The organism is Vibrio sp. YQ_11, assembly GCF_043103065.1.
In the GTDB taxonomy this organism is placed as follows: domain Bacteria; phylum Pseudomonadota; class Gammaproteobacteria; order Enterobacterales; family Vibrionaceae; genus Vibrio; species Vibrio parahaemolyticus.
Window position 1 is genome coordinate 1 of record NZ_JBICJM010000045.1, and the last position, 45,509, is coordinate 45,509.

Annotated in this window: 46 protein-coding genes and 1 pseudogene; all 47 read left to right on the plus strand. The window is 47.2% G+C overall.

The genetic code is table 11. The annotated features are described in order from the left end of the window. Positions 1-854, plus strand: an 854-nt coding sequence (locus ACF8EG_RS17770) for a flagellin (protein ID WP_392419669.1), incomplete at its 5' end; no start/stop codon positions are given. Between the two features lie 287 nt (positions 855-1,141). Then, a complete protein-coding gene (locus ACF8EG_RS17775; protein WP_025630373.1) occupies positions 1,142-2,272 on the plus strand; it encodes a flagellin in 1,131 nt (376 codons plus the stop codon). Positions 2,273-2,352: 80 nt separating this feature from the next. Continuing rightward, the gene (gene flaG, locus ACF8EG_RS17780) at positions 2,353-2,787 is read left to right on the plus strand and encodes a flagellar protein FlaG (RefSeq protein WP_005457768.1); all 435 of its coding nucleotides are present in this window, start codon (positions 2,353-2,355) and stop codon (positions 2,785-2,787) included. 20 nt (positions 2,788-2,807) lie between these two features. Beyond that, positions 2,808-4,808 (plus strand): flagellar filament capping protein FliD, encoded by a 2,001-nt coding sequence (gene fliD, locus ACF8EG_RS17785; RefSeq protein WP_069507031.1) that lies wholly within the window; start codon positions 2,808-2,810, stop codon positions 4,806-4,808. Between the two features lie 3 nt (positions 4,809-4,811). Beyond that, the gene (locus tag ACF8EG_RS17790; RefSeq protein WP_005457717.1) at positions 4,812-5,117 is read left to right on the plus strand and encodes a flagellar protein FliT; all 306 of its coding nucleotides are present in this window, start codon (positions 4,812-4,814) and stop codon (positions 5,115-5,117) included. Positions 5,118-5,129: 12 nt separating this feature from the next. Beyond that, the gene (gene fliS / locus ACF8EG_RS17795) at positions 5,130-5,540 is read left to right on the plus strand and encodes a flagellar export chaperone FliS (protein ID WP_005433081.1); all 411 of its coding nucleotides are present in this window, start codon (positions 5,130-5,132) and stop codon (positions 5,538-5,540) included. 288 nt (positions 5,541-5,828) lie between these two features. Then, the gene (locus ACF8EG_RS17800; RefSeq protein ID WP_005481102.1) at positions 5,829-7,295 is read left to right on the plus strand and encodes a sigma-54 dependent transcriptional regulator; all 1,467 of its coding nucleotides are present in this window, start codon (positions 5,829-5,831) and stop codon (positions 7,293-7,295) included. Positions 7,296-7,471: 176 nt separating this feature from the next. Further along, complete coding sequence (locus ACF8EG_RS17805) at positions 7,472-8,503, plus strand: PAS domain-containing sensor histidine kinase (RefSeq protein ID WP_005457625.1); 1,032 nt, start codon at positions 7,472-7,474, stop codon at positions 8,501-8,503. 36 nt (positions 8,504-8,539) lie between these two features. Continuing rightward, complete coding sequence (locus tag ACF8EG_RS17810) at positions 8,540-9,949, plus strand: sigma-54 dependent transcriptional regulator (protein ID WP_020841153.1); 1,410 nt, start codon at positions 8,540-8,542, stop codon at positions 9,947-9,949. Positions 9,950-10,075: 126 nt separating this feature from the next. Further along, positions 10,076-10,387: a flagellar hook-basal body complex protein FliE gene (gene fliE, locus ACF8EG_RS17815; RefSeq protein ID WP_005457685.1), complete on the plus strand. Its 312-nt coding sequence runs from the start codon at positions 10,076-10,078 to the stop codon at positions 10,385-10,387. A gap of 14 nt (positions 10,388-10,401) precedes the next feature. Next, positions 10,402-12,144 (plus strand): flagellar basal-body MS-ring/collar protein FliF, encoded by a 1,743-nt coding sequence (gene fliF / locus ACF8EG_RS17820; protein ID WP_005457713.1) that lies wholly within the window; start codon positions 10,402-10,404, stop codon positions 12,142-12,144. Then, positions 12,137-13,192, plus strand: coding sequence for a flagellar motor switch protein FliG (fliG, locus tag ACF8EG_RS17825; RefSeq protein ID WP_005457745.1), 1,056 nt, complete (start codon positions 12,137-12,139; stop codon positions 13,190-13,192). The genes fliF and fliG overlap by 8 nt, the downstream gene beginning before the upstream one ends. Before the next feature lie 70 nt (positions 13,193-13,262). Further along, positions 13,263-14,063 (plus strand): flagellar assembly protein FliH, encoded by an 801-nt coding sequence (gene fliH / locus ACF8EG_RS17830; RefSeq protein WP_031854432.1) that lies wholly within the window; start codon positions 13,263-13,265, stop codon positions 14,061-14,063. A 3-nt stretch (positions 14,064-14,066) separates the two neighbouring features. Continuing rightward, positions 14,067-15,386: a flagellar protein export ATPase FliI gene (gene fliI, locus ACF8EG_RS17835; protein ID WP_206926147.1), complete on the plus strand. Its 1,320-nt coding sequence runs from the start codon at positions 14,067-14,069 to the stop codon at positions 15,384-15,386. Between the two features lie 6 nt (positions 15,387-15,392). Then, positions 15,393-15,836, plus strand: a complete 444-nt coding sequence (gene fliJ / locus ACF8EG_RS17840; protein ID WP_005457733.1) for a flagellar export protein FliJ — start codon at positions 15,393-15,395, stop codon at positions 15,834-15,836. Between the two features lie 174 nt (positions 15,837-16,010). Continuing rightward, positions 16,011-17,942, plus strand: coding sequence for a flagellar hook-length control protein FliK (locus ACF8EG_RS17845; protein WP_069507029.1), 1,932 nt, complete (start codon positions 16,011-16,013; stop codon positions 17,940-17,942). Between the two features lie 49 nt (positions 17,943-17,991). Then, complete coding sequence (gene fliL / locus ACF8EG_RS17850) at positions 17,992-18,495, plus strand: flagellar basal body-associated protein FliL (RefSeq protein WP_005457696.1); 504 nt, start codon at positions 17,992-17,994, stop codon at positions 18,493-18,495. A 7-nt stretch (positions 18,496-18,502) separates the two neighbouring features. Beyond that, positions 18,503-19,549, plus strand: a complete 1,047-nt coding sequence (gene fliM, locus ACF8EG_RS17855) for a flagellar motor switch protein FliM (RefSeq protein WP_005457756.1) — start codon at positions 18,503-18,505, stop codon at positions 19,547-19,549. Between the two features lie 51 nt (positions 19,550-19,600). Next, positions 19,601-20,011: a flagellar motor switch protein FliN gene (fliN, locus tag ACF8EG_RS17860; RefSeq protein WP_005457660.1), complete on the plus strand. Its 411-nt coding sequence runs from the start codon at positions 19,601-19,603 to the stop codon at positions 20,009-20,011. 1 nt (position 20,012) lies between these two features. Beyond that, positions 20,013-20,426, plus strand: coding sequence for a flagellar biosynthetic protein FliO (gene fliO / locus ACF8EG_RS17865; RefSeq protein WP_005457659.1), 414 nt, complete (start codon positions 20,013-20,015; stop codon positions 20,424-20,426). Next, positions 20,413-21,282, plus strand: coding sequence for a flagellar type III secretion system pore protein FliP (fliP, locus tag ACF8EG_RS17870; RefSeq protein ID WP_069507027.1), 870 nt, complete (start codon positions 20,413-20,415; stop codon positions 21,280-21,282). Before fliO ends, fliP begins: the two co-directional genes overlap by 14 nt. Before the next feature lie 26 nt (positions 21,283-21,308). Further along, the gene (gene fliQ, locus ACF8EG_RS17875) at positions 21,309-21,578 is read left to right on the plus strand and encodes a flagellar biosynthesis protein FliQ (RefSeq protein WP_005457784.1); all 270 of its coding nucleotides are present in this window, start codon (positions 21,309-21,311) and stop codon (positions 21,576-21,578) included. Between the two features lie 8 nt (positions 21,579-21,586). Further along, positions 21,587-22,369, plus strand: a complete 783-nt coding sequence (fliR, locus tag ACF8EG_RS17880) for a flagellar biosynthetic protein FliR (protein ID WP_005481059.1) — start codon at positions 21,587-21,589, stop codon at positions 22,367-22,369. A 9-nt stretch (positions 22,370-22,378) separates the two neighbouring features. Continuing rightward, positions 22,379-23,509: a flagellar biosynthesis protein FlhB gene (gene flhB, locus ACF8EG_RS17885; RefSeq protein ID WP_005457645.1), complete on the plus strand. Its 1,131-nt coding sequence runs from the start codon at positions 22,379-22,381 to the stop codon at positions 23,507-23,509. A 229-nt stretch (positions 23,510-23,738) separates the two neighbouring features. Next, on the plus strand, positions 23,739-25,838 hold the full coding sequence (gene flhA / locus ACF8EG_RS17890) for a flagellar biosynthesis protein FlhA (protein WP_005494370.1): 2,100 nt from the start codon (positions 23,739-23,741) through the stop codon (positions 25,836-25,838). Between the two features lie 28 nt (positions 25,839-25,866). Then, positions 25,867-27,378, plus strand: a complete 1,512-nt coding sequence (gene flhF / locus ACF8EG_RS17895) for a flagellar biosynthesis protein FlhF (protein ID WP_069507025.1) — start codon at positions 25,867-25,869, stop codon at positions 27,376-27,378. A 14-nt stretch (positions 27,379-27,392) separates the two neighbouring features. Beyond that, on the plus strand, positions 27,393-28,280 hold the full coding sequence (locus ACF8EG_RS17900; protein WP_005457698.1) for a MinD/ParA family protein: 888 nt from the start codon (positions 27,393-27,395) through the stop codon (positions 28,278-28,280). Beyond that, complete coding sequence (locus ACF8EG_RS17905) at positions 28,273-29,007, plus strand: RNA polymerase sigma factor FliA (RefSeq protein WP_005457739.1); 735 nt, start codon at positions 28,273-28,275, stop codon at positions 29,005-29,007. Before ACF8EG_RS17900 ends, ACF8EG_RS17905 begins: the two co-directional genes overlap by 8 nt. A 45-nt stretch (positions 29,008-29,052) precedes the next feature. Continuing rightward, positions 29,053-29,421, plus strand: coding sequence for a chemotaxis response regulator CheY (cheY, locus tag ACF8EG_RS17910; protein WP_021451399.1), 369 nt, complete (start codon positions 29,053-29,055; stop codon positions 29,419-29,421). Positions 29,422-29,539: 118 nt separating this feature from the next. Beyond that, the gene (locus tag ACF8EG_RS17915) at positions 29,540-30,280 is read left to right on the plus strand and encodes a protein phosphatase CheZ (protein WP_005457755.1); all 741 of its coding nucleotides are present in this window, start codon (positions 29,540-29,542) and stop codon (positions 30,278-30,280) included. A 9-nt stretch (positions 30,281-30,289) separates the two neighbouring features. Further along, a complete protein-coding gene (locus ACF8EG_RS17920) occupies positions 30,290-32,524 on the plus strand; it encodes a chemotaxis protein CheA (protein ID WP_025794267.1) in 2,235 nt (744 codons plus the stop codon). A 24-nt stretch (positions 32,525-32,548) separates the two neighbouring features. Next, positions 32,549-33,658 (plus strand): chemotaxis response regulator protein-glutamate methylesterase, encoded by a 1,110-nt coding sequence (locus tag ACF8EG_RS17925; protein WP_017447791.1) that lies wholly within the window; start codon positions 32,549-32,551, stop codon positions 33,656-33,658. 8 nt (positions 33,659-33,666) lie between these two features. Further along, positions 33,667-34,446 carry a ParA family protein gene (locus ACF8EG_RS17930; RefSeq protein WP_005479466.1) on the plus strand — a complete coding sequence of 260 codons (780 nt, stop codon included), beginning with the start codon at positions 33,667-33,669 and terminating at the stop codon, positions 34,444-34,446. Further along, complete coding sequence (locus tag ACF8EG_RS17935) at positions 34,436-35,566, plus strand: chemotaxis protein CheW (RefSeq protein ID WP_392419671.1); 1,131 nt, start codon at positions 34,436-34,438, stop codon at positions 35,564-35,566. The genes ACF8EG_RS17930 and ACF8EG_RS17935 overlap by 11 nt, the downstream gene beginning before the upstream one ends. Before the next feature lie 35 nt (positions 35,567-35,601). Then, positions 35,602-36,096: a chemotaxis protein CheW gene (locus ACF8EG_RS17940; RefSeq protein ID WP_005438733.1), complete on the plus strand. Its 495-nt coding sequence runs from the start codon at positions 35,602-35,604 to the stop codon at positions 36,094-36,096. Between the two features lie 14 nt (positions 36,097-36,110). Next, on the plus strand, positions 36,111-36,602 hold the full coding sequence (locus tag ACF8EG_RS17945) for a DUF2802 domain-containing protein (RefSeq protein ID WP_021449899.1): 492 nt from the start codon (positions 36,111-36,113) through the stop codon (positions 36,600-36,602). Positions 36,603-36,801: 199 nt separating this feature from the next. Then, entirely contained in the window at positions 36,802-37,419 is a 618-nt protein-coding gene (gene ccmA, locus ACF8EG_RS17950; protein WP_005457758.1) for a cytochrome c biogenesis heme-transporting ATPase CcmA, read from the plus strand. A 1-nt stretch (position 37,420) separates the two neighbouring features. Continuing rightward, positions 37,421-38,089, plus strand: a complete 669-nt coding sequence (gene ccmB / locus ACF8EG_RS17955) for a heme exporter protein CcmB (RefSeq protein WP_005457672.1) — start codon at positions 37,421-37,423, stop codon at positions 38,087-38,089. Between the two features lie 109 nt (positions 38,090-38,198). Next, positions 38,199-38,942 (plus strand): heme ABC transporter permease, encoded by a 744-nt coding sequence (locus ACF8EG_RS17960; protein WP_005457654.1) that lies wholly within the window; start codon positions 38,199-38,201, stop codon positions 38,940-38,942. 11 nt (positions 38,943-38,953) lie between these two features. Next, a complete protein-coding gene (gene ccmD / locus ACF8EG_RS17965) occupies positions 38,954-39,160 on the plus strand; it encodes a heme exporter protein CcmD (RefSeq protein WP_005457743.1) in 207 nt (68 codons plus the stop codon). After that, positions 39,157-39,642: a cytochrome c maturation protein CcmE gene (ccmE, locus tag ACF8EG_RS17970; RefSeq protein ID WP_005457727.1), complete on the plus strand. Its 486-nt coding sequence runs from the start codon at positions 39,157-39,159 to the stop codon at positions 39,640-39,642. The genes ccmD and ccmE overlap by 4 nt, the downstream gene beginning before the upstream one ends. Then, positions 39,639-41,615, plus strand: a complete 1,977-nt coding sequence (locus tag ACF8EG_RS17975; RefSeq protein WP_053339634.1) for a heme lyase CcmF/NrfE family subunit — start codon at positions 39,639-39,641, stop codon at positions 41,613-41,615. The genes ccmE and ACF8EG_RS17975 overlap by 4 nt, the downstream gene beginning before the upstream one ends. 1 nt (position 41,616) lies before the next feature. Continuing rightward, positions 41,617-42,171 (plus strand): DsbE family thiol:disulfide interchange protein, encoded by a 555-nt coding sequence (locus tag ACF8EG_RS17980; RefSeq protein WP_005457723.1) that lies wholly within the window; start codon positions 41,617-41,619, stop codon positions 42,169-42,171. Next, positions 42,168-42,653 (plus strand): cytochrome c-type biogenesis protein, encoded by a 486-nt coding sequence (locus ACF8EG_RS17985; RefSeq protein ID WP_005457737.1) that lies wholly within the window; start codon positions 42,168-42,170, stop codon positions 42,651-42,653. Before ACF8EG_RS17980 ends, ACF8EG_RS17985 begins: the two co-directional genes overlap by 4 nt. Then, positions 42,653-43,870: a c-type cytochrome biogenesis protein CcmI gene (gene ccmI / locus ACF8EG_RS17990; RefSeq protein ID WP_025631554.1), complete on the plus strand. Its 1,218-nt coding sequence runs from the start codon at positions 42,653-42,655 to the stop codon at positions 43,868-43,870. The genes ACF8EG_RS17985 and ccmI overlap by 1 nt, the downstream gene beginning before the upstream one ends. A 249-nt stretch (positions 43,871-44,119) precedes the next feature. Continuing rightward, complete coding sequence (locus tag ACF8EG_RS17995) at positions 44,120-44,896, plus strand: VacJ family lipoprotein (protein WP_079858962.1); 777 nt, start codon at positions 44,120-44,122, stop codon at positions 44,894-44,896. Positions 44,897-45,020: 124 nt separating this feature from the next. Further along, positions 45,021-45,509, plus strand: a pseudogene (locus ACF8EG_RS18000) (IS3 family transposase); the annotation flags it as partial.

The following is a 45,509-nucleotide window of genomic DNA, read 5'->3' on the forward strand; positions in this document are numbered from 1 at the left end:
TGTCTCTACAATCAGCAAACGGCTCAAACTCGAAAGCAGAGCGCGTTGCGATTCAAGAAGAAGTGACAGCACTAAACGACGAACTAAACCGTATCGCAGAAACCACATCTTTTGGTGGTAACAAGCTACTAAACGGCACACATGGTGCGAAATCGTTCCAAATCGGTGCTGATAACGGTGAAGCAGTAATGCTTGAGCTTAAAGACATGCGCTCAGACAACAAAATGATGGGCGGTGTGAGCTACCAAGCTGAAAGCGGTAAAGGCAAAGACTGGAACGTTGCACAAGGCAAAAATGACCTAAAAATCAGCCTAACTGACAGCTTTGGTCAAGAGCAAGAAATCAACATCAACGCGAAAGCGGGCGATGACATCGAAGAGCTAGCAACGTACATCAACGGTCAAACAGACCTAGTGAAAGCGTCAGTAGACCAAGATGGCAAACTGCAAATCTTTGCTGGTAACAACAAAGTAGAAGGCGAAGTGTCATTCTCTGGCGGTCTGTCTGGTGAACTAGGGCTAGGCGACAACAAGAAAAACGTTACGGTTGATACTATCGACGTAACTTCAGTTGGCGGTGCACAAGAATCAGTAGCAATCATCGATGCGGCACTGAAATACGTAGACAGCCACCGTGCAGAGCTGGGTGCATTCCAGAACCGTTTCAACCATGCAATCAGCAACTTGGACAACATTAACGAGAACGTGAATGCGTCGAAGAGCCGTATCAAAGATACCGACTTCGCGAAAGAAACGACGGCAATGACCAAGTCACAAATTCTATCGCAAGCGTCAAGCTCAATCCTTGCGCAAGCGAAACAAGCGCCAAACTCAGCGCTAAGTCTTCTAGGTTAATTTTAAACCTAAGACGAGAACCTCATTGGCTCGTGGTGAGAGATGAGCGAGTAAACCCAGCTTCGGCTGGGTTTTTTTCTGCCTTTAAAAGAGCAAAGGTATTCATCAAAGACAATATTAGAGCTCCATCACACTTCAGTAAGCCAAAGAAAATAATCGCAAAAAATTGAAAATTTCTCCTAAAGGATATGCATACGTCGCCGTTAAAGGGACTGAGAGAAATGAGATGTACCTAAGTGAGGTGAGAGACACGACGGTACATTCACTAAGCCTTAAGGAGATCAATTATGGCGATTAACGTTAATACTAACGTTTCTGCGATGACCGCACAGCGTTACCTAAACCACGCGGCTGAAGGTCAACAAAAATCAATGGAGCGTTTGTCTTCGGGTTATAAAATCAATAGCGCGAAAGATGATGCTGCAGGTCTACAGATTTCAAACCGTTTGAACGCTCAAAGCCGTGGCCTAGACATGGCTGTGAAAAACGCGAACGACGGTATCTCCATTGCACAGGTTGCTGAAGGTGCAATGAATGAATCTACCAACATCCTACAACGTATGCGTGACCTATCGCTTCAATCTGCGAACGGTTCTAACTCAAAAGCAGAACGTGTAGCGATCCAAGAAGAAGTAACAGCGCTAAACGACGAACTAAACCGTATCGCTGAAACAACCTCTTTCGGTGGTAACAAACTGCTTAACGGTACGTACGGTACTCAATCTTTCCAAATCGGTGCGGACTCTGGCGAAGCTGTAATGCTTTCTATGGGCAGCCTACGTTCTGATACTTCAGCAATGGGTGGTAAGAGCTACTCAGCAGAAGAAGGTAAAGATGCATCTTGGACAGTTGGTGATAAAACTGAGCTTAAAATGAGCTACACCAACAAACAAGGTGAAGAGAAAGAACTTACCATCAAGGCTAAGCAAGGCGACGACATTGAGCAGCTAGCAACTTACATCAACGGTCAAAGCGAAGATGTAAAAGCGTCTGTTGGTGAAGACGGCAAGCTACAAGTATTTGCTTCTACTCAGAAAGTAAATGGTGAAGTTGAGTTCTCTGGCAACCTAGCTGGCGAGATCGGTTTTGGTGATGCGAAAGACGTAACGGTTAAAGACATCGACGTAACAACGGTTGCAGGCTCTCAAGAAGCTGTAGCAATTATCGACGGTGCACTTAAATCAGTAGACAGCCAACGTGCGTCACTAGGTGCTTTCCAGAACCGTTTCAACCACGCAATCAGCAACCTAGACAACATTAACGAAAACGTTAATGCATCTAACAGCCGTATTAAAGATACTGATTACGCGAAAGAAACAACAGCGATGACTAAGTCGCAAATTCTTCAGCAAGCAAGTACTTCAATCCTGGCTCAAGCGAAGCAGTCACCATCTGCAGCGCTAAGCTTGTTGGGCTAACAAGGTCGACCCAGCCTAGTGCTTAGGTCACCAAAACGATAGATCCTATCGTTAGCTCATAAGGTGGAAGGGAGATTGTAATGGAAATATCCTCCTACGCATCGAACATCCAGCCTTACGGCACACCGAATGGCACAAATGTTGCAAATAAAAATGGCAACGGCATAGGTACGCCTAGCACAGCAAGTTCAACCGGTGACGTTTCGCCGCAAAAAGCGAAAGGCACCGAGCACGACTTCTCTGTTCAAGCGGCAATCGAGATGGCGGAAAGCCGTCAGGAGCTAAACAGAGAAGAACGTGAAAAAATGGTCGAACAAATGAATGAGTTTGTCTCGTCCATCAACAAAGGAGTAGCGTTTCGTGTGGATGAAGAATCCGGCAGAGACGTTGTGACGATTTACGAAACCAATACTGGTGATGTGATTCGTCAATTTCCTGATGAAGAACTGCTAGTGGTATTGCGTCGCCTAGCTGAGCACACAGCTAACAGCGGTTTGTTAGTTGAAAAAGTGTAAGTCGTTTTTGAGGTGATTTAATGAGTTTAGGCCCTGTGGGGATGTCTGGCGGCATGGATATTAATTCCATGGTCAGCAAAATTGTGGATGCGGAACGTGTGCCTAAGCAGCAACGCATCGACAACGATCGCACGACAATCAATGCCAGTATCAGTGCCTATGGGCGACTCAGAGAATCGTTGGATACGATGAAAAATCTCATGGCGAACTTTCGTCAGGAGAAAGCGTTTGCCGTCCGCACGGTTGAAACCACGGACGACAATATCGTATCGGCCACCGCAACCACTGACGCTATAGCCGGTAAGTATGCTATCGATGTGTTGCAGCTTGCACAGAGCCACAAAGTCGCTTCTGACGTATTGCCAGAAGACGCAAAATTTGGTCCTGGTAAGCTGCAGATTTCGCTTGGTGATGACCGTTTTAATATCGAGGTTCGTTCTCGATCTAAGCTCATCGATGTCGTACGCGGCATCAATGGCGCTAAAGACAACCCTGGCGTTCGTGCTTCCGTCATTAATGATGTCGAAGGACCGCGTCTCATCCTTGCCTCAAACCTCTCTGGTAAGGATCATCAAATCAAAGTCAGCGTGGAAGCCGAAAGAGGCAACCCTCTGAAATATTTCGAATACCAAACACTTGAAGACCGAGTTAACGCGCTTGAAGAAGCACGTGCTGCGGCAGAAGAAGTGTTAGGGCCACTACAAGCTCCGCAACAACCGGATCAACCAGAAATTCTGGATGAGAACGGCAACCCTCTACCTCCAGAAGCGCAAAAAGCGGCAGATAATGCACAAGATGATGCATCGCAAGAGCCGATCTCTACTGCTGGTGCAGAGGCTGCTAAAGCCGGACAAGAAGCCATTGATAAGGCCAATCAAAGCTCGAGCTTGCGACCTGAAGAGCGCATTCCAGGTTGGACAGAAACTGCGTCAGGCACCTTACTGGATTCATACGAAGAGCCAGAACTGGAACTGGACGAAAAGGCGATAGAGAAAGCGCCGGATGTTCCAGGTTGGAATAATGCCGCCTCAGGCACATTGACGGATTCTTACGTTACGACCAAAGAAGCTAAGCAGCTCCTAGAACAAGAAAAAGCAGAAATCGAACAGAAAATTGCGGATGAAAAGCAAGAACTCGACGCAAAAGTCGAACGTGGTGAGCTTTCCGAAGAGCAAGCCAAGCAAATTCATCGTGCGAAACTCGATCCTCAAGAGCGTGAACGTCTAGAAAAAATCGACGAAGCAGAAGCCAAAATCGCAAAAGCGCAATCCTCATTCGAAGAATACCTTGGTATGACAGAGGTACAAGCAGGGCAAGATTCTGAAGTGCTGCTTGATGGCGTGGCAAAACTTTCAAGCCATAACAACGTAATTGAAGACGCCATTGAAGGCGTGGATTTGACACTTAAAGGCAAGTCAGAACCAAACAAGCCGCCTGCAGAAATCGGTGTCGAGTACGACCGTCAAAGTGTACGCAGCGACATCGAAAACTTTGTTTCGGCGTACAACTCGTTTTATCAAACTTCGCAAGCACTCTCGAGTGTGGACCCAACTACCGGCCAAAAAGGGCCGCTAGCTGGTGACAGCACGGTGCGAAGTGCCGATTCACGATTGAAAGCCGTCTTTTCAAGCCGAATCGATCAAGCACCAGAAAATCTGAAATCATTGACAGAATTTGGTATTACCACGACGCGTCAAGGCACGCTTGAAATCAACTATGACATGCTTGACCGTCAGTTGAACAATAACTTCAACGAGTTAGAGAAATTCTTCGGTGGTAACACTGGTTTTGCGAAGCGTATCGAAGATGCGATTCACGGCATCACCGGTATTACGGGCAGCATTCGTACGCGAGAGAAAAGTCTCACAGAACAAAACTACCGTTTGAATGATGACCAAGCGGCATTAGATCGCCGCATGGAAGGGCTGGAAAAGCGTACCCATGCGAAATTTACCGCGATGCAAGACGCGACAGGTAAGATGCAGGGTCAACTTGGGGCTCTTATGAGTGCGTTAGGTTAATAAATGCAAAATGAACTCATAGAAATTAGTGATATAGATCAACTAATTACGCAAGAGCTGGAAAAAGTTGACTTTAATACTGAAGAAATTCTTCGCTTGGTCGATATCAGGGAACGGTTATTGCAAAACCTGTTACCAATTATTCAACAAAATCCCTTGGTAAAGCAGGATGCAGAGTGGCAAGACTTGCTGACTCGTACCAAAAGAATTGTCGAGCTGATGCAATCAGAAACGTCAAAGGTCGGAAAAGAGCTTCACAAATTCCGTTATGGCCAACGTTCGCTTCAGCAGTACAAAAAATTTATTTAAAAGAGGATTACTATGCGCGGTTCTTTGCAAGCATACAAAAAAGTATCAGTCGACAGCCAGCTGAGCGCGGCTTCTCCGCACAAAGTCATTCAAATGCTTATGGCTGGTGCAATTGAGCGCCTTATTCAAGGCAAAGCAGCCATGCAAGCAGGAAATATCCCAGCAAAAGGCGAGCGTTTAGGTAAAGCACTCGACATTATTATTGCGCTACGCAGCTGTTTGTCGATGGAAGATGGTGGTGACATCGCTTCAAACTTAGATTCATTGTACGAGTTTATGATCACGCAGATTTCTGCGGCAAACCACCAGAATGATCCACAGCCGATCGACGACGTTATTGACATTATTCGTGAGATTAAATCGGCTTGGGATCAGATTCCAACAGAGTTCCACAACTTGACGGCAGCAGAAGTCGGCATTTAATAATCAAAACAATGCTTTAGGATCGACTTAAAACATTAAGACTGCATTGGCAACAAGTTGCGCATCAAAGTTACAATCGAGCTCACACCTCTATATTGCTTGGTTGCCTTATTTTCATATTCAAATAAAATAGAAGCCATTAGTAGCCCTAATGGCTTTTTTTGTTGCTGATTTTCCTATTTTGTCGATCGTAAATTGAGTGTGGTGTTTCCGCCTTCTTTAACACCCAATTGCGCAAATCCAGGTTTGGCCGCAACGCACCTAAAATAAAGGCAATCATTCTTACTTATGCAAGGTTTGGCAAAGCTGCTTGTAATTGATGATGACGCATCAAGTCGTTTGAATTTAAGCAATATATTGGAATTTGTTGGAGAAAGTTGCGAAGCTGTCGGTTCTGAACAGCTAGGCGATGTTGATTGGTCTAGCGTATGGTCAGGCTGTATCGTTGGCAATATCTCAGCAGGTCGAGCGGCAACTGCCGTGATGGCTCGTCTCAACGATGCATACCATATCCCACTTCTTGTCTTGGGCAGCTTTCCTTTGCCTGTGGACGATCTCCCAAACTTTGTTGGCGAATTAGAGCAACCGCTAAATTACCCGCAGCTTAGTGAAGCGTTACGTCACTGCAAAGATTTTCTTGGCCGTAAAGGGGTCAATGTTGTTGCTAGTGCGCGTAAAAACACGCTGTTTCGTAGCTTAGTAGGGCAGAGCCGCGGTATTCAAGAAGTTCGTCATCTTATTGAGCAAGTATCGGGTACAGAAGCCAATGTCTTGATCCTTGGTGAATCGGGTACGGGTAAAGAAGTGGTAGCACGTAACATTCACTACCATTCGTCATACCGCAATGGTGCGTTTGTGCCAATTAACTGTGGTGCAATCCCACCGGAGCTACTCGAAAGCGAATTGTTTGGCCACGAAAAAGGCGCGTTTACTGGTGCGTTAACGGCGCGTAAAGGTCGATTCGAATTAGCAGACGGTGGCACGATCTTCCTTGATGAAATTGGTGACATGCCAATGTCGATGCAAGTGAAGTTATTGCGTGTACTTCAAGAACGTTGTTTTGAGCGAGTTGGCGGAAACTCGACAATCAAAGTCAACGTGCGTGTGGTTGCTGCGACACACCGTAATCTGGAAAGCATGATCGAAGAGGGCACGTTCCGTGAAGATTTGTTCTATCGTTTGAACGTTTTCCCAATCGAAATGCCAGCGCTAAAAGAGCGTAAGCAAGATATCCCATTGTTATTGCAGGAGCTGATGACACGTCTGGAAGCCGAAGGCGGCCAGCCAATCTGTTTCACGCCGCGTGCGATCAACTCTTTGATGGAACACCACTGGCCGGGTAACGTGCGCGAGTTAGCTAACCTTGTTGAGCGCATGATCATTTTGTACCCAAACAGTCTGGTTGATGTGAACCATCTTCCGACGAAATATCGCTACAGTGATATTCCAGAGTTCCAACCTGAAGGTAATCCGTTCACTTCGATTGAAGAGCAAGAGCGCGATGTGTTCCAAGACATCTTCTCGGAAGATTTCAGCTTTGACGAGCAAAGCGATCTGGATCACAACATGAATGCGCCTCAAGCGTTACCACCAGAAGGGGTGAACCTAAAAGAGCTATTAGCAGATTTGGAAGTCAACATGATCAGCCAAGCGTTAGAAGCGCAAGGTGGGGTCGTTGCAAGGGCTGCAGATATGCTGGGTATGCGCCGTACAACGTTGGTTGAGAAAATGCGCAAGTATAATTTGCAGCGTTAGATCGAGCTTCAGTTCAATCACAAAAGTTATCTTTTCTGACATTAAAATCAGACATTTCTCGGTGTCAACTTATTGTCGATAACATAACGTCATGATAAATATAAAAAATAGCTTGGTACGCTAATTGCTTACCAAGCTATTTTACTTTTTAGTGGCGATATTTCGACAGGCAGTGAATGGACAATAACACCAACCAATCCCATTTAGACTCAGTAGAAAACCAAGTTGAGCGCTATAAGCAGGTATTGGATGTGATGCCCGCAGGGGTTATTTTGCTCGACACGTATGGTGTTGTGCGAGAAGCAAACCCCGAGGCGCACCGAATTCTAGAAATCCCACTGGTTAACGAGAAATGGTTCAACATCATTCAAGCGGCTTTTGATCCGCGTGAAGATGATGGCCACGAAGTGTCACTGCGTAATGGTCGCAAAGTGCGTTTGGCGATTTCTGCCTCCGCGACAGGGCAGCTGATCCTCATCACCGACTTAACCGAAACCCGTTTACTGCAAGCTCGTGTGAGTGATCTACAACGTCTTTCTTCATTAGGGCGTATGGTTGCATCGCTAGCGCATCAAGTGAGAACGCCGCTGTCGAGCGCAATGTTGTACGCCTCTAATTTGGGCGCGCCTAATCTTCCGCCAGCGACGAGAGAGCGCTTCCAAAGTAAATTAATGGATCGACTGCACGATTTGGAGAAGCAGGTTAATGATATGCTGCTTTTTGCTAAAGGTGGTGATAATAAAGTCATTAAGCCATTTACGATTGCTCAATTGGTTGCTGAATACCAACCAATGGTCGAAACCGCTCTTAAAAACAACAACATTGATTACTTCCTCGAAGTAGAAGAAGAACAGACCGAACTGCTTGGCAACGCGAATGCTATCGCCTCTGCACTGAGCAACTTGGTGATGAACGCGATTCAAATGTCAGGCAAAGAGTCGCAAATCGACATCTTTTTCCGCCCGGTAAACGGTGAACTGCGCATTTCTGTGCAAGACAGCGGCCCGGGTGTACCACAAGAACTACAGGCCAAAATTATGGAGCCATTTTTTACCACGCGTTCTCAAGGAACCGGGTTAGGGCTGGCTGTTGTTCAAATGGTTTGCCGTGCCCATGACGGTCGATTGGAACTTATTTCAGAGCAGGGTGATGGAGCCTGCTTTACCATGTGCATTCCGCTGGAGCGAGTGCAATCAGAAGCGCAATAAGCGGCTTCTGGTAATAACAATTACTGGAGAATCAGAATGGCGCAAAGCAAAGTGCTGATCGTAGAAGACGACGAAGGTCTTCGTGAAGCCCTCGTGGATACTCTGGCTCTGGCAGGGTATGAATGGTTAGAAGCCGATAGTGCAGAAGACGCATTAGTAAAGCTGAAATCAAATGCGGTTGATATCGTGGTATCTGACGTGCAAATGGCAGGTATGGGTGGCTTAGCGCTGCTGCGTAACATCAAACAAAATTGGCCGAACTTACCAGTGCTGCTAATGACGGCTTACGCCAATATCGAAGATGCCGTTTCTGCAATGAAAGACGGCGCGATTGATTACATGGCGAAACCATTTGCACCAGAAGTGCTGCTTAATATGGTAAGCCGCTATGCTCCTATCAAAAGTGATGACAACGGTGATGCTGTCGTTGCTGATGAAAAGAGTCTGCGCTTACTTGCTTTGGCTGACAAAGTGGCTCGCACTGATGCGAACGTGATGATCTTAGGCCCAAGCGGTTCAGGTAAAGAAGTGATGTCGCGTTACATTCACAAAGCATCAAACCGTAAAGACGGCCCATTCGTTGCGATTAACTGTGCGGCGATTCCTGACAACATGCTGGAAGCGACGCTATTCGGTTACGAAAAAGGTGCATTCACTGGTGCTGTTCAGGCGTGTCCGGGTAAGTTCGAACAAGCGCAAGGCGGCACAATCTTACTTGATGAAATCAGCGAGATGGACTTAAACCTGCAAGCGAAGTTATTGCGTGTTTTGCAAGAGCGCGAAGTAGAGCGTCTTGGTAGCCGTAAGAGCATCAAGTTAGATGTTCGTGTGTTAGCGACCAGTAACCGTGATCTCAAACAGTATGTGTCGGAAGGTAATTTCCGTGAAGACTTGTACTACCGCCTGAATGTGTTCCCAATCGCATGGCCAGCGCTGAATGAGCGAAAAGGGGACATTGCGCCACTTGCGAAGCATCTTGCCGAGCGTCACTGTAGCAAAATGGGTATGCCTGTTCCTCAGTTCTCGCCAGTTGCAGTGGAAAAACTATTGCAGTACCCATGGCCAGGTAATGTTCGAGAGCTGGATAACGTTGTACAACGCGCGCTGATTTTGAGTGAAAACGGCGATATCGGTGCAGAGCACATCTTGCTAGAAGGCGTGGATTGGCAAGATGCCAACAGCTTGCAATACGTTGTGCAAAGTGCAGAAACATTGGTCCCTGATGTCAAGCCTGTTGCTCAAGCTGAATCCGTCAACCGCGTTAACACTGGCGGCGAGGGGTTGGGTGGCGAGCTGCGCGATCAAGAGTACGCGATCATTCTAGAAACCTTGGTGGAATGTAGTGGCCGACGCAAAGAAATGGCAGAGAAATTGGGCATAAGCCCACGTACTCTGCGCTACAAACTTGCCAAAATGCGTGACGCGGGTATAGATATTCCGAGTTAGGTTTCACACGCGTAGCCATAAGACAAAAGTGTGAGTAAACTATACTGCTGGCGTCTTATGGCACATAAATTGCTGTGTCAATATTTAGTTTAAATAGATAGTCAAACTTTTGGCTCAGAGGTGATAATGAAAGTTGATGGTATTCAGGCCGAAATGCGCGCCATGATGGTTGAAGCGACCAACACCACTCCGACAGGAACGGGTGCGAAAGTGGGTGCAGATTTCAATGATCTCCTAACCAAAGCCATCAATAACGTAAACTCACTTCAAAAATCATCTGGCGATCTACAAACGCGTTTTGATCGTGGTGATGCCGATGTTTCCTTATCTGACGTCATGATTGCTCGTAACAAATCCAGTGTTGCTTTTGAAGCCACTGTTCAAATCCGCAATAAGCTCGTTGAGGCCTACAAAGACCTCATGAACATGCCAGTGTAATTTAGGTAATAAGTGTGGCAGACAAGTCTACAGATTTAACCGTCACTGATGGCGGCTCAGATGGCGCACTGGTTTCTAGCTCCGATATGGATGTGGAAAGCCAAAATCCAGATTTAGAAGAGCGCAGTGCATCAAAATTCGATATGGCCGTGGGCGACCTCGATTTGCTTCGACAGGTCGTGCTTGTGCTATCGATCTCTATCTGTGTTGCGTTAATCGTGATGTTGTTCTTCTGGGTAAAAGAACCAGAAATGCGTCCGCTTGGCGCTTACGACACTGAAGAACTGATCCCTGTTCTGGATTACCTTGACCAGCAAAAAATCAATTACAAACTCGATGGTAATACCGTTTCGGTGGAGTCGAGCGAGTACAACTCAATCAAATTAGGCATGGTGCGTTCGGGCGTCAATCAAGCGACCGAAGCGGGCGATGACATTCTGCTGCAAGACATGGGCTTTGGTGTTTCTCAGCGCCTAGAGCAGGAACGTCTTAAGCTCAGCCGTGAGCGTCAGCTAGCTCAAGCCATTGAAGAAATGAAGCAGGTTCGCAAAGCGCGAGTGTTGTTGGCGTTGCCGAAACACAGTGTGTTTGTGCGTCATAACCAAGAAGCTTCCGCCTCAGTATTTTTGACGCTATCGACAGGTGCCAACCTCAAGCAGCAAGAAGTGGACTCGATTGTCGATATGGTCGCGAGTGCCGTTCCAGGCATGAAGACATCGCGCATTACCGTCACGGATCAGCATGGCCGTTTGTTGAGCTCTGGTTCGCAAGATCCGGCGTCTGCCGCGCGTCGTAAAGAGCAAGAGTTAGAACGCAGCCAAGAACAAGCATTGCGTGAAAAAATCGACTCTGTGCTGTTGCCTATTCTTGGTTTTGGTAACTACACCGCGCAAGTGGATATCCAAATGGATTTCAGTGCGGTTGAGCAAACTCGTAAACGTTTCGACCCAAATACGCCATCGACCCGCAGTGAGTACGCGCTAGAAGATTACAACAACGGCAACATGGTAGCAGGCATTCCGGGTGCGCTTAGTAATCAGCCTCCGGCGGATGCTTCTATTCCGCAAGATGTCGCGCAAATGAAAGACGGCTCGGTAATGGGGCAAGGCTCTGTACGTAAAGAATCGACCCGCAACTTCGAGCTAGATACCACGATTAGCCATGAGCGTAAGCAAACGGGCACCGTGGCGCGTCAAACTGTTTCGGTTGCCATCAAAGACCGTCGCCAAGTTAATCCAGATACAGGTGAAGTGACTTACACACCAATGTCGGAAGGTGAAATCAACGCGATTCGTCAGGTGTTGATTGGCACCGTCGGCTTTGATCAATCTCGTGGTGATTTACTTAACGTATTGAGCGTCAAGTTTGCCGAGCCAGAAACCGAGCAGCTTGTTGACCAACCAATTTGGGAACACCCGAACTTCAACGATTGGGTTCGTTGGTTCGCCAGCGCTTTAGTTATCATTGTGGTTGTGCTTGTACTGGTTCGCCCTGCAATGAAGAAACTGCTTAACCCAGCTGGTGATGACGACGATGAAATGTACGGCCCAGACGGCTTGCCAATTGGTGCCGATGGCGAAACCAGCCTAATTGGTAGCGACATTGAAAGCAGTGAGCTGTTTGAATTTGGTTCAAGTATCGATCTGCCTAACCTTCATAAAGATGAAGACGTACTGAAAGCGGTTCGTGCACTTGTAGCGAACGAACCAGAGCTAGCGGCTCAAGTTGTGAAAAACTGGATGAACGAAAATGGCTAACGATATCGTACCTCAAGATGAAAACGGCGCAGGCATGCCAGTTGAGTTTGATGCCTCCACCATTACTGGTGAAGAGAAAGCGGCCATTTTGTTATTAAGTCTGAATGAGCAAGATGCGGCTGGCATCATCCGTCATTTAGAACCGAAACAAGTACAGCGCGTTGGTAGTGCAATGGCGCGTGCTAAAGATTTAAGCCAAGAGAAAGTATCGGCGGTGCACCGTACGTTTTTGGAAGATATCCAGAAATACACCAACATTGGTATGGGCAGCGAAGACTTTATGCGTAATGCCTTGGTGGCCGCGCTGGGTGAAGACAAAGCGAACAACTTGGTTGATCAAATTCTGCTGGGTACCGGTTCGAAAGGTCTGGATTCATTGAAATGGATGGACCCACGCCAAGTGGCAAGCATTATCGTCAACGAACACCCGCAAATTCAAACCATCGTATTGTCGTACTTGGAAGCGGATCAATCGGCGGAAATTCTTTCTCAGTTCCCAGAGCGTGTGCGTTTGGATCTGATGATGCGTATTGCCAACCTTGAAGAGGTTCAGCCATCAGCATTGGCAGAGCTAAACGAGATCATGGAGAAGCAGTTCGCGGGTCAAGCGGGTGCACAAGCAGCCAAGATTGGCGGCTTGAAGGCAGCAGCCGAGATCATGAACTACCTAGACAACAACGTCGAAGGTATCTTGATGGAACAAATCCGCGACCAAGACGAAGACATGGCGACGCAAATCCAAGATCTTATGTTCGTCTTCGAGAACTTGGTCGAAGTGGACGACCAAGGTATTCAGAAATTGCTGCGTGATGTACCGCAAGACGTTCTACAAAAAGCACTTAAAGGTGCCGATGATTCTCTACGTGAGAAAGTCTTCAAGAACATGTCTAAGCGTGCTGCTGAGATGATGCGTGACGACATCGAAGCGATGCCACCAGTGCGTGTGGCAGACGTAGAAGCGGCGCAGAAAGAAATCCTGGCGATTGCTCGTCGTATGGCCGACGCTGGCGAAATCATGCTTTCTGGCGGCGCAGACGAGTTCTTATAATCTCTATAGCCCTGCGACCTTCTTGTTGCGGGGCACCTTCACTTCAAATCTAATACACAGTAGGTAACCCATGGCTGGCGATAGAAAACGTGGATTTATCCGTCCTGATGAAGATGATGCGCTGATTGAACCGCAGCGTTGGGGTTTGCCCGACTATGGCGATTCAAAGGAAAAAAAAGCCAAACAGACTGCGTTTAACTACGATCCTAGCTGGGTGCCAAACTTTGACGAGCCAGAAGAAGAACAAGCTCTTGAACTGACAGAAGAACAGATCGAACTGATCAAGCAAGGCGCTTATCAAGAAGGTTTGTACCAAGGTCAAGAAGCTGGCTTTAAGCAAGGTTACGACAAGGGTAAAGAAGAAGGCTTGCAAGCAGGCCATGCTGAGGGCTTAGAGCTGGGTAAAGCAGAAGGCGTTTCTGCTGGCCAAGAGTTTATTCAACAGCAGGTTGAAGTGTTTATGAATCTCGCCAACCAGTTTGCTCAACCTTTGGAGCTGATGAATGCTCAGGTAGAGAAGCAACTGGTGGACATGGTGCTGTGCTTAGTCAAAGAAGTGGTGCATGTTGAGGTTCAAACCAATCCACAAATTATCCTCGATACGGTTAAGCAGTCGGTAGAAGCGCTGCCGATTTCTGGCCATCCAATCACATTGCATCTCAACCCTGAAGATGTTGCCATCATTCGCTCTGCGTATGGTGAAGAAGACTTAGATTGTCGCAACTGGACACTGGTTTCTGAACCATCACTTAGTCGTGGCGATGTGCAAATCGAAGCAGGCGAATCGAGCATTAACTACCGCATGGAAGAGCGCATCAAGAGTGTGCTGCACAGCTTTTGTGGCGCGAACCGTCACCAAGAGGGTGAGTAATCCATGCAAGCTTTGGCCGATCGTCTCAAAAACTACAAAGTCGAAGGCTTAACCACGCGCCCGGTCGCTTCTGGCAAATTGGTGCGCGTTGTTGGTTTGACCTTAGAAGCAACGGGCTGTCGTGCGCCGATCGGCAGTCTATGTTTGGTTGAAACCATGTCTGGTCACATGGAAGCTGAAGTGGTTGGTTTTTCTGGTGATAACTTGTATTTGATGCCGAGTGAGCAAATCACCGGTATTTTGCCCGGTGCAAAAGTGACGCCATTAACCAGCGAAGCAGGTTTGCCTGTTGGTATGGAATTGCTTGGTCGCGTTATTGATGGCGTGGGTAATCCGCTGGATGGACTTGGCCCGATTTACACTGAGCACCGTGCGTCATTTAATGCGGAACCCATCAACCCACTGGCACGAAAACCGATATCTGAACCACTCGATGTTGGCTTAAAAGCGATCAACGGTTTGTTGACGGTAGGCAAAGGCCAGCGTATTGGCTTGTTTGCGGGTTCTGGTGTGGGTAAATCGGTCACGCTAGGCATGATGACACGAGGCACTACGGCGCAAGTGGTGGTGGTAGGTCTGATCGGTGAACGTGGACGCGAAGTTAAAGAGTTTATTGAAGAGATTTTGGGCGAAGACGGACGTCGTCGCTCAGTTGTGGTGGCTGCACCAGCTGATGCATCTCCGTTGATGCGTATGAAGGGGTGTCAAACGGCGCTTACGATTGCCGAGTACTTCCGCGACCAAGGTTTGGATGTACTGTTGCTGATGGATTCACTGACCCGTTTTGCTCAAGCGCAGCGTGAAATTGCCTTGTCGGTTGGTGAACCGCCAGCCACCAAAGGTTATCCGCCTTCGGTATTTGCCAAGTTGCCTGCGCTGGTGGAACGTGCGGGTAATGGCAGCCCAGAGCAAGGCTCGATCACCGCTTTCTTTACCGTTTTAACCGAAGGTGACGATCTGCAAGACCCGATCGCCGATGCGTCTCGTGCCATTCTTGATGGTCACATTGTTTTGTCGCGTGAAATGGCAGACGCGGGACATTACCCTGCGATTGACGTCGAGAAATCGGTCAGCCGAGTGATGCCTCAGATCACCACCGAAGAACATGTGTTGATGTCGAAAGCGGTACGTCAGGTCTTGTCTATTTGTCGCAAAAATCAAGATTTGGTGTCGATTGGTGCTTACAAGCCGGGCACCGATCCGGCTATCGATGGCGCATTTACATTAAAGCCAAAGCTAGACGAATACTTGCAGCAGCGTATGAAAGAATCGGTGCCATACGATATGTGCGTCAATATGCTCAGAAATATTTTGGGTGGGTAATAGCGTATGAATAATGCGATGGAATTCCTACTTGAGCAGACCAAAGAGCGCGAAGACCAAGCCGTGCTTGCGCTGAACAAAGCGCGCTCTGAGCTTGAAGACTATTACCGTCAGGTTGAGCAAATCGAAAAATATCGTCTCGATTACTGCCAGCAGTTGGTGGATCGTGGTCAAGCGGGTTTAACCGCCAGCCAATACGGGCATCTCAACCGATTCTTATGTCAGCTTGACGAGACACTGTCAAAGCAAAAGCAAGCAGAGCATCACTTCAAAGAACAAGTCGAAAACTGCAAAGACTACTGGCTCAAGATGCGCCAAGAACGCATGTCTTACGAGTGGATGATCGAAAAGAAAGCGAAAGAAAAGCAAATCGCGGAAGCCAAACGTGAGCAAAAGCAAATGGATGAGTTTTCCACGCTGTTGTTTAGCCGTAAGGCCAAGCCGTTCTAATTTTTGTTGAAGTTGATCTCGCTTCCACTCTTTTCGTGTGCGTTGTCCGTCAGGAAAATAGCCTTATGCGTTGGCGTGATTTTTGCAAATTCATGGTTTAATTATCTAATTTTGCCTCTGATGGGCAATCTGGTCACGCCATAAAAAGGCGTAGCTAAAAACGAGAAAGTTTTTATGAATGTGAATTTGTCTAATGTTTCTGCGACTAGCAAGACCTCTGTTTCTGAGTCTTCCGCAAAAGCACCTACAGAAAGCTCTGAAAGCAAAGGTTTTTTTGAAACCTTAGCGGGAGTTTTTACAGGTTCACAAAAAGCAGAAAAAGCGGTCACTCAAACAGCAAGTACAGATGCAAAGACCGACGTTAGCGCCACAGAAGGTGAAGCGGTCGAGAAGAATGGCGAGAGCCAAGAATCAGTCGCGAACCGTGAGAGTGTCGACGGAAAAGCGGCTGATGCATTGCTAGAGCATGAAGGCGTAAAAGCCGTTGCTGACGAATCCGAGCAAACTTCGGAATCACTTCAAGAAGAAGGTAAAGACCCCGTCGTAGCTAAGCAAGCTTTGTCGCCAATGGAGTCAGAGGCTCAGTTGGATTCAAAACAAAGCGCTCAGAACACAGACTCGCAAGATAAGATAGCGGTGGCCAGTGCGATGGGAGAAGGTCAGCAACTACTCGGTCGTATTGAACAAGCGAACCAAGCATTGCAAACCAATGATTCTTTTGTTGATAGCGGCAAGGGTTTGCCTCTACAGACGACGCAAGCAACCTCTTTCTCTGCTCCAGTGTCGAAACTGGTCGAAACAGATGACGCAAAAGTGCTAGCAGCGTTGCAATCGACGCCTTCTGTTGAGCAAGTAAATTTGGCGGCCGAGCAGCAACTGGAACCAATCTTAGATGCCAATGGAAAGCCGATTGATATTGAGAAGCTACAGTCTCAATCAACTGAATGGCAAAACCTGACTGCGCCTCCTGTAATGGATGCTTCAGCAATGCAACAAGCTCAGGCGAACACCTCAGGTGCATTGGATGGTTCGGTGTCACTTGACCCTGAGACGCTCGGCTTTGAAGGTAAGGCGGTTCAGCTGGTTTCAATTGATGAGCTGGAAGTCATTGATACCAAGTTGGCGCAAGGCAAACCTCTGAGCGAACAAGAAATCAATGTCATTGAAGGTTTGAGAACGGGTGACGTCGTCGCGGATATTCCTGAGCAAGAGCTAGCCCAGTTGGTTGCGCTGCCAACGGACGTGAAAGCCATTCTTGCGGAGCAAAATACAACGCAGCATAACAATGTACGAAACGGCAGTGAACGAACAGCTGCTGCAGTCGCGATCGGGCAACAAGCACAATACGTAAACGCGCAAGAGATGAAGCACGCCGCTGCGCAAGCGCCAATGGCTCAACATGCCGATAAACTTACGTCCGCACCAATGCCTGATGCGCTGGTGGCGAATAATTTCAACCCAGCAGTTCAAATGGCTGCTAATGGGGAAGTGAGCCACAAAGCGATCAATGCCGCGTTAAGTGCAGGTGCGTTGAAAGCTACGGCGAGCCAGCAAGATAAGCCAGAGTCGCAATACGGATTAGCAGGACAGCTGCAAGCGGCAGCAGGTCAACAAGGCGTAACAGCCCAACAGCAAACCCGAGCGGAAGCCGCTCAGCAAGCGCAACTGCCTCTGCAATTAACAAAAGAGCTCGCTAATGAGCAAGTGGCGGAAAAAGTACAAATGATGATGTCGAAGAACTTGAAGAACCTCGACATCCGACTTGACCCACCAGAGCTTGGCCGTATGCAAATTCGCATGACGATGAACAACGATTTGGCCAACGTGCATTTTACGGTTACCAACCCACAAGCGCGTGACATTATTGAACAAACGTTGCCTCGTCTACGTGAAATGTTGGCTCAACAAGGGATGCAACTGGCGGATTCCTCGGTTCAGCAGCAAAGCAGTGGACAACAGCAAAGTGGTTACGCAGCGGCTGAACAAAATGGCCAAAGCACGTCTGGACGCGGTTTTTCTGGCCAGTCAGACGAAAACTTTGATGCCGACGTGAATCTTGATTTGAATGTGGTTTCAAAGCGTGATGGAATTAGTTTTTACGCCTAATGTCGTAACCTCAACCATCTTGAACAAGAACAAATAATTAGAGAAAACAATGGCAGAAGAACAGCTACAAGGTGCCGATGCACCAAAAGGTAAAAGCAAGCTACTGATCATCATTATTGCAGTCGTGGTTCTGCTCGGTGGTGGTGGCGCGGCGGCGTTCTTTTTGATGGGATCGGATGATTCGGCTCAAGCCGCAGAGGCAGAGTCACAGCAAACACAGGCCGCAGCGGCTAACCCAATTGCGTACGTGAATCTTCCGCAACCGTTCATTTTTAACGTGACGGGTGACCGTCGCGATAGACTGGTGCAAATCAAAGCGCAGCTTATGGTACGTGGCTCAGAGAATGAGCAGTTGGCGCGTTACCATTCTCCGTTGGTTGAGAGCTCTTTGTTATCAACATTTGCATCGGCAACGGTAGAGCAGCTTCGTTCTCCAACGGGTCGAGTAGAACTGCGAGACCGAGCTTCCGAAGATATTAAAGCAGCTTTAAATGCTGCGGTCGGCAAGCCAGTGATTGAAAAAGTACTGTTTACAGATTTTGTTATTCAATAGGTAAAACGTGACCGATCTATTAAGCCAAGACGAAATTGATGCGCTACTGCACGGGGTTGATGATGTCGATGACATTGATGAGCCCTTAGATAACGACACGGAAGGTGCCGTCAGTTTCGATTTCTCGTCTCAAGACAGGATTGTCCGTGGTCGAATGCCAACGCTCGAACTGATTAACGAGCGTTTTGCACGACACATGCGGATCAGTCTGTTTAACATGCTGCGCAAAACGGCCGAAGTGTCGATCAACGGCGTACAGATGATGAAGTTTGGCGAGTACCAAAATACGTTGTACGTGCCCACCAGTTTGAACATGGTTCGCTTCCGTCCTCTTAAAGGTACGGCATTGATTACCATGGAAGCGCGTCTCGTCTTCATTCTGGTAGAAAACTTCTTTGGTGGCGATGGCCGCTTCCACGCCAAAATCGAAGGCCGTGAATTTACGCCAACTGAGCGTCGCATTATCCAGCTACTGCTGAAAATTGTGTTTGAAGACTACAAAGAAGCGTGGTCGCCAGTCATGGGCGTCGAGTTTGAATACCTCGATTCTGAAGTAAACCCAAGCATGGCAAACATCGTGAGCCCGACCGAAGTGATTGTCGTGAGCTCATTCCATATTGAAGTGGATGGCGGTGGCGGTGACTTCCATGTCGTAATGCCGTATTCCATGGTCGAGCCAATCCGCGAGTTGCTCGATGCTGGTGTTCAGTCGGACAAGATGGAAACTGACGTACGTTGGAGTTCAGCGCTGCGCGAAGAGATCATGGACTGTCCGGTGAACTTCCGAGTGAATTTGCTGGAAAAAGACATATCGTTGCGCGATTTGATGGAGCTGCAACCAGGCGACATTATTCCGATTGAAATGCCTGAGCACGCAACCATGTTCATCGAAGATTTACCGACTTACCGCGTAAAAATGGGTCGCTCTGAAGACAAGCTTGCCGTACAAGTCTCTCAAGAGATTGAACGCCCACACGTAGTGAAAACTGATTTAGCCTTCTTGGGCAAAGACATCATGTCTGAGCTTGAGAATGACGATGATAGAGATGATTAAGACTCCTTATTCTTTGATTTGATTGAGTAAGGCTTAACACAGGATAGAAAAATGGAACCAAGTGACGATCAAAAGCTAGCAGACGAATGGGCAGCCGCTCTTGGCGAAGACCCGTCTGCACCTTCTATTGATGTAGATGAAGTATTGGCAGCGCCACTGGAAGAGCTGAAAGATACTTCTCGACCAATTACCGACGATGAACGTCGTAAACTCGATACCATCATGGACATTCCCGTTACCATCTCGATGGAAGTGGGACGTTCGCAAATCAGCATTCGTAACCTATTGCAATTGAACCAAGGTTCGGTCGTAGAGCTAGACCGCCTAGCGGGTGAATCGCTTGATGTCTTGGTGAACGGTACGTTGATTGCGCACGGCGAAGTCGTGGTGGTGAACGACAAGTTTGGTATCCGTTTGACTGATGTGATCAGCCAAACTGAACGCATCAAAAAGCTGCGTTAATATGACAAGTTCAATCACAAAGAGATTGAAGCAAATCACAGGAGCACTCGGTTTAATGCTGAGTGCTCCTTATGCATTTGCGGCTGCACCCAGTAATCTCGATTTAGCGACCACCTTGGGTTCACTTGTGCTGGTTATTGGTGTCATTTTGCTGTTGGCATGGTTGCTTAAACGCATGCAAGTGCCGGCGTTAGGGCAGCAAAAAGGTTTACGCATCGTGAGCCAATTACCTGTCGGCACCAAAGAGCGAATCGCCGTGGTTCAGGTTGGAGAAGAGCAGTTTTTGGTGGGCATCACCAGTCAATCGATCCAAACCTTAGCCAAGCTAGAAAAGCCATTGAAAGAGGAAGAGTTGGCGACCAATGCTTTTGCCAGTCAGTTCAGCCAACTGATCAAGAAAAATGACAAAGGGTAATCCAATCTGTCTGCTTTTTAGCACTTTGGTGCTACTGGTTGGCGTGCTGTTTTCTTCATTTTCGTTTGCTGAGGCAGAGGAATCACCGCTGCCTGCGAATTTAGCAGAAGGGAGCAGTGTGACGGTTCAGGCCATGCAAAGCGATACCGGAGCAAGTCGCTCTATGTCGGTTGGCAACGGTGCTGGTATTCCAGCTTTCACCATGACCACCAATCCGGATGGCAGTGAAGACTATTCTGTTACGTTGCAAATTCTCGCCTTAATGACCATGCTGGGCTTCTTGCCAGCAATGGTGATTTTGATGACGTCTTTCACCCGAATTGTGGTGGTAATGTCGATTCTGCGTCAGGCGATGGGCTTACAACAAACACCATCGAATCAGGTGATCATTGGCATCGCGCTTTTCTTGACCTTCTTTGTCATGTCTCCTGTGCTCAACGAAATCAATGACACGGCTATCCAGCCATACCTCAACGAACAAGTGACAGCGCGCGAAGCATTCGATGCAGCGCAAGTGCCGATGAAGGCCTTCATGCTTAAGCAAACGCGTATTAAGGATTTGGAAACCTTCGTAAATATGTCGGGCGAGCAAGTAACCAATCCAGAAGATGTGTCGATGGCGGTGTTGATTCCCGCTTTTATCACCTCGGAGCTGAAAACGGCCTTCCAAATCGGTTTCATGTTGTTTCTGCCGTTCTTGATCATCGACTTGGTGGTGGCATCGGTTTTGATGGCCATGGGTATGATGATGCTATCGCCAATGATTGTATCGCTGCCGTTTAAGTTAATGCTGTTTGTGTTGGTGGATGGTTGGAACTTGATATTGTCGACCTTAGCCGGCAGTTTTGCCCTTTAGATTGGCACAGAGAAAAGAGGTAAGACATGACTCCTGAAATGTTTGTCGAGCTTTTCCGTGAAGCACTGTGGATGGTGTTGATCATGGTCTGTGCCATTATTATCCCCAGTTTGCTCATCGGTTTGGTCGTGGCGATTTTTCAAGCCGCGACGTCAATTAACGAACAGACATTAAGCTTCTTACCTCGTTTGATCGTGACTTTGTTAGCTTTGATGCTGTTTGGTCACTGGATGACGCAAATGCTGATGGAATATTTCTTCGGCTTGATTGAGCGCTTGCCTCAGGTTCTGTACTAGAGGCTGGTATGGAGTATCCCACTCAAATCATCTTAGACTGGATAGCCAATTATTTTTGGCCGTACGTTCGTATCTCGTCTATGTTGATGGTGATGACCGTTACTGGCGCTCGCTTTGTTTCTCCTCGTATTCGTTTGTATCTCGGCCTTGCGATTACTTTTGCCGTGATGCCCGCTATTCCTGCCGTTCCGCAAGACATTCAACTGCTCTCATTTCGTGGTTTTATGACCATCGCAGAGCAGATGATCATTGGCGTCGCGATGGGCATGGTGACGCAATTTATGATCCAAACGTTTGTGTTGCTCGGGCAAATCCTTGGTATGCAATCGAGCTTGGGTTTTGCGTCGATGGTCGATCCTGCCAATGGTCAGAACACGCCATTGCTTGGTCAATTATTCATGTTCTTGACCACCATGTTTTTCCTCGCAACCGATGGTCACTTAAAAATGCTGCAACTGGTGGTGTTCAGCTTTAAAACCCTACCGATAGGGTCGGGCACGCTTACCGCGGTGGATTTTCGTGATATGGCGGGTTGGCTTGGCATTATGTTCAAAACTGCTCTGAGTATGTCGCTATCAGGCATCATCGCGCTGCTTACTATCAACTTGTCGTTTGGTGTAATGACGCGTGCCGCGCCTCAGCTGAACATTTTCTCGCTCGGCTTTGCGTTTGCATTGATGGTGGGTCTATTGATTTGCTGGTACATCTTGGCTGGTCTATACAGTCATTATGAATTGTACTGGGCATTAGGTGAGGAGCAGATTTGTAGCCTCATTCGCTTGGATTGTTAGGAGGCTGGTTTGGCAGAGTCAGACGGTCAGGAACGCACCGAAGAAGCCACGCCCCGACGGTTACAACAAGCCAGAGAAAAGGGGCAGGTCGCACGCTCAAAAGAGCTCGCATCGGCGTCAGTGCTGATTGTGGGTGCTATCGCTCTGATGTGGTTTGGCGAGTCACTCGCACGTTCGCTGTTTTCCATTATGAGTCGTTTGTTCGACCTCAAACGCGACGAAATCTTTGATACCACAAAGCTGTTTGATATCGCATTAGGCGCAATGACAGATTTGCTTTTTCCACTGTTTCTCATCCTTATCACGTTGTTTGTGGCGGCGACGATTGGTGCTGCAGGGGTTGGGGGCATTAGCTTTTCTGCCGAAGCGGCAATGCCTAAGCTGTCCAAAATGAACCCTCTGAGCGGTTTAAAACGCATGGTGGGCATGCAAAGTTGGGTTGAACTGATCAAATCGATCTTGAAAGTGGTGTTGGTGACAGGCGTTGCCATGTATTTGATCCAAGCATCGCAAGCGGATTTGATCCAACTTAGCATGGATGTTTATCCGCAGAATATTTTCCACGCGCTGGATATTTTGCTCAACTTCATCTTGTTGATCAGCTGCTCGTTATTGATTGTTGTGGCCATCGATATACCGTTCCAGATTTGGCAGCACGCCGATCAGTTGAAGATGACCAAGCAAGAAGTGAAAGACGAATACAAAGAAACCGAAGGTAAGCCAGAGGTGAAAGGTCGTATTCGTATGCTGCAAAGGGAAGCGGCACAACGCCGGATGATGGCCGATGTGCCTCAAGCTGACGTTATCGTCACCAACCCGGAGCACTATTCAGTGGCGCTGCGTTATAAGCAGAAAACAGATCGTGCGCCAGTCGTGATTGCGAAAGGTACGGATCACATGGCGATGAAAATTCGAGAAGTGGCGCGTGAGCACGACATTACGATTGTGCCTGCTCCGCCACTTGCACGTGCGCTTTACCATACCACTGAGTTGGAACAAGAAATTCCTGACGGTCTGTTTACCGCGGTCGCGCAAGTGCTGGCGTTTGTGTTCCAGTTAAAACAGTACCGCAAACGTGGTGGTCAGCGACCGAAAATTCAAGATTATGACTTGCCAATCCCGCCGGAACATCGTCATTAATCGTGCAAAAAGCAAAATTAAGAAAAATATAAAACAATCAATGGATTGTGCTGTTATTTAGCTTTGAGTCATTATTTTGGCGTTGATTTTGGTACATAGATTGCTTAAGTCGACTAATTATCAACTATACCTAAACTTTTAGGCGAAAGTGGTCGCGTATAAACATTAGACATACGTATTAAAGTGCGTATTCGCGTGACGCTTCAATTCGATTGAGATACCTCGCAGTATGAAGTTAAGCCTGCCGTTTGCAGATAAATTGCCACGAATTCGTCAGCGTGAGATGCCAGCTATTGGCGCGCCTGTCATGGTTTTGGCCACCCTTGCGATGGTGGTATTACCGATACCCGCGTTCCTACTGGATATGTTCTTCACCTTTAACATCGCCTTAGCCATGGTGGTGTTGTTGGTGACGGTATACACACGCCGTCCGTTAGATTTCGCCGCGTTCCCAACGGTGCTGCTGATCGCAACGTTGTTGCGTTTGGCGCTGAACGTTGCGTCTACCCGTGTCGTGTTACTTCATGGTCATGAAGGGGGCAATGCGGCAGGTAATGTTATCGAGGCGTTTGGTAACGTTGTAATTGGCGGTAACTACGCAGTCGGTTTGGTCGTCTTCCTCATCTTGATGATCATTAACTTTATGGTTGTGACCAAAGGTGCGGGGCGTATTTCGGAGGTGAGCGCTCGTTTCACCCTTGATGCGTTGCCTGGTAAACAGATGGCGATTGATGCGGACTTAAACGCAGGCCTTATCGACCAAGAGCAAGCGCGCGTGCGTCGTTTTGAAGTGACCAAAGAGGCAGATTTCTACGGCTCAATGGATGGTGCGTCTAAGTTTGTAAAAGGCGATGCGATAGCCGGTATTTTGATTCTGTTTATCAACATCATCGGCGGTCTGTCGATTGGTATGGCGCAGTACGGGTTAGGCTTTGGTGAAGCGATCCAAATCTATACCTTGCTAACGATTGGTGATGGTCTGGTTGCTCAAATTCCATCGCTATTGCTGTCGATTGCAGCGGCGATGATGGTAACGCGCCAAAACACCGATGAAGACATGGGCGAGCAGTTGGTTTTCCAAATGTTCGACAACCCGAAAGCGTTGATGATCACGGCGGCAATTTTGGGCGTGATGGGTATCGTACCGGGTATGCCGCATTTTGCTTTCTTAACGTTGGCCGTTGCTGCTGGCACGGGTGCTTACTTAATTGACAAGCGTCAGAAGCAAAAAGCAAAAGAACCAGCATTACCTGCGAAAGCAGAAGATGGCAGCGAGCCGATTTCTCAACGTGAGTTGTCATGGGATGACGTTCAACCTGTTGATATTATTGGTTTAGAAGTGGGGTATCGATTAATCCCGCTGGTGGATCGTGACCAAGGCGGAGAGTTATTAGAGCGCGTGAAAGGCGTTCGTAAAAAGCTCTCACAAGATTTTGGTTTCTTGATCCCAGCAGTACACATTCGTGACAACCTTGAGCTGACGCCAAACAGCTACAGAATTACCCTGATGGGCGTTGCTGTGGGTGAAGCGGAAATTCGCCCAGACCAAGAATTGGCGATTAACCCAGGTCAGGTTTACGGCATGATTGATGGCGAACCGACCATGGACCCGGCATTCGGCCTAGAAGCCGTGTGGATTCGTGAAGAGCAGCGCGAGCACGCTCAGGCTCTCGGTTATACCGTGGTGGATTCATCGACGGTATTGGCAACGCATCTAAGTCAGTTATTAACCAACAACGCATCGCAGTTGATTGGTCATGAAGAAGTACAAAATTTATTGGAGATGCTAGGCCGAAGCGCACCGAAATTGGTGGAGAACTTCGTACCGGATCAACTCCCATTAGGTGTGGTGGTGAAAGTGTTGCAGAACTTGTTGAATGAAGCCATTCCAATTCGCGACATTCGTACCATCGTACAAACCTTGGCTGAGTACTCAAGTAAGAGTCAAGAACCTGACATATTAACAGCGGCGGTTCGAATCAGTCTGAAACGCCTAATTGTTCAGGAAATCAATGGTATAGAGCCAGAACTGCCTGTGATTACCTTGATTCCTGAGCTGGAACAAATATTGCATCAAACTATGCAAGCCTCGGGAGGCGAATCTGCTGGCATTGAGCCAGGACTCGCTGAACGTTTGCAGTCTTCACTAAGCCATGCAACGCAAGAGCAAGAGCTGAAGGGCGAACCTGCCGTTCTACTTACGTCTGGCGTGTTGCGATCCACACTGGCTAAGTTTGTGAAGAACACAATACCTAATCTCCGGGTACTGTCTTATCAAGAAATACCGGATGAAAAACAGATCAGAATTGTGCAAGCCGTGGGTAATTAATCTCACGCATCATTAATGGATTCATAGTTTGAAAATAAAGCGATTTTTTGCCAAAGACATGCGATCAGCGCTGCTCCAAGTGAAAGAGGTGTTGGGTGCAGATGCGGTGATCATGTCAAACAAGAAAGTGGCAGGCGGTGTAGCGATTGTTGCTGCAGTGGATAATGAATCCAATCCGTCTTCATCCAGTGCTTCTTCGCAATCAAATCGTGGTGCTTCTAAATCGAATCGCTATAACGAACATCGTCAAATGTCGTCATCAGCGGCCGATCGTTTTCAAGATCGCAGTTTAGATGAAGATAAAATTAGCCTACAAAACAGCAAAGAAAAATCAGGCTCGATGACACAGCGATTCGCGAACATGCTGAAGCAATACAGTGGTGGCGTAGCAGAATCTGACGATCATGTTGCGGAAAACGAAGATTCGTTATCAGCCCTATTGCAACGCCAAAATAAGCACCGCGAAAGCTACAACCAAGAAAAGCCCGTGCCATACCAGCCGGACTCTCCTTTGGCGAAATTGATTGCTCAAGATAACCGTTTTGAGCGACCAACGCCGAAGTTAGATCCTACGCGCTATGACCGTCGTCGCCCATCCTCTGAAGAGCGTGACGAGTCAGCAAAAGAGCTGGAGAACATGCGCGAAGAGATGACCTCGATTCGTCGTCTGCTGGAACATCAAGTCTCCGGCTTAATGTGGCAAGAAGTGGAACGTCGTGAGCCATTAAGAGCCATGCTTATCAAACGCTTAGAGCGTATGGGCGTGTCTCCTGAGCTTGCAGACCAAATGGCATGTTACATCCCAGAAGACACCAAGCCTGCACGTGCGTGGAAGGCGTTGCTGTCACTCGTTGCGGATCAAATTAACATACCAAAGCAAGATATTTTAAAACGTGGTGGTGTGGTTGCATTGCTTGGCCCTACAGGCGTCGGAAAAACGACAACTGTCGCGAAGCTTGCTGCACGCGCAGCCATGGAATACGGTGCCGACAATGTGGCCCTTGTGACAACAGATACATATCGCATAGGTGCACATGAGCAACTCTCCATTTACGGGAGAATTATGGGTTGTCCTGTAAGAGTTGCTAAAGATTCTAACGAATTAGCCGATGTTATATATCAGCTAAGAAACAGAAGACTGATTTTGGTCGATACGGCAGGGATGGGACAAAGAGATGTGAGGCTTTCCGAGCAGCTCGATACCCTAATGCAAGAGAGTGGTGAAGTGATTCATAGCTACCTTGTTTTGCCAGCTACCGCACAACGTCGAGTTCTACAAGAAACTCTTGATCACTTCCGACGCATTCCGCTGTCGGGTTGTATTCTCACTAAGCTTGATGAGTCATTAAGTTTAGGTGAATTCATTAGTGTGGTGATTCAAAACGCAATGCCAGTGGCTTACATAGCAAATGGTCAGCGCGTGCCTGAAGACATTGTGATAGCACAACCAAAATACATGCTTGCGAAAGCAAACGAACTGTTAGAGAAGTCGACAGAGAACGAACCTCACTTTTGGAACAGTGACAACGAAGGACTCTAGGGCGGCGGACTACTATGACTGAGAATATGATACACGATCAAGCAAGCGGCCTCCGTCGCTTAACACAACCATCGTTGACAAAAGTGATTGCTGTTACTGGCGGCAAAGGTGGTGTGGGGAAATCTAACGTAACGCTGGGTCTGGCGATCTGCATGGCTCGCCAAGGCAAAAAGGTGATGGTTCTCGACGCTGACCTAGGTCTGGCTAATGTTGACGTAATGCTCGGAATTCGTTCAAAACGTAACCTGGGACATGTGCTAGCGGGTGAATGTGAGCTAAAAGATGCGATTGTTGAAGGCCCTTATGGTATAAAGATAATCCCTGCAACTTCTGGCACACAAAGCATGACAGAGCTTTCTCATGCTCAACATGCTGGACTCATCCGCGCATTTGGTAGTCTTGAAGATGAAATGGACATCCTGCTAATTGATACAGCAGCTGGCATTTCTGATATGGTTATTAGTTTTTCTCGTGCAGCTCAAGATGTAGTTGTAGTAGTCTGTGACGAACCGACTTCTATCACTGATGCTTATGCACTAATTAAGCTTTTGAGCAAAGAACACCAAGTCCAACGCTTTAAAGTTGTTGCAAATATGGTCAGAAGCTACCGAGAAGGTCGAGAATTGTTTGCAAAGTTGACGCTAGTCACAGAGCGGTTCTTGAATGTAAGCCTTGAGCTCGTAGCATGTATTCCATTAGATGATAAAGTACGACAAGCCGTAAAAAGACAAAAAATTGTCGTTGATGCGTTCCCTCGCTCTCCTGCGGCTTTAGCTATCAGCTCATTGGCAAACAAAGCGCTGATGTGGCCACTGCCGAAAACACCAAGTGGACACTTGGAATTTTTTGTGGAAAGGTTGCTAAATCGTACCGAATTCGCAGAGGACCCTTTTGGTGAATAAAGCGATAACCTATGACCAGCATGGCAAGTTTAATAGTCAGCAAGCGTTCATTGAACGCTACTCTGTGTTGGTTAAGCGTATTGCTCACCACCTGTTAGGCCGTTTACCGCCGAGTGTTCAGGTAGAGGATTTAATTCAGGCCGGCATGATCGGTCTTATCGAAGCTCAGCAGAATTATGATGGTTCTAAAGGTGCGAGCTTTGAAACTTATGCTGGTATCCGCATTCGTGGCGCCATGTTAGATGACATGCGCAAAGGTGACTGGGTACCGCGTTCTGTTCATAAGAATAATCGCGAAATTAATCAAGCGGTCGCAGAGCTGGAAGGCGTGTTAAATCGTGATCCGACAGATTCTGAAGTAGCAGCACATCTCGGGATGTCACTGGATCAATATCATAGTGCTCTGACCGATATAAACTGCTCAAGATTAGTTGGTATTGAAGATTTAGGCGTTTCTGATGATGTGATTTCACCAGCAGATGAAACTGATGACAGCAACCCATTTAAGGGTGTAGCAGATGAATCGTTCAGAAAAGCACTGGTTGAATCAATAAAACAGCTTCCAGAGCGTGAAGCTTTAGTACTTTCGCTTTATTATGATGAAGAACTCAATTTGAAAGAAATTGGTGATGTATTAGGTGTAAGCGAATCTCGTGTAAGCCAAATACTAAGCCAAGCGATGCAACGTTTACGCACCAAGCTCAGTGCGTGGACACAAAATGACTAAAAACACTGATTTTACGATTCAGTGGAGGCAATTTTGAATAAAAACATGAAGATCCTTATTGTTGACGATTTCTCAACAATGCGCCGTATTGTTAAAAACCTGCTTCGTGACTTGGGTTTCAATAACACTCAAGAAGCCGACGACGGTTTAACTGCATTACCAATGCTGAAAAAAGGTGACTTCGATTTTGTTGTAACCGACTGGAATATGCCAGGAATGCAAGGTATCGATCTGCTTAAACACATCCGTGCCGATGCAGAGCTTAAGCACCTTCCTGTACTTATGATCACGGCTGAAGCGAAGCGTGAGCAGATCATCGAAGCTGCTCAAGCAGGTGTAAACGGCTACATTGTTAAGCCATTTACTGCTGCAACACTAAAAGAAAAATTAGAGAAAATTTTCGAACGTTTATAACTCTCTCTTTCTCTTTGTTATTCGAGTCGTTTATTCCAAATAATACATACACATAAAATGACTCGTTTGACGTTTTCGAAGTGATAAGAAGAACTAAACGTAAAAGGGTCTATTCAGAATGATCTCACTAGAGCAGGCGAAGTCGCTCGTTCAAATGCTAGAAAACGGGGAACAAGATCAAGCGAACATGCTTGTTGCCTCGCTATATGAAGGTACAGAGAATCCGGTTTTGCAAGAAATCGGAACACTGACTCGAGACCTTCATGATTCACTAAAGCAGTTCAACCTCGATCAACGCATGACCGAAATAGCTAAAGATGAAATCCCGAATGCTCGGGATCGTCTGCACTATGTGATCGAGAAAACGGAACTGGCAGCAAACAAGACGATGGATGCAGTAGATTGCTGCCTTCCAATCGCCGATAACCTGCATGATTGCCTTCAACAAGTTCGTCCTCAATGGAATGAACTCATGTACGGGCGCATTGAATTAAGCGAATTCAAAGCTCTGTGTCACCGTATCGACAAACTGCTTGTTCAGGTCGAAGGTGATAGCACTGAATTGCGCGGTCAGTTGACCGAAATTCTTATGGCGCAAGACTTCCAAGACTTAACGGGTCAAATTATTCGTCGCGTAATCACGCTGGTAAACGAAGTAGAAGGCCGTTTGGTGGAAATCCTCACCGTATTCTCTGGCCAAAAACCAGCAGAACAGGTTCAAGTTTTGTCAGAACCGGCAGATAAAAAGATTAAACAATCAAGCGAAGCCGAAGGCCCTATTCTTCATCCAGAACTGAGAGAAGATGCGGTTTCATCGCAGGACGAAGTCGATGACTTGTTGTCCAGTCTTGGATTTTAAAGGTAACGTATGAGCTACGATTTAGACGAAGATATCCTTCAGGACTTTCTAATTGAGGCCGGAGAAATCCTAGAGCTGCTTTCTGAGCAGCTGGTTGAGTTAGAAAACAATCCAGAAGACAAAGACTTACTTAATGCTATCTTCCGCGGTTTCCATACCGTGAAAGGTGGTGCCGGTTTCCTATCCTTAGCTGAACTGGTCGACACCTGCCACGGTGCAGAGAACGTGTTCGACGTGTTGCGAAATGGCCAACGTTCTGTAACGCCAAGCCTCATGGATACCATGTTGAAGGCGTTGGATACGGTAAATACCCAGTTCCAAGCTGTGCAAGATCGAGAAGCGTTAGAAGCTGCAGACCCTGCGTTGCTGGATGAACTGCACCGTCTATGTAAGCCTGAGTCTGAAGACGAAGTAGCTACTGTGGTTGAAGAACCTATCGTTACTCCAGAACCAGTTATCCCAGAACCTGCTAACGAAGTGCCAGCTGCCCCTGCAGCCAACACAACGGAGGCGGGTTCTATAGGTTCTGTCGACGAAATTACTCAAGACGAGTTTGAAAAGCTTCTTGATGAGCTGCACGGTAAAGGTGCTGCACCAGGCGCATCGACACCAGCTCCAGCAGCGGCTGCACCTGTTCAAGCAAGTGCGCCTGTTCTGGACAATGGCGATATCACCGATGACGAATTCGAACGTCTTCTCGATGAATTGCATGGTGTTGGTCAGAGCCCTTCAGCTGCAACAGCCGCTCCTGTAGAGACGCCTAAAGCACCAGAACCTGTTGCTCCTGCGGTTTCAGCTGCTTCAGGCGATAGCGACCTGATGACCGATGAAGAGTTTGAGAAGCTGCTTGACGAGCTACACGGTGCGGGCAAAGGCCCAACGCTTGAAGAGCTTGATATGGCAACTAAGCCTGCTTCCGCTCTAGCACCAGAAGCGCCAAAACCAGCACCTGTTGCGCAGCCTGCTCCGGTTTCAACGCCAGCCTCTGCTCCTAAGCCAGCAGCAAAACCTGTGGCGGTGAAAGAGGAGCCAAAAGCGTCTGCACCAGCGGTGAAAAAGCCACAAGCAGAAGCAACGGTACGTGTTGATACTTCAACGCTAGATACCATCATGAACATGGTGGGTGAGCTCGTGTTGGTGCGTAACCGCTTATTAAGTCTTGGTTTGAACAGCGACAATGAAGAAATGTCGAAAGCTGTGGCAAACCTAGACGTTGTTACTGCAGACCTTCAAGGTGCAGTAATGAAAACGCGCATGCAGCCAATTAAGAAAGTATTTGGCCGTTTCCCTCGCGTTGTACGTGACTTGGCGCGTAACCTAAATAAAGACATCGTGCTGGAAATGCGCGGTGAAGAAACCGATCTCGATAAAAACCTAGTAGAAGCGCTAGCGGATCCATTGATCCACTTGGTGCGCAACTCGGTTGACCACGGCATTGAAATGCCAGAAGACCGCGTAAAAGCGGGTAAATCGCGCACTGGTAAAGTCATCTTATCTGCTTCACAAGAAGGTGACCATATCGAATTGGCTATCGTTGATGACGGTGGCGGTATGGATCCTAATAAACTTCGTGGCATTGCGGTAAAACGCGGCATGATGGACGAAGATGCAGCAGCGCGTTTATCGGATAAAGAGTGTTTTAACCTTATCTTCGCCCCTGGCTTCTCAAGTAAAGAGAAAATCTCTGATATTTCAGGCCGCGGTGTGGGTATGGACGTAGTTAAGACGGCGATCAACACCCTAAATGGCTCAATCGACATCGATTCAGAGCTTGGCAAGGGAACAAAGATCACCATCAAAGTGCCACTGACTCTTGCGATTTTGCCGACCTTAATGGTGGGTGTTGGCGGTCATCCGTTTGCACTACCACTTGCGTCAGTAAACGAGATTTTCCACTTAGATTTAAGCCGCACCAACGTGGTAGATGGTCAGTTAACCATCATCGTTCGCGATAAGTCTATTCCACTGTTCTACCTACAAAACTGGTTGGCGTCTAAGTCTCCTCGCGTGGAGCAACGCATCGGTCATGGTCATGTTGTGATTGTGCAGATCGGCAGCCAACGCGTTGGTTTTGTCGTCGACACGCTTATCGGTCAAGAAGAAGTGGTTATCAAGCCATTAGATAACTTATTGCAAGGTACACCTGGTATGGCTGGTGCGACGATTACCAGTGATGGTCACATTGCATTGATTCTTGATGTGCCAGATCTATTGAAGCAATACGCAGCAGCTTCGCGCATCTAAGCTGACGTAAAGAAAAGGAACAAAATGGCGATTAAAGTACTAGTCGTTGATGATTCGAGTTTTTTCCGTCGTCGCGTAAGCGAAATCATCAACTCAGAATCGCGCCTAGAAGTGATTGACGTTGCGGTAAATGGCAGAGAAGCGGTCGAAAAAGCCAAAGCTCTCAAGCCGGACGTCATCACCATGGATATTGAAATGCCAGTTATGGATGGCATTACGGCTGTGCGTGAAATCATGGCCGCATCTCCAACGCCAATTCTGATGTTTTCGTCCCTGACTCATGATGGGGCGAAAGCAACTCTTGATGCGTTGGACGCTGGTGCTCTGGACTTCTTACCGAAGAAGTTTGAAGATATTGCACGTAACCGCGATGAAGCGGTTTCGCTGCTTCAGCAACGTGTCATTCAAATTGCCTCTAAGCGTGCTTTCATGCGCCGTCCTGTAGCGCGTCCAGCTGCTGCAACTAGTGCTGCGCGCCCACTGGCTTCAAGAACCGCTGCGCCTGCCGCATCGGCTCCGGCTCGACCGGCAGCAACCAAGTTCCGCGCATCGGGTAAGAAATACCAGTTAACTGCGATTGGCACATCCACTGGTGGTCCAGTTGCTTTACAAAAAATTCTTACTCGTCTGCCGATGAACTACCCACATCCAATCGTGCTGATTCAGCATATGCCTGCGACATTTACGGCGGCATTTGCAAGTCGATTGAACACGTTGTGTAAGATTCAAGTGAAAGAAGCACAAGACGGTGATGTGTTACAAGCTGGCGTGGCTTACCTAGCGCCAGGCGGCAAGCAAATGATGATTGATGGTCGTGCAGGTGCTGCTCGCCTTCGCATCATTGATGGCGGTGATCGCATGAACTACAAACCGTGTGTGGATGTGACCTTTGGCTCGGCGGCGAAAGTTTACGGCGACAAAGTGCTTTCTATGGTGCTCACCGGAATGGGTGCAGATGGCCGAGAAGGTGCACGTATGCTGAAATCGGCAGGCTCAACCATTTGGGCACAAGACGAAGAAAGCTGTGTGGTTTACGGTATGCCTCAAGCTGTTGCTAAAGCGGGCATTTCTTCTGAAGATTTACCTCTTGACCGAATTGCAGAACGCATGCTGGTGGAAGTGGGTTTAGCGTAGGATAAATCATGATCGTTTGGAGTGTAGCTAACCAAAAAGGTGGGGTAGGTAAAACCACATCAACAGTGACACTAGCAGGTTTGTTGAGCCAGAAAGGTCATCGTGTATTGATGGTCGACACCGATCCTCATGCGTCACTGACGACTTATCTTGGTTACGACTCAGATACCGTGTCATCAAGCTTGTTCGATCTGTTTCAGCTAAAGACGTTCACTCGCGATACGGTTAAGCCGTTGATCTTAGAAACCGAGTTGGAAGGAATGGACATCATTCCTGCGCACATGTCATTGGCTACGCTAGACCGCGTAATGGGTAACCGCAGTGGCATGGGGTTGATTTTGAAGCGCGCACTTCAAGCGGTTTCGCAAGATTACGACTACGTGTTGATCGATTGTCCACCAATCCTTGGTGTGATGATGGTTAATGCACTCGCGGCGAGTGATCGTATCTTGATCCCAGTACAGACTGAGTTCCTCGCGATGAAAGGCTTGGAACGTATGATTCGTACGTTGACGATCATGCAGAAATCACGTCCAGATGGGTTCAAAGTCACCATCGTACCAACCATGTACGACAAGCGAACTCGCGCTTCGTTGCAGACTTTGACGCAACTGAAAAAAGACTACCCGAACCAAGTGTGGACTTCCGCAGTACCGATTGACACCAAGTTCCGAGACGCAAGTTTGAAACACTTACCAGCGTCGCACTTTGCATCCGGTAGCCGTGGTGTGTTTGCGTACAAACAGCTATTGATTTACTTGGAGAGGTTAGCGTTCGATGAGCAGTAACAGCGTACTTTCCAGCGAGCAGGCGCTTGATGATTACTTCAGTGCATTACTCGGTGAAGAAGTTGAGGTGACTGATCTCGAACATGAGCTTGACTTGCTCGCTCAGGAGCTATCCTCTGCAGAGCCAGAGCCAGAGCCAGAGCCAGAGCCAGAGCCAGAGCCAGAGCCAGAGCCAGAGCCAGAGCCAGAGCCAGAGCCAGAGCCAGAGCCAGAGCCAGAGCCAGAGCCAGAGCCAGAGCCAGAGCTCCAGATGCAATACGCAGAGTCAGACTTTTACCAGTTTCGCGAAAACTACGCACCGCAACTGGAAGCGCCGAATTTAGAAGACGTTCAAAGGTTATTGAGTCAACTCGAATCGACCAATGTCGTAGATGAGTTAGACATAGACGACATTTTGGAACAGAACACCATCGACATTGCGATTCACGCAAAGTCGATACAACCAGACGTTGAAGTAGCTGTTGAGTCACCAATAGAAGTGGTTGAAGAAATTCAAGAATGGGTGATAGAAGAGCCTGTTTCTGAAGTAATTCAAACTGAGGTAGCTCAAGTCGAAGCGGTAGAAGTTGTTCCTGAGATAGAACAAGACATCGCGATAGAACAGCAAACCGAAACGCAACTGGAAACCGAGGCGAGCCCGGCGATCCCCAATACGTGGGAAGGCACGCAAAGAAGTGAAGATTTTCAAGTGCTTTACTTTGATGTCAACGAAGTGACATTTGCCGTACCGCTCGACGAATTGGGTGGCATTCATCGCATTACCGAGCTCAACCACCTTATTGGTCGACCAGCCTGGTACTTAGGTTTACAGACGAACCGCGAACAGCAGTTTGATGTCGTCGACACTGCAAAGTGGGTGATGGCAGACAAACTCCGTGGGGATGAATACAAAGATAACTACCAATACGTTGTCATGCTTGGTGAAAGCATGTGGGGTTTGGCCAGTAACCAACTATTGGGTACTGAAACCCTGAATGGCGACAATGTTCGTTGGCGAGAACAAGCGGGTAAACGCCCTTGGCTAGCGGGCATGGTGAAAGAAAAAATGTGTGCTTTAATTCATGTCCAAGCACTTATAGACATGCTAAACGCCGGTTTAGATGTAAAATCACTGAATTAGATTTAAGTCGGGAACGACATTAACGAGGATTAACTATGTCTCAAGCTTTTGAAGTAGAAGTGAAGAAAGATACATCGAATGACGAAGTTCTTCAGTGGGTGACGTTCCAACTAGAAGAAGAAACGTACGGCATCAATGTAATGCAAGTTCGTGAAGTTCTTCGTTACACTGAAATTGCTCCAGTTCCAGGTGCGCCAGATTACGTACTAGGTATCATCAACCTACGTGGTAACGTTGTAACGGTTATCGATACACGTTCACGCTTCGGTTTGATGGAAGGCGAAGTAACTGATAACACACGTATCATCGTGATCGAATCAGAGCGTCAAGTTATCGGCATCTTGGTAGATAGCGTTGCTGAGGTGGTTTACCTACGTTCTTCTGAGATCGACACTACGCCTTCTGTAGGTACAGACGAAAGCGCGAAATTCATCCAAGGTGTAAGCAACCGTGACGGTAAGCTTCTGATCCTTGTTGATTTGAACAAGCTGCTAACTGACGACGAATGGGACGAGATGGCTCACCTATAATTGGCTGAATGATGATGGCTGAAGATACTTTTTTATCTGTACCATTCCTCGCGGGTGGCGTTGCGTTTATTGTATTGGTGTTGGTTGTGTTGCAGCTGCGCATTCGTGCTAGTTTGCAAAAGCAAATGGACCAACAGCGAGCGCAGGCACGACACGCGGATAAAGAAGTGCAGAAGCTGAACAAGCAGCTACTAGAGGTACGTTCGGTTGTAGTTGGCCTTGGCCAAAAAGTAACTGAGCAGCAAGATATCATCCAACATCTTAATGAGCGAATTCGCGAACTAGAACACGCTGATACTGATGGTCGCTTATACAGTAGAGCAACCAAAATGGTGCAGTTAGGGGCTGATATCAACGAGCTAATCGAAGAGTGTGAACTGCCAAAAGCAGAAGCAGAGTTGATGCTCTCTTTGCAGAAAAAACTGGCTGGAAAAGAGAAGATCCCGCCATTAAGCAGTCAACCTTCCGATGATTCGAATTACCCACCACGTGGGCGTCGACGATAAAGAGAATAAAAAGAAGCTTCGGCTTCTTTTTTTATATCTAAAATAAAAACTTATAGCCACTTATGGTTAATTTTATCAAAGTGTGACAGTAAGTTAACAAAAATACATGAACTTACATACATCCCTGCTTTCTTATCCTGTTTTGTCACAAGTAAGCTGTGTTAATATAGCCCTTCGTTCCTTATGAAGTTGAAGCCCTATGTTAGAAGTGTCTAACCTGACTGCGATCCGTGATGAAAGGGTCCTGTTTGAAAACCTGCAATTTGAAATTAAGCCTGGTGAGTTAGTCCAGATCGAAGGGCGTAATGGCACAGGTAAAACGACGCTACTGCGCATTATTACAGGGTTAGGCGATAGAGAAGAAGGAATGATCAAGTGGAAAGGTGAAGAGGTTGAAAAATCTCGTGATGTCTTCCACCAAGACTTGCTATTTCTCGGCCATCAAACTGGCGTAAAGCGCGAACTCACCGCATTTGAAAACTTACGTTTTTACCAATCTATTCAAAATAACAGCACTTCCGATGAAGAAATCTTTACTGCTTTAACCCAAGTGGGGCTTGCGGGGCGAGAAGATGTACCTGTAGCACAACTTTCTGCGGGTCAGCAGCGTCGCGTTGCTTTGGCTAGACTTTGGCTAAGTAAGCAGATTTTGTGGATTTTGGATGAACCACTAACAGCAATCGACAAACAAGGTGTCAAAGTGCTTGAAGCTCTGTTTGCTCAGCATGCCGATAACGGTGGCATTGTGATGTTAACGACGCACCAAGATATGTTTGCTGACAGCCCTAAACTTAGAAAAATAAAATTGGGTGATTGATATGATTTCGGCCATGACAACTATTATTCGCCGCGAACTCTTGATTGCATTTCGTCGCCAAGCCGACATTTTGAACCCGCTTTGGTTCTTTATTATTGTTATTACTTTGTTTCCATTGAGTATTGGGCCTGAACCTAATTTGTTAGCACGTATTGCAGCGGGCATTGTTTGGGTTGCCGCATTGCTATCGGCATTATTATCATTAGAACGTCTATTTCGTGATGATTTTCAAGATGGTGCGTTAGAGCAAATGATGCTCATGCCAATTCCCTTGCAACTTGTGGTGATATCTAAGGTCATAGCTCATTGGGTGCTAACGGGATTACCGCTGATTTTGATCAGCCCGCTATTGGCAGTATTACTTTCTCTGGATTTCAACACTTGGTTGTCTGTGGTGCTCACGTTAATGATTGGCACCCCGACACTGAGTTTTATCGGTGCTATTGGTGTGGCGCTGACAGTTGGGTTACAAAAGGGCGGCGTTCTTTTGAGTTTGCTTATTCTTCCGCTCTATATCCCAATTCTGATTTTCGCAACATCGGCGATTGATGCTGCTGCGTTAGGTATGGCGTATAACGGTCAACTGGCGATTTTAGGTGCAATGTTAATGGGCGCGATAACTCTCACGCCATTTGCAATCAGTGCCGCGTTGCGAGTTAGTGTTAACTAACTCAATAAAGTGTCATTAACACGACGCTTGATCAAAGAATTATTATTAAAGCACTGCTACGGTCTCGACCCCTTAGACAGTGTCCCTGAAGTAAGAGTGAGAACTAAACATGTGGAAATGGCTACATCCTTATGCCAAGCCAGAAGCAGCTTACCGTTTGAGTGGTAAGTTCTTACCTTGGTTTTCTGTATTGGCCCTCGTATGCCTAGCGGTAGGTACCGTTTGGGGACTGGCGTTTGCGCCTTCTGATTACCAACAAGGTGACAGTTTCCGAATTATTTATATTCATGTTCCATCTGCTATTTGGTCTATGGGCGTGTACATGTCGATGGCGATTGCTGCCTTTATCGGTTTGGTTTGGCAAGTTCGCTTATCAGATATGGCAGCTCTTGCGATGGCACCGATCGGCGCAGTATTCACCTTTATTGCTCTTCTGACCGGTGCCGTTTGGGGCAAACCGATGTGGGGCACTTGGTGGGTATGGGATGCTCGTCTTACTTCTGAACTTATTCTTCTATTCCTTTACCTTGGTGTGATAGCACTTTACCACGCATTTGATGACCAAAAAACGGCTGCAAAAGCAGCGGGTATTTTGGCTATTGTTGGCGTAGTGAACCTGCCAATCATCCACTTCTCTGTCGAGTGGTGGAACACGCTTCACCAAGGCGCAACAATTACGAAATTCGAACAACCTTCAATTTCATCCGACATGCTTTGGCCACTGTTGTTGAACATCTTTGGTTTTGCGTTCTTCTTTGGTGCTGTGACTATGGTGCGTTTCCGTAACGAAATCATCAGTAAAGAAAGTCATCGCCCTTGGGTTCGCGATCTCGCAACAGACAAAACTCAGTGAGGTAATTAACGATGCACTTTGAATCTCTGAGCGACTTTTTTGCCATGGGTGGCTATGCGTCATACGTATGGAGCGCGTTCGGCATTACTTTTTTATCGATGCTTATCCTTCTAATCACCAGCCTACGTCGCGGTGATGCATTAATGAAAGAAGTGAAAGCGAAAATTGACCGTCAAGCGCGTATTGACGCAGCAAAGAATATGGAGAACACCTTATGAACCCGAGACGTAAAAAGAGGCTAGGTATTGTTCTGGCGATCTTTATCGGTATCAGTGCCACCATCGGTTTAATGCTATATGCGCTTAACCAAAATATGGACCTTTTCTACACGCCAACTGAACTGGTCAACGGTAAGCCAGATGGTACTAAACCTGAGGTTGGTCAGCGTCTTCGTATTGGTGGTATGGTGGTTGTAGGCTCGGTTCGTCGTGATCCTAACTCTCTTAAAGTGAGCTTTGATCTGCATGATGTGGGTCCCAAAGTAACGATCACTTACGAAGGTATTCTTCCTGATTTGTTCCGTGAAGGGCAGGGCATCGTTGCGCAAGGTGTTCTAAAAGACGCAACGACAGTTGAAGCGTTTGAAGTTCTCGCTAAACACGACGAAGAATACATGCCGCCTGAAATTGCAGAAGCCATGAAGAAAACGCATGAACCATTGCAATACAGCAGTGAACAAAAACAAGGAAGCGGCGAATGATTGCTGAAATCGGCCATTTTGCCCTCATTTTATCTTTAGCGATGGCGGTACTGCTTTCTGTACTGCCGCTATGGGGCGCATCAAACAATAATACGATGCTGATGAATACCGCTCGACCGCTGTCTTGGTCGATGTTCATCATGCTGTTTTTCTCGTTCGTGATTTTGTGTTGGGGTTTTTATACTAACGATTTCACTCTGCAATACGTAGCAAGTAACTCAAACAGCCAACTGCCTTGGTACTACCGTTTGACAGCGGTATGGGGTGCACACGAAGGTTCCCTATTGCTTTGGGTGCTTATCCAAGCAGGTTGGACTGTCGCGGTTGCTACATTCAGCCGCGGTATGCCACAAGAGTCGGTTGCACGTGTACTTGCCGTAATGGGTATGATCTCAGTAGGTTTCCTACTGTTTATTATCTTAACGTCAAACCCATTCCTACGTACGTTACCGTTCTTCCCTGTTGATGGTCGAGATTTGAACCCGCTTCTGCAAGACCCAGGGCTGATTGTGCATCCACCAATGCTGTACATGGGTTACGTCGGTTTCTCTGTTGCGTTTTCGTTCGCGATTGCTTCTCTAATGACAGGTCGTCTTGATACAGCATGGGCGCGCTGGTCTCGTCCTTGGACAACGGCGGCTTGGGTATTCCTAACTTTGGGTATCGCACTAGGTTCTTGGTGGGCTTATTACGAACTTGGCTGGGGCGGCTGGTGGTTCTGGGATCCAGTAGAAAACGCATCCTTTATGCCTTGGCTAGCAGGCACTGCACTCATGCACTCGCTAGCAGTAACGGAAAAACGCGGTACATTTAAAGCTTGGACAGTATTGCTAGCGATCTCTGCATTCTCGTTGAGTTTGTTAGGTACTTTTTTAGTTCGTTCGGGCATTTTGGTGTCAGTACACGCGTTCGCGTCCGATCCTTCTCGCGGTATGTTTATCCTGGGTTTCCTTGTCTTCGTTATCGGTGGCTCTTTACTGCTATTCGCGGTGAAAGGTGCGGCGGTACGTGTTCGTGGTAACTTTGATTTAGTGTCGCGCGAAAATGCACTTCTTGCCAATAACGTCTTGCTGATTGCTGCACTTGTGGTTGTCTTAGTTGGTACGTTGTTGCCATTGGTTCACAAGCAGCTCGGTTTGGGCTCGGTTTCTATCGGTGCCCCATTCTTCGATATGCTATTTGCATGGCTGATGATGCCGTTTGCCTTCTTGCTAGGTATCGGTCCTCTTATCCGTTGGAAGCGTGACCAGTTATCTTCGATTGTGAAGCCTATGCTTGTGTCGGGCTCTGTGTCTCTGGCGTTGGCGGCGGTTTGTGTATTCCTATTTGCTGATTTCTTCTCAGTGATGGCGTACATCGGCTGGGTTATGTCGATTTGGATCGTAGCAATGCATGCGTTCGAATTGCATGAGCGTGCGACGCACCGTCACAGTTTTGCTGAAGGTGTTCGTAAGCTTCCACGTAGCCACTGGGCGATGATGTTTGGTCATATCGGTCTTGCTGTGACGATCATTGGTATCGCTATGGTACAAAACTACAGCATTGAGCGTGATGTGCGTTTAGCGCCAGGTGAACACTTCCAAATCGAAGGTTATGATTTCTACTTCTCAGGTCTTCGTGATAAAGACGGTCCGAACTACGATGGTTACATCGCTGATTTCGAAATCACGCACGATGGTAAGTACATCAATACACTTCATGCCGAGAAGCGTTTCTACCGCACCGCGAAGTCGATGATGACAGAAGCGGCCATTGACCGTGGCATCACTCGTGACCTATACATCGCGATGGGTGAGCGTTTGGAAGACAACCGTTCTTGGGCGGTGCGCATTTACTACAAACCGTTCGTACGTTGGATCTGGGCTGGCTCTTTGATCATGGCATTAGGCGGCGCACTAGCGATTTCTGATAAGCGTTACCGCTTCCGTAAGTCATCGAAAAAGAACGCAAAGTCAAACGAGCAGGTAGCATAAAATGAATAAGAAAATCTTGTTTATCCCGTTGGTTGCTTTCTTAGTTCTGGCTGGGATCTTCGCAACACAGTTGGTTCGTAACCAAGATGGGGACGATCCCACAAAGTTGGAATCTGTTTTAGTTGGCAAACCTGTTCCTAAGTTTCACTTAGAAGACTTGGCCGAACCGGGTAAACAGTACGATCAGTCGATTTTTAAAGGTGAGCCTCTACTGTTAAATGTGTGGGCTACATGGTGTCCTACCTGTTACGCAGAGCATAAATATCTCAACGAACTTGCTGGTAAAGGCGTGAAGATCATCGGTATGAACTACAAAGATGATCGAAACAAAGCGATCGGTTGGTTGAACGATTTAGGTAACCCATACCTAATTAGTCTGTTCGATGGCAGCGGGATGTTGGGTCTGGATCTTGGTGTGTACGGCGCACCAGAAACCTTCATTATCGATGCGAATGGTGTCATTCGTTACCGTCATGTAGGTGATGTTAACCCTCGAAATTGGGCTGACACGTTAGCACCGATGTACAACCAGCTGGTTGAGGAGGCGAAGCAATGAGAAAAGTGATTTTAGCAGTGTTTGCAGCTCTAACATTCTCGTTGGCGGCACATGCTGCAATTGAAGTGTATGAGTTTGACAACTTAGAGCAGGAGCAACAGTTCAAAGAGCTAGGACACACATTGCGCTGCCCTAAATGTCAGAACAACACCATCTCTGATTCGAATGCCGAACTTGCTCAAGACTTGCGCCACAAGGTCTACGAAATGACGAAAGAGGGCAAGTCAAAAGAAGAGATCGTCGATTACATGATCGCGCGCTACGGCAACTTCGTGACTTACAATCCGCCATTCACTATGTCGACAGCGATTTTATGGCTTGGTCCACTGGCTGTGGTTTTGGGCGGTTTTGGTTTGATCGTGCTTCGTAGCCGAAAGTCAAAAGCAAAAGTCACAGCAAACAACGACGAGAAATGGGACGAGCAAAAAGAAGCGCGTTTAAAAGCGCTGCTTGAAGAAGAGAATAACGGAGATAATAAGTAATGACTCTATTTTGGATTTCCACCGTTATTCTTACGTTGATTGCTTGTGCGTTAGTTGCGCTGCCTCTTCTGAAGCAGAAAGCAAACAACGACGACATCTTACGTGATGAGTTGAACAAAGCTTTTTATAAAGATCGTCTTTCTGAGCTTCAAGAAGAAACAGAAGAAGGTCTTGTCGAGAGTCAAGAAGATCTGATTTCTGATCTTAAGCAGTCACTTTTGGATGATATTCCTGCACAGAAAATGAGTCAGGAAACCAAAGTCTCGCCGATGGCAGTGCTTATTCCTTCTGTGATTCTTACGGTTGCGTTAAGTTACGGGCTTTATTACAAGTTTGGCGCATCTCAAGATGTTGTGAAATGGCAAGAGGTTACGTCTAACTTGCCAGAGCTTTCTAAGAAGCTGATGTCGTCGTCTTCTGAACCTCTGAGCGATGATGAAATGGCTGATTTAACGTTGGCACTGCGCACGCGCCTGCATTATCAACCAGAAGATTCAACCGGTTGGTTGCTACTCGGTCGTATTGCATTAGCGAACCGCGATGTGACGACAGCCATCGATTCTATGAAAAAGTCGTATGCTCTTGAGCCAAAAGATCCTGACGTCATGTTAGGTTACGCTCAGGCGTTAATGCTTTCTCAAGACGAGATGGACCAAGCAACGGCTCGTTCTTTACTTGGTAAGCTCATGCAACAAGATTACGTGGATTTACGCGTGTTCTCATTGCTCGCATTTGATGCATTTGAACGTAAAGATTACCCAGCAGCAATTAAATACTGGGGCATCATGCAGCAGATGATCGGTCCTGACGATAGCCGATACGAAAGCCTTTCACGCAGTATCGACCATGCACGCAAACAAATGGGTGAAGTGGTTTCTCCGGATAAAAGCGTAGCAGTAACGATTAATGTCGCACCTGAAGCGCAGCTTGATCCTAACGCGGTATTAATTGTCTCAATTCATCGTGCCGATGGTTCACCAATGCCGGTTGCAGCCGCTCGCTATCCACTTGGTTCGTTCCCACGAACAGTGGTGCTAGATGACGGTAACGCGATGATGCAAGGGCAAAAACTATCATCGTTAGAAAAACTTATCGTGCGTGTACGTGCTGATTCTGATGGCAACGTTGCAACGCGCGACCAAGATTGGCATGGCGAAAGCGATGTGGTTGAATTCGGTCAACCGGTTGCAGTGACCATCAATAAACAGTATCAATAGTTAGTTGTTGTCTCTGATATATGACACTTAGTCAATGTCGGTCCATTTAGTGGTATGACTCTAAACTATCAAGTAAAATGACCAAGGCCAGCATTTGCTGGCCTTGGTTTATATACTCAATTGACTTCTAAAATGTATTTATCGCTAACATTGAGCTTGTTGGTTGTTCATGCATTTGCTTTTTGGCGTTGGTCATACATTTTTAAATGAGGTTACTTAAGTATATTAATAGTCGTTATGGAACATAGAATGTATAACAAGGGTAAATCCTACCTAATGTTACTGTTAGCACTTGGTCTTGTTGGCTGTTCGAGTGCGCCTGAGGAGGCAGTAACACGTGAAGGAGAGACAAATCAAACGACTTCTGATGTGTATGATCCGTTAGAAGGCTTTAACCGCACGATGTGGGAAATCAACTACGAGTACTTAGATCCGTATTTGGTTCGTCCTGTGTCGATCGCGTACGTTGAATACACACCTGTGCCTATTCGTTCCGGTATCGCCAATTTCTTGTCAAACCTTGATGAACCATCAAGCATGGTGAACAACCTTTTGATGGGTAACGGCAGTAAAGCGGTGGATCACTTTAACCGTTTTTGGATTAACTCAACGTTCGGTATTCTCGGTGTATTTGACATCGCAACTGCGGCGGGTATCTCCAAGTATGACAATAAAGAGTTCAGCAGTGCTGTTGGTCATTATGGCGTAGGGAATGGCCCATACTTTATGATACCTGGTTATGGTCCTTATACTCTGCGTGAAGTGACAGATACCGTCGATGGTATGTATCTCCCATTATCTTACTTGAATATTTGGGCTGGTTTAGGGAAGTGGGCATTAGAAGGTTTGGAAAAACGAGCGTTGCTTGTACCGCAAGAAGCACAGCTTGATAGTTCTCCAGATCCTTATGTACTGACTCGAGATGTATACATTCAGCGTCAAAACTTCAAAGCAGAAATCGACACGGTAGAAGAAGTGAATCCGGAAGAGGAAGCGTTGTTAGACGAATATCTAGATGAATTCTAATCGTTGATGTTTCAAATAAAATGAACGCAATAAAAAAGGCTTAGCAAGTGCTAAGCCTTTTTTGTCTCTCGTGTACCGTCCTAAATAAGGTTGACACTTTCCACCCCAAAAATTGGAGAGTGTTATGAAATCAAAAGCTAAAAGAACTCAGCGCGATTATTCCCTCGCTTTTAAACTCACCGTAGTGGATGAGGTTGAAAAAGGAAGCCTCACTTACAAACAAGCTCAAGAGAAGTACGGTATCCAAGGTTGTTCTACGGTTTTAGTTTGGCTTCGTAAACATGGTCGACTAGATTGGTCTAAAGGGACACCTAACTTTATGTCCAAAGGAGACTCAATGGCTGAGTTCAATTCACCTCCCACACCTGAGCAACGTATTAAAGAGCTTGAGAAGCAACTTGAAGATGCACAGCTCAAAGCCGACTTCTTTGAAGCTGTAGTGAACGTTATGGAGCGTGACTATGGCGTTAGAGTGACAAAAAAGCACAAAGATGCGTTGTCCAAGAGAAAACCATAGCGGGGTTGACCGTCACGAAGTTTTGTCAGTTAGTGCAAATCTCTCGTCAAGCTTATTACAAGCAGTGCCAGACTCAATCTCGTTGTGAACATCATG

What these genes read in the sequence shown, in the direction of transcription:
- fliJ (WP_005457733.1), top strand. Translation starts at nt 15,393, where the DNA reads ATGAATAATGCGATGGAATTCCTACTTGAGCAGACCAAAGAGCGCGAA.
- fliE (WP_005457685.1), top strand. Translation starts at nt 10,076, where the DNA reads ATGAAAGTTGATGGTATTCAGGCCGAAATGCGCGCCATGATGGTTGAA.
- ACF8EG_RS17995 (WP_079858962.1), top strand. Translation starts at nt 44,120, where the DNA reads ATGTATAACAAGGGTAAATCCTACCTAATGTTACTGTTAGCACTTGGT.
- ACF8EG_RS17805 (WP_005457625.1), top strand. Translation starts at nt 7,472, where the DNA reads ATGGACAATAACACCAACCAATCCCATTTAGACTCAGTAGAAAACCAA.
- ACF8EG_RS17810 (WP_020841153.1), top strand. Translation starts at nt 8,540, where the DNA reads ATGGCGCAAAGCAAAGTGCTGATCGTAGAAGACGACGAAGGTCTTCGT.
- ACF8EG_RS17940 (WP_005438733.1), top strand. Translation starts at nt 35,602, where the DNA reads ATGTCTCAAGCTTTTGAAGTAGAAGTGAAGAAAGATACATCGAATGAC.
- fliS (WP_005433081.1), top strand. Translation starts at nt 5,130, where the DNA reads ATGCGCGGTTCTTTGCAAGCATACAAAAAAGTATCAGTCGACAGCCAG.
- ACF8EG_RS17800 (WP_005481102.1), top strand. Translation starts at nt 5,829, where the DNA reads ATGCAAGGTTTGGCAAAGCTGCTTGTAATTGATGATGACGCATCAAGT.
- fliI (WP_206926147.1), top strand. Translation starts at nt 14,067, where the DNA reads ATGCAAGCTTTGGCCGATCGTCTCAAAAACTACAAAGTCGAAGGCTTA.
- ccmE (WP_005457727.1), top strand. Translation starts at nt 39,157, where the DNA reads ATGAACCCGAGACGTAAAAAGAGGCTAGGTATTGTTCTGGCGATCTTT.
- ACF8EG_RS17935 (WP_392419671.1), top strand. Translation starts at nt 34,436, where the DNA reads ATGAGCAGTAACAGCGTACTTTCCAGCGAGCAGGCGCTTGATGATTAC.
- ACF8EG_RS17960 (WP_005457654.1), top strand. Translation starts at nt 38,199, where the DNA reads ATGTGGAAATGGCTACATCCTTATGCCAAGCCAGAAGCAGCTTACCGT.
- fliP (WP_069507027.1), top strand. Translation starts at nt 20,413, where the DNA reads ATGACAAAGGGTAATCCAATCTGTCTGCTTTTTAGCACTTTGGTGCTA.
- ACF8EG_RS17985 (WP_005457737.1), top strand. Translation starts at nt 42,168, where the DNA reads ATGAGAAAAGTGATTTTAGCAGTGTTTGCAGCTCTAACATTCTCGTTG.
- flaG (WP_005457768.1), top strand. Translation starts at nt 2,353, where the DNA reads ATGGAAATATCCTCCTACGCATCGAACATCCAGCCTTACGGCACACCG.
- ACF8EG_RS17980 (WP_005457723.1), top strand. Translation starts at nt 41,617, where the DNA reads ATGAATAAGAAAATCTTGTTTATCCCGTTGGTTGCTTTCTTAGTTCTG.
- ACF8EG_RS17925 (WP_017447791.1), top strand. Translation starts at nt 32,549, where the DNA reads ATGGCGATTAAAGTACTAGTCGTTGATGATTCGAGTTTTTTCCGTCGT.
- ACF8EG_RS17790 (WP_005457717.1), top strand. Translation starts at nt 4,812, where the DNA reads ATGCAAAATGAACTCATAGAAATTAGTGATATAGATCAACTAATTACG.
- ACF8EG_RS17975 (WP_053339634.1), top strand. Translation starts at nt 39,639, where the DNA reads ATGATTGCTGAAATCGGCCATTTTGCCCTCATTTTATCTTTAGCGATG.
- fliQ (WP_005457784.1), top strand. Translation starts at nt 21,309, where the DNA reads ATGACTCCTGAAATGTTTGTCGAGCTTTTCCGTGAAGCACTGTGGATG.
- fliL (WP_005457696.1), top strand. Translation starts at nt 17,992, where the DNA reads ATGGCAGAAGAACAGCTACAAGGTGCCGATGCACCAAAAGGTAAAAGC.
- fliR (WP_005481059.1), top strand. Translation starts at nt 21,587, where the DNA reads ATGGAGTATCCCACTCAAATCATCTTAGACTGGATAGCCAATTATTTT.
- fliN (WP_005457660.1), top strand. Translation starts at nt 19,601, where the DNA reads ATGGAACCAAGTGACGATCAAAAGCTAGCAGACGAATGGGCAGCCGCT.
- ACF8EG_RS17775 (WP_025630373.1), top strand. Translation starts at nt 1,142, where the DNA reads ATGGCGATTAACGTTAATACTAACGTTTCTGCGATGACCGCACAGCGT.
- ccmB (WP_005457672.1), top strand. Translation starts at nt 37,421, where the DNA reads ATGATTTCGGCCATGACAACTATTATTCGCCGCGAACTCTTGATTGCA.
- fliD (WP_069507031.1), top strand. Translation starts at nt 2,808, where the DNA reads ATGAGTTTAGGCCCTGTGGGGATGTCTGGCGGCATGGATATTAATTCC.
- fliH (WP_031854432.1), top strand. Translation starts at nt 13,263, where the DNA reads ATGGCTGGCGATAGAAAACGTGGATTTATCCGTCCTGATGAAGATGAT.
- fliO (WP_005457659.1), top strand. Translation starts at nt 20,013, where the DNA reads ATGACAAGTTCAATCACAAAGAGATTGAAGCAAATCACAGGAGCACTC.
- ccmI (WP_025631554.1), top strand. Translation starts at nt 42,653, where the DNA reads ATGACTCTATTTTGGATTTCCACCGTTATTCTTACGTTGATTGCTTGT.
- ccmD (WP_005457743.1), top strand. Translation starts at nt 38,954, where the DNA reads ATGCACTTTGAATCTCTGAGCGACTTTTTTGCCATGGGTGGCTATGCG.
- ACF8EG_RS17915 (WP_005457755.1), top strand. Translation starts at nt 29,540, where the DNA reads ATGATCTCACTAGAGCAGGCGAAGTCGCTCGTTCAAATGCTAGAAAAC.
- ccmA (WP_005457758.1), top strand. Translation starts at nt 36,802, where the DNA reads ATGTTAGAAGTGTCTAACCTGACTGCGATCCGTGATGAAAGGGTCCTG.
- flhA (WP_005494370.1), top strand. Translation starts at nt 23,739, where the DNA reads ATGAAGTTAAGCCTGCCGTTTGCAGATAAATTGCCACGAATTCGTCAG.
- cheY (WP_021451399.1), top strand. Translation starts at nt 29,053, where the DNA reads ATGAAGATCCTTATTGTTGACGATTTCTCAACAATGCGCCGTATTGTT.
- ACF8EG_RS17900 (WP_005457698.1), top strand. Translation starts at nt 27,393, where the DNA reads ATGACTGAGAATATGATACACGATCAAGCAAGCGGCCTCCGTCGCTTA.
- ACF8EG_RS17930 (WP_005479466.1), top strand. Translation starts at nt 33,667, where the DNA reads ATGATCGTTTGGAGTGTAGCTAACCAAAAAGGTGGGGTAGGTAAAACC.
- ACF8EG_RS17945 (WP_021449899.1), top strand. Translation starts at nt 36,111, where the DNA reads ATGGCTGAAGATACTTTTTTATCTGTACCATTCCTCGCGGGTGGCGTT.
- ACF8EG_RS17920 (WP_025794267.1), top strand. Translation starts at nt 30,290, where the DNA reads ATGAGCTACGATTTAGACGAAGATATCCTTCAGGACTTTCTAATTGAG.
- fliG (WP_005457745.1), top strand. Translation starts at nt 12,137, where the DNA reads ATGGCTAACGATATCGTACCTCAAGATGAAAACGGCGCAGGCATGCCA.
- ACF8EG_RS17845 (WP_069507029.1), top strand. Translation starts at nt 16,011, where the DNA reads ATGAATGTGAATTTGTCTAATGTTTCTGCGACTAGCAAGACCTCTGTT.